Source organism: Pseudoalteromonas sp. APC 3355, assembly GCF_030407615.1.
Lineage (GTDB): Bacteria > Pseudomonadota > Gammaproteobacteria > Enterobacterales > Alteromonadaceae > Pseudoalteromonas > Pseudoalteromonas distincta.
This window is the reverse complement of the sequence record NZ_JASDDB010000022.1, coordinates 1-46764: the sequence shown is the minus strand read 5'-3', so window position 1 is coordinate 46764 and position 46764 is coordinate 1. Positions and strand designations below refer to the sequence as shown.

42 protein-coding genes and 2 tRNA genes are annotated in these 46764 nt (G+C 39.0%); 27 read left to right on the top strand and 17 right to left on the bottom strand.

Annotated features, from left to right (window positions below; all coding sequences use genetic code 11):
- From QMA08_RS19675 to QMA08_RS19640, 8 genes are all read left to right on the top strand, one after another.
- Window positions 1-77 (top strand) — tRNA-Arg (locus tag QMA08_RS19675).
- A 588-nt stretch (window positions 78-665) separates the two neighbouring features.
- Complete coding sequence (locus QMA08_RS19670) at window positions 666-1841, top strand: DUF1343 domain-containing protein (protein WP_290175298.1); 1176 nt, start codon at window positions 666-668, stop codon at window positions 1839-1841.
- A gap of 9 nt (window positions 1842-1850) precedes the next feature.
- Window positions 1851-3509 carry a penicillin binding protein PBP4B gene (gene pbp4b, locus QMA08_RS19665; protein WP_290175297.1) on the top strand — a complete coding sequence of 553 codons (1659 nt, stop codon included), beginning with the start codon at window positions 1851-1853 and terminating at the stop codon, window positions 3507-3509.
- A 191-nt stretch (window positions 3510-3700) separates the two neighbouring features.
- Window positions 3701-5077 (top strand): Na+/H+ antiporter NhaC family protein, encoded by a 1377-nt coding sequence (locus QMA08_RS19660; RefSeq protein ID WP_154903628.1) that lies wholly within the window; start codon window positions 3701-3703, stop codon window positions 5075-5077.
- Between the two features lie 75 nt (window positions 5078-5152).
- Window positions 5153-6019, top strand: a complete 867-nt coding sequence (locus tag QMA08_RS19655) for a hypothetical protein (RefSeq protein ID WP_290175296.1) — start codon at window positions 5153-5155, stop codon at window positions 6017-6019.
- A 198-nt stretch (window positions 6020-6217) separates the two neighbouring features.
- Window positions 6218-6925, top strand: coding sequence for a hypothetical protein (locus QMA08_RS19650; protein ID WP_278383123.1), 708 nt, complete (start codon window positions 6218-6220; stop codon window positions 6923-6925).
- Between the two features lie 278 nt (window positions 6926-7203).
- Window positions 7204-8946, top strand: a complete 1743-nt coding sequence (locus QMA08_RS19645; protein WP_290175295.1) for a potassium/proton antiporter — start codon at window positions 7204-7206, stop codon at window positions 8944-8946.
- Window positions 8947-9182: 236 nt separating this feature from the next.
- On the top strand, window positions 9183-10841 hold the full coding sequence (locus QMA08_RS19640; RefSeq protein ID WP_290175294.1) for a P-loop NTPase fold protein: 1659 nt from the start codon (window positions 9183-9185) through the stop codon (window positions 10839-10841).
- Between the two features lie 99 nt (window positions 10842-10940).
- On the opposite strand, the gene QMA08_RS19635 is transcribed toward QMA08_RS19640, so the two are convergent.
- The 3 genes from QMA08_RS19635 to QMA08_RS19625 are packed head-to-tail and all read right to left on the bottom strand — an operon-like array spanning window position 10941 to window position 12802.
- Window positions 10941-11564 (bottom strand): hypothetical protein, encoded by a 624-nt coding sequence (locus QMA08_RS19635; protein ID WP_290175293.1) that lies wholly within the window; start codon window positions 11562-11564, stop codon window positions 10941-10943.
- A complete protein-coding gene (locus QMA08_RS19630) occupies window positions 11551-12159 on the bottom strand; it encodes a sigma-70 family RNA polymerase sigma factor (RefSeq protein ID WP_290175292.1) in 609 nt (202 codons plus the stop codon). Before QMA08_RS19630 ends, QMA08_RS19635 begins: the two co-directional genes overlap by 14 nt.
- 13 nt (window positions 12160-12172) lie before the next feature.
- On the bottom strand, window positions 12173-12802 hold the full coding sequence (locus QMA08_RS19625) for an energy transducer TonB (protein ID WP_290175291.1): 630 nt from the start codon (window positions 12800-12802) through the stop codon (window positions 12173-12175).
- Between the two features lie 156 nt (window positions 12803-12958).
- On the opposite strand from QMA08_RS19625, the gene QMA08_RS19620 reads away from it, so the two are divergent.
- The 3 genes from QMA08_RS19620 (at window position 12959) to QMA08_RS19610 (ending at window position 14558) form a co-directional block, all read left to right on the top strand.
- Window positions 12959-13465, top strand: a complete 507-nt coding sequence (locus QMA08_RS19620) for a DUF3087 domain-containing protein (protein WP_290175290.1) — start codon at window positions 12959-12961, stop codon at window positions 13463-13465.
- A gap of 34 nt (window positions 13466-13499) precedes the next feature.
- The gene (locus QMA08_RS19615; protein WP_039488358.1) at window positions 13500-13949 is read left to right on the top strand and encodes a low molecular weight protein-tyrosine-phosphatase; all 450 of its coding nucleotides are present in this window, start codon (window positions 13500-13502) and stop codon (window positions 13947-13949) included.
- Between the two features lie 99 nt (window positions 13950-14048).
- The gene (locus tag QMA08_RS19610) at window positions 14049-14558 is read left to right on the top strand and encodes a hypothetical protein (protein WP_002961929.1); all 510 of its coding nucleotides are present in this window, start codon (window positions 14049-14051) and stop codon (window positions 14556-14558) included.
- 67 nt (window positions 14559-14625) lie between these two features.
- Here the strand turns inward: QMA08_RS19610 and QMA08_RS19605 are convergent, their stop codons facing one another.
- Window positions 14626-15741: an energy transducer TonB gene (locus tag QMA08_RS19605; protein ID WP_278383116.1), complete on the bottom strand. Its 1116-nt coding sequence runs from the start codon at window positions 15739-15741 to the stop codon at window positions 14626-14628.
- Between the two features lie 248 nt (window positions 15742-15989).
- Here QMA08_RS19605 and ribA point away from each other — a divergent pair, with 248 nt between their 5' ends.
- The 6 genes from ribA to csrA all read left to right on the top strand — a co-directional run bounded on the left by ribA (window position 15990) and on the right by csrA (window position 22062).
- Window positions 15990-16613, top strand: coding sequence for a GTP cyclohydrolase II (gene ribA / locus QMA08_RS19600; protein ID WP_002961931.1), 624 nt, complete (start codon window positions 15990-15992; stop codon window positions 16611-16613).
- Between the two features lie 81 nt (window positions 16614-16694).
- On the top strand, window positions 16695-17483 hold the full coding sequence (locus tag QMA08_RS19595) for a BPSS1780 family membrane protein (protein WP_024595741.1): 789 nt from the start codon (window positions 16695-16697) through the stop codon (window positions 17481-17483).
- Window positions 17483-17935 (top strand): regulatory protein RecX, encoded by a 453-nt coding sequence (locus QMA08_RS19590; RefSeq protein WP_002961933.1) that lies wholly within the window; start codon window positions 17483-17485, stop codon window positions 17933-17935. Before QMA08_RS19595 ends, QMA08_RS19590 begins: the two co-directional genes overlap by 1 nt.
- Window positions 17936-17954: 19 nt before the next feature.
- Window positions 17955-20555, top strand: coding sequence for an alanine--tRNA ligase (gene alaS, locus QMA08_RS19585; protein ID WP_008138921.1), 2601 nt, complete (start codon window positions 17955-17957; stop codon window positions 20553-20555).
- A gap of 6 nt (window positions 20556-20561) precedes the next feature.
- The gene (locus QMA08_RS19580) at window positions 20562-21779 is read left to right on the top strand and encodes an aspartate kinase (RefSeq protein WP_039486415.1); all 1218 of its coding nucleotides are present in this window, start codon (window positions 20562-20564) and stop codon (window positions 21777-21779) included.
- Window positions 21780-21870: 91 nt separating this feature from the next.
- Window positions 21871-22062: a carbon storage regulator CsrA gene (gene csrA / locus QMA08_RS19575; protein WP_004587515.1), complete on the top strand. Its 192-nt coding sequence runs from the start codon at window positions 21871-21873 to the stop codon at window positions 22060-22062.
- 50 nt (window positions 22063-22112) lie between these two features.
- On the opposite strand, the gene QMA08_RS19570 is transcribed toward csrA, so the two are convergent.
- The 3 genes from QMA08_RS19570 to QMA08_RS19560 all read right to left on the bottom strand — a co-directional run bounded on the left by QMA08_RS19570 (window position 22113) and on the right by QMA08_RS19560 (window position 23137).
- Window positions 22113-22580, bottom strand: a complete 468-nt coding sequence (locus QMA08_RS19570) for a YcxB family protein (protein WP_165744115.1) — start codon at window positions 22578-22580, stop codon at window positions 22113-22115.
- A gap of 133 nt (window positions 22581-22713) precedes the next feature.
- A complete protein-coding gene (locus QMA08_RS19565) occupies window positions 22714-22905 on the bottom strand; it encodes a hypothetical protein (RefSeq protein ID WP_002961938.1) in 192 nt (63 codons plus the stop codon).
- A gap of 58 nt (window positions 22906-22963) precedes the next feature.
- Window positions 22964-23137: a DUF1328 family protein gene (locus tag QMA08_RS19560; protein WP_002961939.1), complete on the bottom strand. Its 174-nt coding sequence runs from the start codon at window positions 23135-23137 to the stop codon at window positions 22964-22966.
- A gap of 519 nt (window positions 23138-23656) precedes the next feature.
- On the opposite strand from QMA08_RS19560, the gene QMA08_RS19555 reads away from it, so the two are divergent.
- The 5 genes from QMA08_RS19555 to QMA08_RS19535 all read left to right on the top strand — a co-directional run bounded on the left by QMA08_RS19555 (window position 23657) and on the right by QMA08_RS19535 (window position 28143).
- Window positions 23657-23902: an OadG family transporter subunit gene (locus tag QMA08_RS19555; RefSeq protein WP_002961940.1), complete on the top strand. Its 246-nt coding sequence runs from the start codon at window positions 23657-23659 to the stop codon at window positions 23900-23902.
- An 11-nt stretch (window positions 23903-23913) separates the two neighbouring features.
- Window positions 23914-25695, top strand: a complete 1782-nt coding sequence (oadA, locus tag QMA08_RS19550) for a sodium-extruding oxaloacetate decarboxylase subunit alpha (RefSeq protein WP_002961941.1) — start codon at window positions 23914-23916, stop codon at window positions 25693-25695.
- A gap of 13 nt (window positions 25696-25708) precedes the next feature.
- On the top strand, window positions 25709-26839 hold the full coding sequence (locus tag QMA08_RS19545) for a sodium ion-translocating decarboxylase subunit beta (protein WP_002961942.1): 1131 nt from the start codon (window positions 25709-25711) through the stop codon (window positions 26837-26839).
- A 142-nt stretch (window positions 26840-26981) separates the two neighbouring features.
- On the top strand, window positions 26982-27953 hold the full coding sequence (locus tag QMA08_RS19540) for an aldo/keto reductase (RefSeq protein WP_290175289.1): 972 nt from the start codon (window positions 26982-26984) through the stop codon (window positions 27951-27953).
- Between the two features lie 13 nt (window positions 27954-27966).
- Entirely contained in the window at window positions 27967-28143 is a 177-nt protein-coding gene (locus QMA08_RS19535; RefSeq protein WP_007583822.1) for a hypothetical protein, read from the top strand.
- A 74-nt stretch (window positions 28144-28217) separates the two neighbouring features.
- Here the strand turns inward: QMA08_RS19535 and QMA08_RS19530 are convergent, their stop codons facing one another.
- Window positions 28218-29531: a peptidoglycan DD-metalloendopeptidase family protein gene (locus QMA08_RS19530; protein ID WP_024597684.1), complete on the bottom strand. Its 1314-nt coding sequence runs from the start codon at window positions 29529-29531 to the stop codon at window positions 28218-28220.
- A gap of 323 nt (window positions 29532-29854) precedes the next feature.
- Between QMA08_RS19530 and tyrS the strand changes: the two genes are divergently transcribed.
- Window positions 29855-31054 (top strand): tyrosine--tRNA ligase, encoded by a 1200-nt coding sequence (tyrS, locus tag QMA08_RS19525; RefSeq protein ID WP_007585427.1) that lies wholly within the window; start codon window positions 29855-29857, stop codon window positions 31052-31054.
- Window positions 31055-31117: 63 nt separating this feature from the next.
- On the opposite strand, the gene ampE is transcribed toward tyrS, so the two are convergent.
- The 4 genes from ampE to folE2 form a co-directional block, all read right to left on the bottom strand.
- Entirely contained in the window at window positions 31118-32062 is a 945-nt protein-coding gene (gene ampE / locus QMA08_RS19520) for a regulatory signaling modulator protein AmpE (protein WP_182673998.1), read from the bottom strand.
- Window positions 32063-32770, bottom strand: a complete 708-nt coding sequence (gene mtnN / locus QMA08_RS19515) for a 5'-methylthioadenosine/S-adenosylhomocysteine nucleosidase (RefSeq protein WP_024597687.1) — start codon at window positions 32768-32770, stop codon at window positions 32063-32065.
- A 122-nt stretch (window positions 32771-32892) separates the two neighbouring features.
- Window positions 32893-33489: a DUF2726 domain-containing protein gene (locus QMA08_RS19510; RefSeq protein WP_002962552.1), complete on the bottom strand. Its 597-nt coding sequence runs from the start codon at window positions 33487-33489 to the stop codon at window positions 32893-32895.
- A gap of 115 nt (window positions 33490-33604) precedes the next feature.
- On the bottom strand, window positions 33605-34525 hold the full coding sequence (gene folE2, locus QMA08_RS19505) for a GTP cyclohydrolase FolE2 (protein ID WP_002962551.1): 921 nt from the start codon (window positions 34523-34525) through the stop codon (window positions 33605-33607).
- Window positions 34526-34756: 231 nt separating this feature from the next.
- On the opposite strand from folE2, the gene arcB reads away from it, so the two are divergent.
- A complete protein-coding gene (gene arcB / locus QMA08_RS19500; protein ID WP_290175288.1) occupies window positions 34757-37075 on the top strand; it encodes an aerobic respiration two-component sensor histidine kinase ArcB in 2319 nt (772 codons plus the stop codon).
- Between the two features lie 16 nt (window positions 37076-37091).
- Here arcB and arcA read toward each other — a convergent pair whose 3' ends face one another.
- The 4 genes from arcA to trmB form a co-directional block, all read right to left on the bottom strand.
- Window positions 37092-37808: a two-component system response regulator ArcA gene (gene arcA, locus QMA08_RS19495; protein WP_002962549.1), complete on the bottom strand. Its 717-nt coding sequence runs from the start codon at window positions 37806-37808 to the stop codon at window positions 37092-37094.
- Between the two features lie 498 nt (window positions 37809-38306).
- Window positions 38307-39911, bottom strand: coding sequence for a HAMP domain-containing sensor histidine kinase (locus QMA08_RS19490; RefSeq protein WP_290175287.1), 1605 nt, complete (start codon window positions 39909-39911; stop codon window positions 38307-38309).
- Window positions 39912-40062: 151 nt separating this feature from the next.
- On the bottom strand, window positions 40063-41088 hold the full coding sequence (gene rsmC, locus QMA08_RS19485) for a 16S rRNA (guanine(1207)-N(2))-methyltransferase RsmC (protein WP_024605357.1): 1026 nt from the start codon (window positions 41086-41088) through the stop codon (window positions 40063-40065).
- Window positions 41089-41150: 62 nt separating this feature from the next.
- The gene (gene trmB, locus QMA08_RS19480) at window positions 41151-41876 is read right to left on the bottom strand and encodes a tRNA (guanosine(46)-N7)-methyltransferase TrmB (RefSeq protein ID WP_007582957.1); all 726 of its coding nucleotides are present in this window, start codon (window positions 41874-41876) and stop codon (window positions 41151-41153) included.
- A 161-nt stretch (window positions 41877-42037) separates the two neighbouring features.
- On the opposite strand from trmB, the gene mutY reads away from it, so the two are divergent.
- A complete protein-coding gene (gene mutY, locus QMA08_RS19475) occupies window positions 42038-43099 on the top strand; it encodes an A/G-specific adenine glycosylase (RefSeq protein WP_290175286.1) in 1062 nt (353 codons plus the stop codon).
- Between the two features lie 35 nt (window positions 43100-43134).
- Window positions 43135-43407, top strand: a complete 273-nt coding sequence (locus tag QMA08_RS19470; RefSeq protein ID WP_002962543.1) for an oxidative damage protection protein — start codon at window positions 43135-43137, stop codon at window positions 43405-43407.
- A gap of 49 nt (window positions 43408-43456) precedes the next feature.
- On the opposite strand, the gene QMA08_RS19465 is transcribed toward QMA08_RS19470, so the two are convergent.
- A complete protein-coding gene (locus QMA08_RS19465; RefSeq protein ID WP_290175285.1) occupies window positions 43457-46234 on the bottom strand; it encodes an ATP-binding protein in 2778 nt (925 codons plus the stop codon).
- Window positions 46235-46565: 331 nt separating this feature from the next.
- Here QMA08_RS19465 and QMA08_RS19460 point away from each other — a divergent pair.
- A tRNA-Phe gene (locus QMA08_RS19460) sits at window positions 46566-46641 on the top strand.
- Window positions 46642-46764 lie beyond the last annotated feature (123 nt).

Below are 46764 nucleotides of genomic sequence, written 5' to 3'. Positions count from 1 at the left end.
GGGTGCATAGCTCAGCTGGATAGAGTACTCGGCTACGAACCGAGCGGTCGGAGGTTCGAATCCTCCTGCGCCCACCACTTTCATAAACAAGCCGACATTAAGTCGGTTTTTTTGCGCCTAAAATAAAGTGAAATGTAAGCTACCACTCCTGTAGCCGCAGAGCTTGCTCGCGTGAGAAGCGCCAGCTTCTATTCCCCCCTCAAAAATATAATTTATAAGATTTTATTTGTTGGCAACGCCAGAAATAAGTAATTTATTCACAAAGAGGTTAAGAGGCGCTGCGCTTTTAGAGGTAGTAATAAAGCTAAACTAATAAACCCGGGCTTATGTCTTCTCATTTACTTCTCTTTCGCTACTCTTTGTATAATAGATCTTTAAGTGGTTCATTGACCAAGAAATTAAATAACTAGAAGCGTTTAGCTCTAAGAAGGTTAAATACGGTCTTTAAGCTTAAAATGAGAGGTGGTATTTTCAAGTAAAACTAGCTCTAATCTTTAAATCTAAACTTCGAGTTTATTTATCCGTTGTAGACGCAGAGCTTGCTCGCGTGAGAAGCGCCAGCTTCTAATCAGTTATCTACTCAAGCCCACTTAACCCTTTTCTAAAGCTGCTCTTTATTATTACCTATGTTATTTTAAACGCCTTGTTTAAAAGGATATTGCAGTATGTTTAAAACCCTATTTATTACTTTATTTTTTATTTTTAGCACCATTTTTATTGCAAGCGTGCAAGCTAACGAAGTTAATAACTCACTTATGGTAGGTGCGCAGCAATATGCTAAATATTTACCACAGTTAAAAAATAAACGCGTAGGGCTCGTGGTTAATCAAACATCAATGGTAGGGCAAACTCACTTAGTAGATGCGCTGCTGACTAAAAACATAAACATAACTAAAATTTTTGCACCTGAGCATGGCTTTCGTGGCGATCACGATGCGGGCGCCCATGTGAAAAATGCCGTTGATAGTAAAACAGGTATTCCGCTTATTTCTATTTACGGTAAAAATAAAAAACCAAGCCAAGCTGCTTTAGCCGATGTTGATGTGATTATTTTTGATATTCAAGATGTGGGAGTGCGTTTTTATACCTACATAAGTTCAATGCACTACATGATGGAAGCCGCTGCAGAGCAGGGGATAGAATTTTTGGTGCTCGACAGGCCTAATCCAAATATTGCCTACGTTGATGGGCCAATATTAGAGCCAGAATTTAAATCGTTTGTAGGCATGCACCCAATTCCTGTTTTACACGGCATGACCGTTGGCGAACTTGCCAAAATGATCAAGGGCGAGGGCTGGATCAATAAAGCGGCCGATTTAAAATTAACGGTGATCCCTGTTGATCATTACACTCGCAAAAGTACTTACAGCTTGCCTGTAAAACCCAGCCCTAACTTACCTAACGATCAAGCCATTGCGCTTTACCCATCACTTTGCTTTTTTGAAGCAACGCCTATTAGCATTGGTAGAGGCACCGACTTTGCATTTCAAGTAATTGGCTATTCGCCAGTAGCATTAGGTGATTTTAATTTTACACCGCGCGCAATTAAAGGCGCTGCTTTAAACCCTAAATTTAAAAACCAAACCGTGCAAGGGCTCGATTTAAGACAAGCAAATATTTCAGGTTTAAATTTAACTTACTTAATAAATGCGTACACGGAGCTTACTAAAAATAACATCTCGTTTTTTGAGCGCGCTGACTTTATGGATAAGCTAGCGGGTACTAATAAATTGCGCTTAGCTATTGAAGCAGGGCAATCAGAAGCGCAAATAAAACAAAGCTGGCAGGCGGGGCTTGAGCAATTTAAAGCGCAAAGAGCGCCTTACTTGTTATATAAATAAGGGCTAAGCATGTTTATTGCTGTAAAAAATCAAAGGTGTGGTTATATCGAACAAGCATTTATAGCGGCATTGAGCTTTATTATTGTGGGTTGTAGTACACCACCTGAGCCTATTAGCTCGGTGCTACCACTTACAAAAAGCCAGCTTGTAGAGCTGCCTAATGCACAAGTGGTTGTAACGTTTCCTGAGGTAAATCCAAGTAGCCGGTTTTATGTAAATAACCGAGGCACGTTTAAAGCTTACAAAGGGCGCGGGCAATTATTAATACAAAACCATAACGCACAAAGCGCCGATATTTACATTAATAATAAAAAGCTCGACGTTAACCAACTAAGCGCCAACACCTTATATAATTACAGTTTGGCAAAAAATACTCACAACGGTGTTAATACCTTTAAAGTTGAAAATATTCTCCCTGCTGGCGCAAGTTTAACGCTGCGTTTTGCATTTCCTACTTTAAGCGATGAACCAAAAAAGCATATAGATTTTACTGAAGTAGACGCATTAATTGAACGCGATGTAAAAGCAGGTTTTCCTGGGGCTGTGTTGGCCGTTGTTAAAAATGGCGAGCTAATAAAATTAACCGCCTATGGCGATGCAAAGCAATACCAGCAAAGTGATTTAATGTTACTACGCCCAGAGCCCATGCAAACTAATACCTTGTTTGATCTTGCCTCAAACACCAAAATATTTGCCACAAACTTTGCACTTATGAAATTAGTAAGCGAAGGGTTATTAAATATTAATAAACCCGTACAAAGCTACCTAAGCGAATATAAAGGTGAAGGGCGAGCAAAGCGCACAGTAAAAGACTTACTCACACACAGCGCCGGATACCCGCCAGTATTTGACTTTCATCGTAAAGATGGCAGCTATGGTGACGCGTTTTATTCGCAAAACAGTAAAACCACCAAACAGCTATTACTTACCAGCGTACCTTTTAGTAGTAAATTATCTGGGCAGCATGTTTACTCAGATATTGATTACATGATTTTAGGCGTACTCATTGAGCGCATAACTGGGCAGCCCCTTGACGAATACCTAGAGCAGCAAGTGTACGCGCCACTAAAATTAACTAACACGTTATTTAATCCACTTAAAAAAGGCTTTAAGCCACAGCAATTTGCAGCCACTGAGCTTAGCGGCAACACACGAGACGGGCGCATTAAGTTTGATAATGTTCGCACCGGAGTTTTACAAGGCCAAGTGCATGACGAGCGCGCTTACTACTCACTTGATGGCGTAGCAGGGCATGCGGGGCTATTTAGTAACGCTCACGACTTAGCCGTGCTTTGCCAGCTATTATTAAATAATGGTGGCTACGGCGACCAACAATTATTTAGTGCAAGCGCTTTAGCCCAATTTTTAACGCCGCAATCAAGCGATGAAACCTACGGGCTTGGTTTTAGGCTTGCCGGTAACAACCAAGCAAGGCGTTGGCACTTTGGCCCTTATGCAAGCGCGCAGGCTTATGGCCACACAGGTTGGACAGGTACAGTGACCGTAATTGACCCCGCTTACGACTTGGCTATTGTTTTACTTACCAATGCTCGCCATAGTGCAATTAAAGGCTCGCTAAAACGTTACGAATTTACAGGTAAACAATTTGAAACCGCGCAGTATGGATCGGTAGTGTCGCTTATTTATGAAGCGCTACTAAATCAATAAGCTATCGTATAGGTTAAAACGTGCTAACAGCATTACTCTAAGTGATTTATTTACAGGTGACTTGAGTAAGCCAATCCATTAAGCTAAGCGGTTTACAAATCTAAGCCAGTTTATGCTGCTAGGCTTAACAAATAAGCGATAAAACGCGTACAAAGCGAGAGTGGCTCGCTAATAATTAAGGTTAACTTTTTATGCATTGGTATTCTATTTTACCGCCGCTAATTGCGATTGCTATCGTGTTTTGGCGCAAAGAAGTGATTATGGCGCTACTTGTTGCTGTTGCTTCTTCTGAGTTTTTACTTGCCTTTCAGGGCGAAGGTAATAGCTTGTTTGACACTTTTTTAAATACCATTGAACGTATTATTTCGGTTGCCAGCTCGCCAGGTAATACACGCATATTAATATTTAGTATTTTAATTGGTGCACTGCTCGCCTACATTCGCGAATCAGGCGGCGTTGCAGCAACGGTTAATATGTTAATGAACAAAGGTATTGCAAAAAGTAAGCGCCAAGTGGGCTTTTTAACCATGTTTACCGGCATTGCGGTGTTTATAGAATCTAACTTGAGCGTACTTACCTCAGGGATTTTATCGCGTGGCTTATTCGACAAATTTAAAATGAGCCGAGCGCGTCTAGCGTACATTATTGATAGCACCAGTGCGCCAGTGTGTATTTTAATACTACTCAATGGCTGGGGTGCGTTTGTACTTGGTTTGTTAGGTAACTACGAGCTAGGTGAGTCGGCTGTATCGGTGTTGTGGGGCAGCGTTGGGTATAACTTTTACGCCATAATTACCCTTGCCATTGTTTTTTATACCATCGCGTTTGATAAAGTGCATGGCCCAATGAAAGAAGCCGAAGAAAAACTAGAGCTTCAAACAACTGACTTAAAAGAAGAAGTAAAAGGCTCTAAAGCGCGTTACATGTTAATCCCGCTTATTACGCTTATTACCAGCATGGTTGGCTTTATGTATTACACCGGAAATGGTGTACTAGCCGAGGGCAGCGGTTCTAAATCAGTATTATATGCAACGGTTTTAGCCATTGTTGTCGCTTACTTTTTAATGATTGGCTCACGTAAATTTACCCATCATCAATTAGTTGATACCGGTTTTAAAGGTATGGGCGAATTAATGCCACTGGTCGCCATTGTACTGCTTTCGCTTACACTTGGCGCAAGCTTAAAAGAATTGGGTACTGGCGTATTTGTAGCGTCGCTTGTTGGCGACTACCTACCTATTTACTTAATCGTACCGGTGCTGTTTTTAACCGGCGCAGTTATGTCGTTTACTACGGGTACATCGTGGGGCACGTTTGCCATATTAATCCCAATTGGCGTGCCACTTATTCAAGCGCTAGGTTTACCACCGTCGCTTGTGGTAGGTGCTATTTTGGGTGGTGGTATATTTGGCGATCACTGCTCGCCTATATCCGACACCAGCGCTGTATCGGCTATTGCATCGGGGTGTGACTTACTCACCCACGTTAAAACGCAGCTACCGTATGCCTTATTTGGTGGCGGCCTTACGTTTATAGCGTACTTAATAACAAGCATTATTGTGTTATAAAAACGTGTTATAAAAATGCCTTGAAAGCCTGCAAATATGCAGGCTTTTTTAGGGCACAAAACAAAGATTGTTTAAATGAAAAATAAAGCTTTTGTCTTTTTTAGTTTTTTATTGTTTTTGAACGCATGCTCTTACCAAGAAAGTGCAGCAGAACAAGCTAATAGGTTAGCAAAAACATACCAGATCGATATTAAGGCTGGTGATACCCGTTTATTTTTTCCTGAACAGTTTTTAGGAAGTGAAGGCAAACAATCCACGCTTGAAATGAAAAGTACTGCTTTAGAAGATTCTTCAGACTCACTTGATGGCATTGAAACTGCACTGGAGGTTTATCCTGAAGGCTTTGTTTCCAAATTTATTAATGCTATTTATATTTCAGGACCTATGCTCATGGAGGGGGCTGAAGCGGGGGGAACATATTCAAGAAACTCTATAATATTATCAAATATCTCAGATAAGAACGGTACTAACTTCAATTATGAAAATTCGTTACGGGGAGTTCATCACGAGCTTAGTTCTTTGATTTATTTACGCTCCCCTTTTGTTAATCTTGCATGGCAAGGTCTGTTGCCTGAAAGTTGGAGTCCTGTTTCCTCGAATTATGAGGCTTTAACGCAAAATAGAAGTATAGGGCCTGATTATGAAAATGGATTTTTATCTACCTACGGTAAAACTAATATTGAGAACGACTTTAATATTTTCGCCGAATTTGCTTTTTCTGAGCCTGAAAAGCTACGAGACCTTGCAGCTAAGTATCCAACTATAGCTAAAAAGCTGAGTTTATTTATTACTGCATATAAGCAGGTTCTTCCTGAATATCAGCAGGGCTTCGAAGAGTATTTCACTAATACGGGTTTAAGCGATATTGCTATAAAACCTGATAATGTAGAGATTACAATCCACAATGATTTTAGTAATATTAAGCCTCAAATAATTCACTAAGTAAACTTAGTAAAGGGCTTATGTTTATATAGTCATGGTTCATACTTAAGATATTCCTCTGTTAAAGAAGCATAAATCGAATACTCTGAAGCAGCTTTTTATGTACCTTAAATCATTGTAATAATAACTTGTCAGGATTTCTCTACGTAACTTTAAATGATATGATTTCACCAATTAAATAATAAATAAGGACATTTTATGGATATTATGATTGGTCAGCAAGCTCTTAAAAAGAAAAATCAGCTAACTCAGTTATCAGAGCGAGCAATCGGTCGAGACTTCAAAGAGCAAGCAGCATTAGCAATACAAATGACTCAATGCAGTGCAGCTGTTTATAGAAGGTTACAGCGCACTTACAAATCAACTGTAACGCCACGAGATGAAAAAAGAGTTAAAGCCGGAGGCTTAAGTACACAATCAGTTACTTTTTCAACGAGTAATAGTAGCCAAAAATCTTTTAATAGCTTACTTCCTGCAATGCGAGGAAAAGTTTCACCCACAAACACTTCAAAAACGTCAAATGATGTTGCAGTTGCTTCTAATCAGCCACAAGCAGTTAGCTTATTAGCTTTGTTACACCCAGTTATAAGCGGCGACATAATGAAAACGGGTAATGCTGTTGAAAAAACAGCGACTATATTAGGGTTAGTAACAACGACAGTTGGTTTTGTAGTTCCTGCCGGTGGAGCCGTATCATCAATTGTTAGTTGGGTAGGAAGTGGTGCTACGTATTCAGGTTTCTCAATGTCAAGAATTCGTCCTGATGCCCCAGACCGCGCTTATCACCAACTAACAAATTATATTTCATGGTTAGCTGCTTGGAATAAAAAAGCCTGTGAACTAATTGATATAGCAGATCCAAACGGACAATGGACGTTTCGAGATATTGAGCACGGATTTTCATAAGAATTAGGATTATTAATAATAGTTTTAAATATTTCGTATATCTTGTCATTGCTTAAATACTCAAAAGCCTGCTTATTGCAGGCTTTTTTGTTTTTAAATTAAGACCGAGGCTAATACTACCAAGCTTAACGACGCTCTAGCTATTAAATAAACTATTTAAATATTGACTTAAGTACCCGTATTTATATTTTTTAGGTTATTGTATAGCATGAGCTTTAAGCTTTTTGGTAGCTATAAATTCTTACTTTTTAACTCATATAAGGCTGTAAACCCACACTATGTTTGTAATTGATAATATCATTCTCGTTAGTGCCATTTTAATTTTACTTGGAGTGATCTCGAGCAAATTATCTGCACGCGTTGGCTTACCGGTGCTGGTGCTATTTTTACTTGTAGGTATGCTCGCAGGTGAAGATGGTATTGCAGGTATATCATTCGACAACGCAGAGGCCGCACATGCTCTGGGTACTCTCGCGCTTGCTATTATTCTATTTGATGGCGGCTTACAAACGCCCACCAGTTCAATTAAACAAGTGTGGAAACCCGCGTCTGCTTTAGCAACCATCGGTGTGTTATTTACCGCTGTAATTACAGGCCTTGTGGCCACTTATATTTTAGACCTACCCATATTACAAGGTGTATTACTGGGCGCTATTGTTGGTTCTACAGATGCCGCAGCCGTGTTTGCACTTTTACGAAGTGCGGGTATTCACTTAAACAAAAAGCTTAAATCGACCCTTGAAATAGAAAGTGCCTCGAACGATCCAATGGCTATTTTTCTAACGGTTGGTTTGCTCGAAATGCTCGTTAATGACATGCCAGTAGGGCTGGGTTTACTACAGTTATTTGCTCAACAAATGGGTGTTGGCGCTATTTGTGGTCTTTTAATTGGTAAAATATCGGTTTGGTTTATTAATCGAATTAAACTAAATGCATCGGGTTTGTATTTAGTGATGGTAACCGCATTTGGACTGCTTTCATTTGGCCTTTCTGCAACGCTCGGCGGCAGTGGATTTTTAGCTGTATTTATAACGGGTGTTATTTTAGGGAACAGTAAATTTGTATATAAACGCGGTATTTTTCTGTTTCATGACGGCTTAGCATGGCTTGGGCAAATAACCATGTTTGTTGTATTAGGCCTCCTTATTAATCCGTCGTCGTTGGTTGATGTATGGTTAGAAGGATTGCTTATTGCACTGGCACTCATTTTTGTTGCTCGCCCATTAGCGGTAGCGCCTATTTTAAAACTGTTTGGCTTTAATAATCGCGAAACCCTGTTTGTATCTTGGGTTGGTCTTAGAGGCTCAGTGCCTATTATTTTAGCTATATTCCCATTATTATTTGGCCTTTCAGGGGCTGAACTTATTTTTAATGTCGTTTTTTTCGTGGTATTAATTTCAGCCACGCTACAGGGCTCAACAATGCCGTGGATGGCTAAAAAACTAAATTTAGTAGAGCCGCCACCTGATTTGGCTGCTGCAACGCTCGAAATCACAGCACTAAACGATATTGATATAGAAATTGTAGAATACACTTTAAGTGACGTTTCTCGGGTTTCTGGGCGCAGCTTGTCACATGCCGCACTGCCTGAAAGTGTGGTTGTTGCTATGATCACACGAGGTCCGTCAATCATCCCGCCACGGGGTTCAACTAAGTTAAAACCAAACGATCACTTATTTGTTGTTTTAAAACCAGATAACAGACCTTTTGTTGATTTAGTTTTTACAGCAACCGATAAAACAAACCACCAAGATAGCCACTTAGCGCACAACGAACTTAAAGTGAAAGGAGTAACGTTGGTAGGCGATATATTTTACTCTTATCACATGCAAATAGACGCCCCAGAAGAGATAAGCTTGGAAGAAGTGATCAACCAAAAGCTTTCAGGAGAAGTCAGTAAAGGCGATATTGTTGTTATTGGTAATGTGCAAATACGCGTTATAACAATGGTACATACACGCATAGTTACCATTGGCTTAAAGTACTTAAACAATCCAGAAAAACGACTTTTGAAGAAGTAATTATCAACAGAGGTTTATTAAGTGGTGACAGCACATTTATAGCGTACGTACGTAGGTTGGGTTGAGTGACACGAAACCCAACGGATCGCTAATGCAAAGAGCACAGCCAAAGCTAGTTATATGTGGTGTTTGTTGTAGGCGCATAGCTTGCTGGTGCGTCGGGTGTTAGCTCGGAGAACTCAGCGGCGATCGTTTTATATTGCACTATGAAAAAAAGATTACTTAAAAGGAATTAAATGAAAGAGATTAAAGAATTCAATTGGAGTAAAGCAACCAATCCTCCATTAGAAGAATATTTTCCTGCAGATAAATTAGATCGTGCTCGCTACGCCACATTCTTATCAAGGCTATTGGCTCAAGAGGGGTTTGACAAGAGCAGGCCTGATGATGAACAAAAGAAAAACTATGTATTAAACTTAAATGCTGAATGGGGGGCAGGTAAAACATATTTTCTTAAGCGTTGGTCACGAGAATTAATAGTAGATTTTCCTGTTGTATATATTGATGCATGGCAGCAAGACTATTCAGACGACCCATTTTTAACTGTAATTGCAGGTATTATAAAGCAGCTTAAACTTCAGGCTAAGTTTAATATAACAATACCTAAAAGTGCCGTTTCGATGTTTAAGGCTGTTGCACCTGCTATTGCACAAGGTTTAACTAAAAAAATATCAGGCATCGATTTAGATGAGCTGCACACATTACTATTTTCTGATGAAGAAATTGATAGTGACCAAAAACAAAATACTAGCAAGCCGACGGGCAGTGACTTTTCACCCGCAGTAAAGGCGCTTGCACAAAACTTGATTAAAGATCATGAAGCTAAAAATAAAAGCGTTGAAGTAATCAAAGCTAAGTTAGCTGATTGGGTCAGTAAGTTTGAAAAGCAGGAAGATAAGTCGTTACCCATATTTATTTTTATTGATGAATTAGATCGTTGCCGCCCAAGTTATGCAGTAGAAATGTTAGAGACGATTAAACATATTTTTGATGTTAAAGGTATTGTGTTTGTTGTAGCAACAGATACAGAACAACTCCAACATACAATCAAATCAATTTATGGTGAAGGTTTTGATGCTAAGATTTACCTAGGCCGTTTTTTTAATAGCCGCTATAGCTTAAAGCGACCTGTTTTAAAGGATTTTTTATCAGTACACAGCGATATTACTAAATTTGAATCTGGGTACTTAGAAAGTAAAGATATTGAGCTACTCCCCCGCACAGAAACACCGGAAACCGCTTTAGCTAATATCTCAGTTGTTTTAGATGCGTTCCAAGTGCCGCCTAGAACAGCCATTCAAATTACTGAACGGATTACTGCCATTATTGTAAATTTACCAAATGGTAAAAAAGTAGATGTACTCGTACTCGCTGTTTTGTTTTGTATCTATGAAAAAGATCACCCTCTTTATGAAGAAATTATAAATGGTAGATTTAAGAGAACAAAATTAAATAAGAAAGGTGAAACACAAAATATAAGGTTATCTGATTATTTATCAGAAAAAATACTACCCGGAGACTTAGAAAGAGATGTTATATTTTTTATTGATTCAAAATTATATAGCAAGGATCTGAACTGTATAATCAACCGCTACAAAGATACAGAGAAAATAATTAAACTAAAGCAGTACATTGAATGTTTTTTCTGCCAAATTTTTGTAGTTGAAACTTCACTTGTTTTTGCAGGATTTGGAAATACTGATACAAGGAAGTTAACTGAATTAGGGCAAGCTGAAAAAGAATTACGGGAATGCAATGACTCTAATCAGTATGAAGTGGCTAAGTCTTTGATTAAATATATTTATGTAAAAGATACATATAACAAAATTACTAAAGAACACTATCGTGATTTTATAGAGCTTTCATCACCACTTGATTACATGGGTGATAGTTAAAATATTGTGCCGTAACATTTAACTACCTCTGCGCAGCGGTAAGTGCCTCTGTGTTCTTGGTGGTAATTCTCTATTTAAATTATCACCATCCCAAACCACCTAAGCCCCACACTGCCTAACCCCAGCACCCGCATGTTTAAGCGCAATAATTTGCCCTTTACCGTTATGCGCCATAGCGAGCATATCACCCGTATTTAGACCACTTTCGACCGCGTGTTTACCCTTTAAATCACTTAACAGTGAATGCTTAATTTGTACGAGTACCTCGTCATTACAGCTGGCTATGTACCAGTCGTTATCTACCTTCACTAGAGTGCCGTATTCTATGTGACGTTGTTGGTGGCGGCGTAAATCGTTAGCTAATTGATTATCAAGCGCGTGTTTTTGCTCTGTAATAGAGCTTGCGTAGCTACCAGCTTGATTTATTTCGTGTGTTTTAATAAATGAATAGTCGTGAATGTCTATAGTCTTAAATACGCTGTTAAGCACGGTTTTAGGTGCGTGGTTAATGCCATCGTTATTATCAAACACAATAAATGCAAACACACCCAGTGCGCAGGCAAGGCTGGTTAGCTGTAGCGTAAAGCCGAACTTTTTAGGCTTTGTGTGCGTGGCCTTTTTAAGTAGCGATTTTTGCTGATCACTTGTAAGTGTAGTGCGCGCTTTTCGCTCTTTAAAGTGTTGTGTGAGCTTTTGATCAAACGGCTCATCAGGCTTGTTCATTGTATGCTCCTAATAAACGTTTAAGATTTTGCTTGGCATAGCGCAGCCTTGTTTTAATGGTCTCAAGGCTGCTTTGCGTTATAAGTTCTATGTCGGTGAGCGAAAAGCCTTCTTGTTGTAATGTTATGGCTTCGCGTTGTACAAAGTTGAGTTGTTTTAGGGCGGCGTCGAACGCTTCGTAACTTATGTTTGAGCTGCCTATATGCGAGTCTTTGCTAGTTAAGTCACCACTATTTAAGTTGTTTTCGCTTTTATCATTTTGTGCTGCTAAATGCGTGTTTTCTTCAAGCTCTACAAAGTGTTGTTGCCTGCGGTATTCGTCAATGAGTGTGTTGCGGGCAAGTTTAAATAACCACGCTTTGGGTGTGGTTTGGGCTTGGTAAAGGTGGCGTTTTTCGATTACTTTTAGCCATGTTTGTTGGCTTACGTCGTAAGCTAAATGCGTATTAGATTGCGTAACAAGGTAATGGTATAAGTCGTTACTGTAGAGAGCAATAAGCTGCTCTAAGTAACGATTGTCGCCACTTTTTGCGTAACTTGCCATGCAGTCCTTGCTTGGCGTTTCAAATAACCATGACTTAATACTTAGTAGCATAGGCTCATCGCTTTTATTGTTGTAATTTGAAGTCGAGTTGTACGGTTTGACCTGTTTGTAATTGTGCCACACCTTCAATTACTTTGGGGCGATATTTCCAGCGTTTAATAGCTCTTATTGCTTCGCGGTCAAAGGTGCGTTTTGGCTCGGCGTTAATAACTACTGGGTCGATTACCTCCCCCGTTGGCGAAATACTAAAGCTTAGTTGTACCCAACCTTCAATACCATCGCGCGCGGCTGTAGTTGGGTATTTAGGGTTTATGCGCACTATGGGTGTTGCATCCCCTGTAGGGCGATTAATGGTATTGTTAATGTCGCCACCAAAATCGTCAATTGTAACTGGCGTAAGGTCGCTAATTGCCAACACAGGATCGGCTGATGCATCAAGCGGTGGAGCTTTTTGCGGCACTTTAGGCATTGGCGGTGGCGGCTGTATTTTTTGTATATGCCTTAGCTTTGAATCCTCAGGTGCTTGAAAAATCTCTACTATAATATCGTCCCCTGGTTTAACCGGTGCGCGTTGCTCGCCACTTATTAAATATTGCATAAACGCAAAAGCTGCAAAGGTCATTGCGGCGCCGCCGATAACGGCAGTCGATGTTTTAATAAATACTGGGTTGTTAGGTACTTCAAGTGTGTGCATAAGCCGCTCCAAATTTTATTGACCACTACAATTAGGGTGTTTTCAAAGCTATAACGGGTGGCAAATCAAAAAGGGGTGAAATAATTTTATAAAAAATGTGGGGTTTAGTTACAATAGCCATTCGCATTCTTTTACTTATTAACTTTTTAGGCTGTTATGCAACTCATTGAAATAAATAAAGCGCGTTACCGTAAACATTTAAACCGTGTTATTGCAGGATGCGGTATTGGTTTGGCTGTAGGCAGCTTGGCTATATCGCAAACGCTGATTGCTTTATTTCCTGATGAAAGTGGTAGCCACTTTCATTGGAACTTAATAGGCGTTGCTATTACAAGCGTTGGGCTTGCGTGGTTACTTAATAAATACCGTACACATAGCTTTATGACTGAAGTTGTTTATGTGTGGGAGCTTAAAAAAGCACTTAATAAAGTAACCCGTAAAATGGCTAAGTTAAAAGCCGCTGGCCGTGAAGGTAATGCCGATGCGTTATTAGCGATTCACTATAGCTACGCGGGCTCTCGGTTATTGTGGCAGCTAGACGATAACCTAATCACCATGGACGATTTAGCCATTAAACAAGCTGAGCTTGAATCTGTTGCAGCGCAACATAACGTAACGCTTAATGTTGAAGATTACGATGAAAGCATTTTAAAACAATTTTAAAGCTTAGGTTTTTAAATTAGTTAGAGGAGCCTTAATGAAAAAAGTACTCATAGTGTGTTTAGGTAATATTTGCCGCTCGCCAACCGCAGAGGCGGTGTTAAAAGCCCGCGCTAAAAAGCTAGGCGTTAACGTTAACGTTGATTCGGCGGGCACTATTGGTTATCACGAAGGTAAAACGCCTGATAGTCGCTCAATGGCAGCAGGGGAGAAGCGCGGTTACAGCTTTAAAGGTATTTATTCACGTAAAGTGCGTACAAGTGACTTTACTGAGTTTGATTTAATTTTAGCGGCCGATACGCAAAACTTAGCTGATTTAAAAGCCCAGTGCCCTGAGCATCTACAGTACAAATTAGCGCTGTTTTTAGAATATGGCGAGCAAGCCCAAAGCGCTATTCCCGATCCCTATTACGGCGGCGATGATGGCTTTGAAAATGTGCTCGATTTAATAGAAGCGGCTAGCGATAAAATACTCGCTAAAATTTAATCCCTATTTTATTACTAAAGCTAAATTTAACGAGCTTTTAGTCGTATTGCATGGCGTCCCTAAAGTAAGTACATTTTATACTTACTCAAAGGGAACTTTATGAAAATAAAAATATTACTACTCACTTTATCTATCGCTTCTTGTTCTACTTTTGCTAATGATGTTAGTTTTTCGATTGGGGGTGGCTATCCTTACTTAGTTATTCCTGAGGTATCTTTATCGGCTAACGACGACACACAACGCTGGTATGCAAACTATAAACTAGGCCTTGATGATGGATTTTCTGCCGGTTTTGAACAAGCGGTTAGCGATAATAAAAAACATGCTTTTGGCGTACTTGTGGGCGCTATTGGTGCAAGAGATACAGACCAAGAGTGTGAAAGTTCAACTAATGATGTAGCAACTGACTTTGCTAATACGCTAGGTTGTGTAATTGGCGGTATTTTTGATGAAGAAACAACAAACGGCATAGGGCTTACGTACAGCTACAACTTTAATGGATTGAACAGCGCTGGTTTTAGATTAGAGCTAGATGTGGGCTACGGTAAAGCAAGCGATAGCAATGAAAAAAGAGCCGATGGCGGAATTAGCGTAAGTTATGAATTTTAACTACGTAGAATTTGTTTTAGTTGGTATTAAAAAAGGCGCTTAAAGCGCCTTTTTTAATGAGCCGCTTTTAGTGGCGGTTAATTTTAAAGTCGAGTTGTACCTGAGAAATAGCGCTAACAGGTTTGCCATTTTCAAACTTTGGCGCGTAACGCCATTGCTCAAGCGCTGCTTTGGCTGATTTTTCAAATGCGCTGCCGCCTTCAGAGCTAAGTACTTTTGGGTTTTTTACAAAGCCAGCTGCGTCTACCTCAAACTCCATAACAACTCTACCATCGGTACTAAACCTGGCTTTGTTAACTGGGTATTTAGGATTAACACGGTAAAGCGGCGTTTGCTCTTGCGATTCTTTCCATGGCACCATTTGAGCGATAGCTAGGCAATGTTTAGTTGCTTCTTCGCTTTTACCTTGCTTTTCGTACAGGCCTACAAGCTTTGAATGAGCTGTTAGCTCTGCACTGTGATCAAAGTTTAAGTTACTATCGAATACAGTAACTATACGGTTTAGCCTTTCAATCGCTTGATTGTATCTTTTACGACCCTCTGCGAATGAGGCCATTAAAAAATCGGCTTTTATGCGCTCTAGTGAGTTTTCAGGTAAGTTTTCTTGGTAGTATTCGTCGGCTTCTTCTAGGTAGTTTTTAGCCTCACGATATTTTTTAGAACTAAACTTTTTAGCCAGTAGCGTTGCAGCTTCAAGTTTCATGTCGGCTACAAACTTAGGGTTATTTTGTGTTTTAGCTATACCTATTACTTGTTCTAAAAAGTTAGCTGCTTTGTAAGCTGATGTTGTGTAGTTAGCTTGGCCGAGCAGTGCATCAACTGTTTCTATTGATTGTTTGCCGTGGTTTGCAGCTAAAATAGTATGTGCTTCATCATAAAGTGCAAAACGTTGTTCGTTTAGCTCATCGCCGTAGCCTTTAATAGCTTTAGCGTAGTTAATAGCTAAGTTAGCCGTATTGTCGTCGCTTTTACCGTAAACGGCTTTACCTGATGTGTAAGCAAGTTTGGCAGTTTGTTGTACGTTTTCGTCTGCTTTAACTGCTGCTAAATAGCTTTGGTATGCTTGGTTAAATACCGCTTGAGGATCGCTTGCTTGGCTGGCGAATGCTTTAGTGCTTAAAGTTGTTGCGCTTAAAGCAGACAAACTTAAACCTATAAATAAAGCGAGTTGCTGACGTTTCATAATAATCCCTATCGTTGTTTAAAATACAAAATACCAAACGTGCCTATAGGTGTCACTGATTAAGGTAAATCAACGTAAATAACATTGGCGGTTATTTGTATTAATTTATTGCTAATAGTCATTGAAAATAACGCCTGTCGTCGCCATATAATTGCCATAAACAGTCTTGTACTACGGTGTATTTATCCTATTTTGTGATACTATCACTTTATTGTCGTGTCGTAGTTATTTAAATATTTGGATTTGTCGTGGCGCAAGTAAGAGCAAGAGTCCAGCTTAAAGTTGGCAGAAATAGTGATATCCCTGCAGAAATAATCTCATTTACTGATTTAAAAGATGGTAAAGAACATATTGCTATGGTGTTTAACAACGCCGATACAGAGCAAGATGTACCGCTAATTCGTATGCATTCAGAATGCTTAACGGGCGATGTATTTTACTCATCTCGTTGTGATTGTGGTGAGCAGCTAAATGAATGTATTGAAATGATGCACGAGCAAGGCGGTATTTTATTGTATTTACGCCAAGAAGGCCGTGGCATTGGTTTATACAACAAAATAGACGCTTACGTATTGCAATCGCAAGGTATGAACACCTACGAAGCTAATAATCATTTAGGCTTTGCTGATGATTTACGTGACTTTTCGGATGCGGTATTAATGCTCAATGCGCTTAATTTAAGTCACGTTAAATTAATGACTAATAATCCTAAAAAGCTTAATGCATTAAAAGATGCCGGTATTAATGTTGACTCGGTTGTGGGCACACATGCGCACATAAAAGCGGGTGTTGCGGGTAATAAATCGTACCTAGAAACAAAAATTAAGCATGGCGCGCATATGTTAGATATTAAGAAAATTAAAAAACCTTAATCATTTAATTACGTTTCGTCTATTAATCCCCCCTCACGCCAAGTTATACTTGGCGTGTTTCGTTTTAAATTAAGAGCAAGTATGTCTACACAATTACGAATTTTTAAAGCCGATGCAGGGCTAAAGTGGTTAAAAGCCGGGTGGCTTATTTTTAAAACCCAGCCAGCAACCTTTATTTTTATGCATTTATTTATTGGCATTGTAGGGCTGCTATCTTTATTTTTACCGCTGCTGCAAGTAGTAGCAGCACTCGCTACGCCATTTTTAACAGCAGGGTTTTACCAAGCGGTGCTTAGTAAGCAACAGGGCGGAAAAATTATGCTAGCCGATATTCTCAAGCCATTTACGGCTAAGGGAAATCGTTTAGGGTTATTACGTTTAGCACTTTATCAAATGGGTGCGGGTATTTTAATGGCGTTACTTGCTAATGGCTTATTTGCCGATGCAGTGGCTGTTATGAGCCAACCAGGACTTGATCCAAACGTGGCACTTGAACAAATGCTTGAGAGTATTTCGGGCGCGAATGTAATTTTATTTTTTATGGCAATGCTAATTTACTTAACTGCATTTGCGTACGCTGTGCCACTTGTTTATTTTAGTAAGGAAACACGCATTTTAACGGCGCTTAAAAAATCGTTAATGGTGTTTTATCATAACATTTTGCCACTTGGCGTTTTTGGCCTTATTTGCGCATTATTTATGGCGCTTTCGATGTTCTTGTCGTTCTTACCACTGTTGATTTTAATGCCGATTTGCTACATTAGCTTTTTTGTATCTTATCAAGCCATTTTTATGCCTGTTGTACCATTAAGTGACGACATTAATGTTAAGCCACTTAGCAGTGAAACAAGCGGACGTTTTGACGCTTAATGGATGATAAATTAAAGCAAAAACTAAAAAACTATGTACTTTGGTTACTAGGGCGCCAAGAATATTCGCGTCGTGAGTTAACGCTCAAATTACAGCAAAAAGAAGCGACAGAAGAGTTTATTGAAACGCTGCTTGATTGGTGCGAAAAGCACAATTTTATTAACGAGCAGCGATACTGTGAAGGCTTTGTAAGAAAACACATATTTAAATGCCACGGGCTTAAGCGAATACAAAGCGAAGCTATGGGCAAAGGGATTGATCGTTCGCTACTTGAAATGGTAGTTGAAGAGCTTGAAATAGATTGGTTTGAGCTTGCGCAGGATGCGTACAATAAAAAATATTCGAATACACCGCCAGATCTCGATTACAAAGATAAAGCTAAGCGCGTGCGCTACTTAATGTATCGGGGTTTTAGCTACGATGAAATTAATTTTGCAATGCAAGCACAGTAAATACAGGTGAGACTTTCAAATGCAGCACATGACTACCGCACAAATTAGGCAACAGTTTTTAGACTTTTTTGCCAGCAAGCAACATCAAATAGTACCTTCTAGCTCGCTTATACCGGGTAACGATGCCACGTTGTTATTTAATAATGCCGGCATGGTGCAATTTAAAGATGTATTTTTAGGCGCAGAAAGCCGCCCTTATACACGTGCGACAAGTTCGCAGCGCTGTGTACGTGCTGGCGGTAAGCATAACGATTTAGAAAACGTAGGCTACACTGCTCGCCACCATACATTTTTTGAAATGTTAGGTAACTTCAGCTTTGGCGATTACTTTAAGCAAGACGCGATTAAGTTTGCGTGGGAGTTTTTAACTGAGGTTGTTAAATTACCTCAAGAAAAACTGCTTGTTACTATTTATCACGATGATGAAGAAGCGTTTGAGTATTGGTCAAAAGATATTGGCTTAAGTGAAGATCGTATTATTCGTATTGCGACCTCTGACAACTTTTGGTCTATGGGCGATACCGGTCCATGCGGTCCGTGTTCTGAAATATTTTATGACCATGGTGAGCATATTTGGGGCGGACCTCCGGGCACTCCAGAGGAAGACGGCGACCGTTTCATCGAAATTTGGAACCTTGTATTTATGCAATACAACCGTCAAAGCGACGGTACAATGTTGCCTCTACCTAAGCAATCTGTTGATACGGGAATGGGCCTTGAGCGTATTTCTGCTATTTTGCAGGGTGTGCATTCAAACTACGAAATCGATTTATTCCAAGGCTTAATTGCAGCAGCTGCAAGTGTAACTAACGCGCAAGATATGGACGATAAGTCACTACGCGTAGTGGCGGATCATATTCGTTCGTGTGCGTTTTTAATCTCAGACGGTGTTATGCCATCTAACGAAGGTCGTGGCTATGTACTACGTCGTATTATTCGTCGTGCTGTGCGCCACGGTAATAAGTTAGGTGCACAAGGTTCGTTTTTCTATAAGTTAGTTGCTGCGCTAATTGAGCAAATGGGTCAAGCGTACCCAGAGCTTGCTAAGCAACAAGAAATTATCGAAAAAGTATTACGCATTGAAGAAGAACAGTTTGGTAAAACACTTGAACGTGGCTTAGCTATTTTAGAAGAAAGCTTAAGTGACCTTAAAGGCGATATTATACCGGGCGACTTAGTATTTAAACTTTACGATACGTATGGTTTTCCAGCTGATTTAACGGCCGATGTTGCGCGTGAGCGCCAGATGACGATTGATCATCAAGGCTTTGAAGAATGCATGGCTGTACAACGTAAAACAGCGCAACAAGCGGGTAAGTTTGGTGCTGATTACAACGAGCAATTAAAATCAGAAAAGCTTACTGAGTTTAAAGGCTACGACAGCACGCACCATAGCGCGACAGTGGTAGAGATTTTTGCTGGTGGCGAAGCTGTTCAGTTATTAGAAGATGGTCAACAAGGTATTGTAGTATTAGACCGCACACCGTTTTACGCTGAATCAGGCGGCCAAACGGGCGACACGGGTACTATTACAGTTGCTGGTGGCGAATTTAATGTTACTAATACCACTAAACTTGGTAATGCTTTTGCTCACCACGGTACTGTGCAAGGTCGCATTGGTGTTAACGATAAAGTGGATGCGACTATTGATGATGCACGCCGCGATAGCATTAAGAAAAACCACACAGCTACACATATTTTACACGAAGCACTACGTCAATTATTAGGCGACCATGTAGGCCAAAAAGGCTCACTTGTTCAGCCTGATCGTTTACGTTTTGACTTTTCGCACTTTGAAGCGGTTACTAAAGATGAGCTACGTGAAATTGAGCGTGTAGTTAATGACGAAATTCGTCGTAACTTTGCACTTAATACTGAGCTTATGGCTATTGATGATGCTAAAGCGAAAGGTGCTATGGCGTTGTTTGGCGAAAAGTATGATGACGAAGTACGTGTAGTTACTATTGGCGACTACTCTATTGAGCTTTGTGGTGGTACTCACGTCGAGCGCGCAGGCGATATTGGTTTATTTAAAATAGTGTCTGAAAGCGGTATTGCAGCAGGCGTTCGCCGTATTGAAGCGGTAACTGGTGCTGATGCAGTTGCTTATGTTAGCGAGCAAGAGCAACAATTACATGATGTAGCTGCTTTAGTTAAAGGCGATAGCGCATCGGTACTTGAAAAAGTAACCGCGTTACTTGAAAAGTCTAAAGGTCTTGAAAAGCAAATTGCGCAACTTAACGATAAGTTAGCAAGTGCGGCGGGTGCATCTTTACTTGATTCGATTGTTGAAATTAACGGCGTTAAGCTACTTGTAGCAAATGTTGAAGGTACTGAATCTAAAGCACTTCGCGGTATGGTTGATGACCTTAAAAACAAAATTGGCTCAGGTGTTATTGCACTGGGTGTTGCCAGTGGCGACAAAGTAAGCCTAATTGCTGGTGTAACTAAAGACTTAACAGGCAAAGTAAAAGCCGGTGAGTTAGTTAACCACATGGCAGGCCAAGTAGGTGGTAAAGGTGGCGGTCGTCCAGATATGGCACAAGCTGGTGGTAGTGAGCCACAAAACCTTGCTGCTGCACTAGATAGCGTTACAGCTTGGTTAACTGAGCGTACTTAAGCCTAAGTGGCGCTTATTGTTCAAAAATTCGGTGGCACTTCGGTCGGCTCAATAGAGCGAATTGAAGCGGTCGCCGACCTTGTTGTAAAAACCAGACAACAAGGACATCAAGTGGTTGTGGTGCTCTCGGCTATGTCGGGAGAAACCAACCGCTTAATTAATCTCGCCAAACAAATTGATACTCGCCCGAGTAGCCGTGAACTAGATGTACTAATTAGCACCGGAGAGCAGGTTTCTGTATCACTACTTGCTATGGCTATTATAAAACGTGGCCACTCTGCTGTGAGCTTATTAGCCGATCAAGTCAATATTTTAACCGATAACATGTTTGGTAAAGCTCGTATTGCAGAGGTTGCTGCTACGCGTTTGAAGCATGAGCTTGAGCATAATCGTATTGCTATTATTGCTGGGTTTCAGGGGCGTGATGTTGAGGGCAACATTACAACGCTTGGGCGCGGCGGCACCGATACATCGGCTGTAGAAATAGCTGCGGCTATAAAAGCTGACGAATGCCAGATCTATACAGACGTTGACGGCGTATATACTACAGATCCTCGTGTTGAACCTAACGCGCGCAGAATGAGCCAAGTTACCTTTGCCGAAATGCTAGAACTGGCAAGTTTAGGGGCGAAAGTTTTGCATATTCGCTCAGTAGAAGCCGCAGGAAAACATAATGTGCCACTTAGGGTGCTTTCGAGCTTTAATCCCGATGAAGGTACATTAATAAGTTTTGAGGAGAACGATATGCCAAGCAAGGTTGTATCGGGGATTGCGTTTAATCGTGACGAATGTTTAATTAAGGTACAAGGTGTGCCAACGGGCACGCAATATCTTTCAAAAATATTGAAACTTTTTGCCGAAAATGGCATCGAAATAGATATGATTAATCAAGTTAATCATAACTTTGAAAAAATAGACTATGCTTTTACTGTGCACTCGAATGATTATCTGCAAGCACTTGAATTATTGAGTGAAGATCAAGCTCAGCTCAGTGCTCAAAATGTAAGCGGATTGCAAGCAGTTGCTAAAGTTTCTGCTGTTGGCATGGGTATGAAATCACATTCTGGTGTCGCTAGTTTATTTTTTGATGCATTAGCGCAGGAAAATATTAATGTGGTTTTAGTCTCGACTTCAGAGATTAAAATTTCAGTTTTAATAGATGAAAAGTACTTAGAGTTGGCTGTTCGTGCATTACACAAGGCATTTTTAACAGAAAATGGATAGATTGCGAGTTTTTACTTACTTTTCAGTCTAATTTTCATTAGTATGTTTAAGCGGAATCTTATAATTTTTATTGGAACATGGGAGCAAGAGAATGCTAATACTAACTCGTAGAGTAGGTGAAACCCTAATGATTGGTGACGAAGTAACAGTTACTGTTCTAGGTGTTAAAGGAAATCAAGTTCGAATCGGTGTTAATGCACCAAAAGACGTATCAGTGCATCGTGAAGAGATTTACATGCGCATACAAGCTGAAAAGTCGAACCCTAATCCGGGCAATGCTTAATCAACACGTATACGTAGTTGAGTAATTAACTCAACTAGACTAAAAGCCACTCACTGAGTGGCTTTTTTGTTTATAAAAGCGAGTGTTTCAGGGCTAAGTATTTGTTTTGATATGTACTGCATGCCGCTTTTGTTTTTAATAATAATACCTTGCTGGGTGTCTATTACTTCGCTTATATTTTGCCATTCTAATTGATAGCTTTTGTAATGATTAGCAGATTTAATACCTTCTTCATCAAAGGTAAGTGTTACCTCAGAGCCTGATGCTCTGCTGAGCATTTGTCTGGTTACCCACCATGGTCTGCGATAGTAAAAAGCGACGCATTCGAGTACCGCTAACATGATCATAAACGATCCTAAGTAATGATCGTCTAAAACATAAATGCCAAATAAACCAAGCGCAACTAACAACACAAGTAAAAAGTATTTAGGTTTTGCACGCTTACTATAAGGGAGTGACTCATCAAAACACTCGTAAAAGTAGGGTTTATCTAATGTGTAGGTGGTTGTGAATGCCATTTTGCCTTGCTTTAAATATCGTTTTTTTTATTTTAACAAGCTAACTGCTAAATGAGCAGCTTTATAGTCAGTGATTTTATTACTGGCACAAAAAAACGGCTCGAAAGCCGTTTTTTTAGCGGTACAAGAAGAATTAACAGTTAGTTTCTTCAGCGTTCACGCCTTCTTTAACATTTTCACATGCATCTTCAACAGAGTTTTGCACGTCAGTTACTGCTTCGTCGATACGTTCGCCAGCATCTTCTGCATGGTTGTCTTCACAACCCATCATGAAAAAACCTGCAAATACTGCGATTAGTGCTGCTTTTAAAGTTGTAGAGTTCATAGTGTAATTCCTTGTAAGTATTAATTAAATTTTAGTGTTTGTTAGTTGAATGCTTTATCTACCTGGGTGATTTACCACGTAGTGCACCTGAAACTAATGAAATCACTAAAAGTACTAAAAAGATAAAAAATATAATTTTTGCTATACCAGCTGCGGCACCTGCGATGCCACCAAAACCTAACACTGCAGCGATTAAAGCAATAACTAAAAATGTAATTGTCCAGCGTAACATTGTTTTCTCCTTGGTTATCAAATTTGCTCATAATAACTAATGCCAGTTATATGCCAAAGTTTATTTATTATAAATATCAATTGGTTATGGTTTTTTGCTGTTACTCTAGTTATTAGTTGCTTAGTAACTTTTACGCTTTGTTATGTAAGTTATTCACACTGTTGCAAATAACTGCTAAATGTTCACTAAATAAACTCGTTTTGGTAAGACCAATTAACAATTGGTGTGTGGCTTTGCATTTAATATTAAGAATTAGTGTTTATTTTTACTTATCTTGATAGTTAATTAACAACTTCCATATAACTATTAGCTATAGTCGTTATTTCTTGTATGTATTGTAGAGCGCGTGATTGCTGAGTTATAGCATGTAAATTAATTGAGTGTTATGTTGTTTATTGTTTAATTGGTTTTACCAATTTACAAGATGTAGACAAAGCGATTAGTTTTGTTATTATCCAGTGAATAAATATTTAATTAAATCGATTTTTTATTTTCGATATGGGTTTCAAGGGGAGAAAAATGGATATAGGTGCTCTACTCACAACGGCTGGTAACTTAATGCTTACTGGCATGGTTGGGGTGTTTGTATTTCTGTCGATATTAATTGGTGCAGTAACGCTTATGTCTAATTTGGTGACGCGCTTTAGCGAACCTGACGTGGCGACACCAGTTAAATCACCATCTTTTAAATCTCAAGGTGTGCCTAATGAGCACATCGCTGCTATTAGTGCTGCCATTGCTCAGTACAAATCAAATAATAAATAAGGGGCACACACATGGCTAAATTAAAATTAACAGAATTGGTATTACGCGATGCTCACCAATCATTATTAGCAACGCGTATGCGCCTAGACGATATGCTACCGATTGCTAGCAAATTAGACGATGCGGGTTATTGGTCTATTGAATCGTGGGGCGGTGCTACATTTGACTCGTGTATTCGTTATTTAGGCGAAGATCCTTGGGAGCGTATTCGTGCACTTAAAAAAGCGATGCCTAATACTAAACAGCAAATGCTATTACGCGGTCAAAACTTATTAGGTTACCGCCATTACGCTGATGACGTAGTTGAAAAGTTTGTAGAACGCGCACATAAAAATGGCGTTGACGTATTTCGTATATTTGATGCAATGAACGATGTTCGCAATCTAGAAACAGCTATTAAAGCGGCTGTAAAAGTGGGCGCTCATGCTCAAGGTACTATTTCGTACACAGTTAGCCCAGTTCATACACTTGATATGTGGTTAACTCTTGCAAAGCAGCTTGAAGATATGGGTTGTCATTCAATTTGTATTAAAGATATGGCGGGTTTATTAAAGCCGTACGATGCTGAAAAACTAATTAAAGCACTTAAAGAAACTGTATCTATTCCAATTGCTATGCAGTGCCACGCTACAACAGGTTTAAGTACTGCTACTTACCAAAAAGCAATTGATGCTGGCATTGATATGCTCGATACCGCTATTTCATCAATGAGTATGACTTATGGACATTCTGCGACTGAAACTATTGTATCGATAGTTGAAGGAACTGAGCGCGATACTGAGCTTGATTTAAACCACCTAGAAGAAATTGCTGCTTACTTTAGAGATGTACGTAAAAAATATGCGGCATTTGAAGGTAGCTTAAAAGGGGTTGATGGGCGCATTTTATTAGCTCAAGTACCTGGTGGCATGCTTACAAACATGGAAAACCAACTTAAAGAGCAAGGCGCAGCCGATAAGCTTAATGAGGTTTTACTTGAGATCCCACGTGTACGTGAAGATCTTGGCTTTTTACCTTTAGTAACACCAACGTCGCAAATTGTTGGCACTCAAGCGGTACTTAATGTGCTAACGGGTGAGCGTTATAAAACCATTACTAAAGAAACTGCTGGCGTATTAAAAGGTGAATATGGCTTAACACCAGCACCAATGAATAAAGAGCTACAAGAGCGCGTGCTTGATGGAGCGGAAGTTATTACTTGTCGCCCTGCTGATAACATTGCACCTGAGCTTGCAACGCTTGAAGCTGAGTTATTAAAAGAAGCACAAGAGCAAGGTTTAACACTTGCTGATGATCAAATTGATGACGTATTAACTTATGCATTATTCCCACAAGTTGGTTTGAAGTTTATTAAAAACCGCAACAACCCAGATGCATTTGAGCCAGTACCTTCTGTTGAAGATAAAAGCAGTAAAGCACCTTCTAAATCAGTTTCAAATAGTAACAAAGTGAAGGCTGAGCAATACAGCGTAAAAGTAGATGGTAAAGTTTATGACGTAGTAGTAGCGCAAGGTGGTGAACTTAAAGAAGTAACATTAAAAGACTCTGAGCACATTCCTCAATCTGCTTCGGTTGCATCAGGTGAAACACTTAATGCGCCTCTAGCCGGTAATATTTTTAAGATTAAGGTAAAAGCTGGGCAAGTTGTTAACGAAGGCGATGTAGTGATTATTATGGAAGCCATGAAAATGGAAACTGAAATACGCGCTACGCATACCGGAACAATTGCTGAAGTGTTAGTTAGTGAAGGCGATGCTGTAACTACCGGCGACGCTATGATTGCATTAGCTTAGGAGTAAATAGAGGATGGAAGGTATTTTAAACCTCTGGAATGCGACAGGCATTGCTAACTTTACAATCCCATCGTTAATAATGATTGCGGTAGGGTGTTTATTACTGTTTTTAGCGATAGCTAAAGGCTTTGAACCACTATTATTACTACCTATTGGTTTTGGTGCAATTTTAACAAATGTACCAGTGGCAGGTTTGTCAGACCCAGGTGGGCTTTTGTACTACGTTTATTATGTGGGTATTGATACGGGGATTTTTCCGCTGTTGATATTTATGGGAGTAGGGGCGCTGACCGACTTTAGCGCGCTTATTGCAAATCCACGTATGTTGTTATTAGGTGCGGCTGCACAGTTTGGTATTTTTGCTACATTGTTTGGCGCTATATTACTTAACTATGTGCCAGGTTTTGAATTTACTCTACAGGACGCATCGGCTATTGCCATTATAGGTGGTGCCGATGGGCCAACAGCAATATTTTTAGCATCAAAACTGGCACCTGATTTACTAGGCGCAATAGCAGTAGCTGCGTATTCATATATGGCACTTGTGCCAATTATTCAGCCGCCAATTATGCGTGCATTAACAACCCCAGAAGAACGTAAAATAAAAATGCCAGAGCTTCGCAAAGTATCTAAAAAGGAAAAGATTATTTTTCCTCTTATGGTACTTAGTTTAACTGCTATGTTTTTACCGGCTGCTATACCGCTTGTAGGTATGTTTTGTTTAGGTAACTTAATGCGAGAGTCGGGTGTTGTTGATAGATTAAGTAACAGTGCTCAAAACGAAATCATTAATGTTACAACTATATTTTTAGGCTTAGCTGTTGGTTCAAAGCTTGCTGCAGATAAGTTTTTAACTGTTGAGACGATTGGTATTTTAGTGCTTGGCGCACTGGCTTTTGCAATTGGTACGGCATCTGGCGTATTTATGGCAAAAGGACTTAACCGTATATCTAAAACACCTATAAACCCATTAATTGGGGCAGCAGGTGTATCGGCTGTGCCAATGGCGGCACGAGTAGTTAATAAAGTTGGCCTTGAAAGTAACCCACATAACTTTTTACTTATGCATGCAATGGGACCCAACGTAGCGGGTGTACTTGGTAGTGCAGTTGCTGCGGGTATTTTATTAGCACTTGTTGGCTAATAATTAACGTGGTAGTTAATAAATGATTTAGCGCAGTTTACTGCGCTTTTTTTTGTTCTTAATTTGTTCACCGCTAAATGGTTTCTTGTTCAGCACTTTTTGTTTACAGTAACAGCTCTTCAAAATTTTAAGGATAGTTATCATGCTTCACACACCTTTAGCAAAGCACTTGCCTCATGTTAGTAAACTTGTATTCGGATGCATGGGTCTGGGAGGCGGTTGGAATAAAGACGCAATCACTGATGCACATGTTAAGCAAACTCATGAATGCATAGATAACGCTATTGAAGGTGGCATTAACTTTTTTGACCATGCTGATATTTATACTTTTGGTAAAGCAGAACAGGTTTTTGGTAAAGCATTAAGTGAGCGACCAGAGCTTAGAGAGCACATGTATATTCAATCTAAGTGTGGGATTCGTTTTGAAGATGACTTAGGGCCAAAGCGCTATGATTTTTCATCAAAGTGGATTGAGCAATCAGTTGAAGCATCATTAAAACGATTAAATACAGATTATTTAGACGTACTTATGCTGCATCGCCCTGATCCACTCATGGAAGTTAACGAGATTGCTCGTATATTTAGTTGCTTAAAAGAAAGCGGTAAAGTGCGCAATTTTGCAGTGTCTAATATGCAGCAGCACCAAATGAACTTTTTACAACATGCACTTGATATGCCGATTGTGGCTAACCAAATTGAGGCTAGTTTACAAAAACATCAGTTTGTTGATGAAGGTGTATATGCCGGTAACAGTGACGGTAAAGATCTTAATTTTACGCCAGGTAGTATTGAGTACTGTCGCCATTTTGAAATCCAAATTCAAAGCTGGGGTAGTTTATGCCAAGGCTTGTACAGTGGTAGTGATTTATCAAACGCATCTCAGGCAGATATCAACACCAGTCTTTTAGTTAATAAGCTGGCTGCACTTTATGAAACCTCTGCTGAGGCAATTGTACTTGCATGGTTGCTTCGCCATCCCGCATCTATTCAGCCAATTATTGGAACAACTAATGCTAAACGGATTAAAGCCTCTTGTGATGCTGTAAACGTAGAGCTAACTCGTGAGCATTGGTATGCACTTTATGTAAGCGCTAAAGGCCACGAATTACCATAAGTAGGGCGTTAATATGAACATATTCGTTATTTTAATTGGTTTGTTTGTTGCGCTGGCGATACTTATACCCTTGCTTGAAAAGTATCAAAGTAAAATAGGGCTCAACGGCGCAACCAAATACAGTAAATATATTTGGCCATTAGTGATGGTGTCTTTAGTTATTCAGCTCATTTATGTACTGATGTACTAATGGTTAATAGCGTATACAAAAAAGCCTTTGCAGGTTAAACCTGCAAAGGCTTTTTTAATGTTTATTGATAAACTTTATTTAAGTGCTAACTGTAGCTCGCGATTGCGCTCAAGCTGGGCAATAAAGTTATCAGCAATAGGTTTAAACTTGGCAAGTTCTGAGCGAGGTAATGGCTCTGACTTAGGAAGTTTTACAGTTTTAGGATTACGGTGAACGCCATTTACTAAAAATTCATAGTGTAAATGTGCACCAGTAACACGACCTGTAGAGCCTACAGTACCAATTTGTTGGCCCTGTTTAACTTTTTGGCCCGTTTTAACTAGCTTCTTATTTAGGTGTAAGTACTTAGTTACATATTGCGTGCCATGGCTAATAAATACGTAGTTACCGTTGTACTTGCTGTAACCGGCTTTAATTACTTTACCGTTACCAGATGCAACAACTGGTGTGCCAGTGCGTGCAGCAAAGTCGATACCACGGTGCGCTCTAACTTGCCCAGTAACAGGGTGTAAGCGGCGAGGATTAAAGCTCGAACTAATATACTTAAAGCTTACAGGTGCACGTAAAAATGCTTTTTTCATGCTACGCCCTTCAGGCGTATAAAAATTGCCGTCGGTATGGCGAATAGCTGCAAAGCGCTGACCTTGGTTTACAAATTCAGCTGCAATAATCTTACCGGTACCAATAAACTCGCCATCAACATAGTGAGACTCGTAAATTAAGCCAAATACATCGCCTTTACGAATGTCGTTTGCAAAATCAACATCCCAACCAAATATGTCAGCAAAGTTCATTATTTGGCGTTCGCTTAAACCTGCTGCAATTGCTGAAGTCCAAAAGTTATTAGATATTTCGCCGCCAGCGGTTTTGGTTAGCGTTTCAATTTCTTTGCTATCAATAGCTGTATCGTAATTACCTTCTTCGTTTAAGGTAACAAATAAAGTATCTGTTTTTGAAATTACATAGCGCAGTTGAGCTAAGGAGCCATCTTCAGCTGTCGCAAAACTAAGTATTTCACCTGGGTGAATTTTAGTCAGTTTGCGAGTCTCTGCATTAGTGTTAATTAGTTTATGAAGCGTTTGAGCCGAAAAACCAGCACGCTTAAAGATAATTGCTAAATTGTCGCCATTTTTAACTTTATGATCGACAAAGTCGTATTCTGGTAACTTTTCTGCTGCTTGCTCTGAATTTAACTCAGTTAATTTTTCGTTGTTATCAACTTTAACTTGTAACTCATAGCGCTTACCAATTTCTAGTGCATTTGCACTATTGTCTTTGGATGCAGTGGCTTTTTCAGAAGGAAGAAAGGCTAAGCCAACAATAGCAGAAACCAAACCTAGAATAAGCAATTTGTGTTTTTTGGGGAGCGTGTGAACCACGTGAACCATAACGTGCCTTTTTCTGCTGTCAAGATAATAAATACATAATATTGCAGGATATACTTAATAATGTACGAATACTAGTGTTTTGTAGATTTAAACTGACCTTAAACTACGCTAAAATCGGGCTTAGAAAGCCTTTTTTAACGCTCTACCTAGCTAAGACTCAATTGATTTAGTTTAGTTGCATGAATCACTTAAAAAGTTGTTTTAATTAGGTAGAAATTTGTTATGTTAGCTACATCTATTTATTCGGTTTAAACCTTTATTAAACCGTGACTACGCAAGTAACTAGTCGCCCCTTCGTCGGCAGAATTTTGGAGTAATACACAGTGGATTTACAAACCGCTCTAGCAGAGATAAAACGCGGTGCAGAAGAAATATTAATTGAAGACGAACTAGTTGAAAAACTAAAGTCGGGCAAGAAGCTAAAAATAAAAGCAGGCTTTGATCCTACAGCGCCTGATTTACACTTAGGACACACTGTACTAATTAATAAAATGAAAACCTTTCAGGATTTAGGTCATGAGGTTATTTTCTTAATTGGTGACTTTACTGGCATGATTGGTGACCCAACGGGGAAAAACGTAACGCGTAAACCACTTACTCGTGAAGACGTACTAGCCAATGCCGAAACATATAAAGAACAAGTATTCAAAATTCTAGATCCTGCTAAAACCACTGTTGCATTTAACTCTACTTGGATGGAAAAGTTAGGCGCTGCAGGCATGATTAAACTTGCTGCAAACCAAACCGTAGCACGTATGCTTGAACGTGATGACTTTAAAAAGCGTTATGGAAGCGGCCAACCAATTGCAATTCATGAGTTTTTATATCCACTGGTACAAGGTTGGGATTCGGTTGCACTAGAGTCAGATGTTGAACTAGGCGGTACTGATCAGCGCTTTAACTTGTTAATGGGCCGTGAGCTACAAAAAGTAGAAGGTCAAAAGCCGCAAACAGTATTAATGATGCCATTACTTGAAGGTACTGACGGCGTTCAAAAAATGTCTAAGTCGCTTGGTAACTACATTGGTATTACTGATGCGCCTAACGATATGTTTGGTAAAATAATGTCAATTAGTGATGTGCTAATGTGGCGTTACTACGACTTATTAAGTGCGCTTTCTATTGAAGAAATTGCAGCTCAAAAAGAACGTGTTGAGCAAGGTACGAATCCGCGCGATATTAAAATTGAACTAGCTAAAGAGCTAATTGCTCGTTTTCATAGTGAAGCTGATGCACAAGGTGCACATGATGATTTTATTCAGCGTTTTCAGAAAAAAGCGTTACCAGATGAAATCCCAGAGCTAACAATCACTATTGCAGAAGATACTATTTTAATTGCTAACTTGCTTAAAGAAGCAAATTTAGTAGTAAGTACATCAGAAGCAATGCGTATGATTAAGCAAGGTGCAGTTAAACTTAACGGTGAAGATAAAATCACTGATACCAAACTTGAAATAGCAAAAGGCACAACGGCTATTTACCAAGTAGGTAAACGTAAGTTTGCAAACATCACTGTAGCTTAAGCACAGTTTAAAAACTAAAAAACCAGCCTCGGCTGGTTTTTTTGTGCTCGTATTTTGAGCCCTTTAAATCAATTTTAATATTTCAATGCTGGCTATCACTAACAACCAAAATACACGGGCCTGATTTAACCTATTAATTATTACAGGTACATCCTCGGGTGTAGGTAGTCTATCAGTACCAATACGCATTTTATTAAAGCGAGTGCCTAAATAAACTGCAGGCCCGCCCAACTGCACGCCAAGTGATGCAGAACATGTGCTTAAGAGCCAACCTGTATTTGTTTGATAAAAATGCCTGCCATAATGCTTTATATAATGCATGCTTTGTTTGCTTGCTCGACTTGCTGCAATAGTTAAAGCGAGTAAGCGCATCGGAATATATTCAATAATAAACAAGAGTGTTTTAAGCGGTTTTAAAAAGTAACTATTTGGGGGGATATCACTACGCCATGCTTGTTGTATTAAGGTAAGTAACCGATAGGCAAGGGCAGCTATAGGGCCAAATGCTAAAAATATAAATATGACTACGAAATAGTATCGAGCGGTGCGCAGTATTAAGCTCTCAATTAATGCTTTGATAATACCAGCTGATGAAAGTCTATTAACTTCACGGGCGAGCAGTGGCTTTAGTAATTCGCGTGCTGTGGATTTTTGATTTTGTTTAGTTAGCTTTGCAATGCGAAGTGCTTTTTTATCAATGCTCTTACTTTCTAGGCATAAATATAAAATAAGACCTGCGAGTAATTCAGGGTAAAAAGCAAACTCGAGTAGTAACACTACAATAATGAGAATAACACTTAAAATAAGTGAGCTTGCGAGTATAGCTGCCAAATATTGATAGCTTTTAGGTTCTTTGCTTTTGTATATACGTTTGCCAATAGCACTAAAAACAGCATTTAACGCCGTATTAGGATGATACCAGCTAATAAGGGGAATAAAGCGCTCAGCAAGGAGCGCTAGTATAAAGGCAATAAAGTCCAAGTGATTTTGAACAATATTGCTAAGCATTTACAAAGATACTGCTGTTAGTTTTTCTAAAAGTGCAACAACCATTTTAGATGAGTTGATTGATGCTGTTTCTAGGTATTCTTCAAATGATTGTGGTGACTCTTTACCAGCAATATCAGACATTGAGCGAATTACAACAAATGGTGTGTTTAGCGTAAAACACGTTTGCGCAATTGAAGCGCCTTCCATTTCAACAGCAAGCATTGTAGGAAAATCACTACGTGCTTTATCAATGCGTATAGGGTCACACATAAATGTGTCACCAGTACAAATTAAGCCAACGAGTGTTTTAACATCACTGATTTGTTCGATAGTTTGCTGTGCTGCTTCAACTAATTTAGGGTGTGCTGCAAAGCCTGCCGGCATTTGTGGTACTTGGCCAATTTCGTAGCCAAAAGCAGTTACGTCTACATCGTGGTGACGTACTTCTGACGAAATTACGACATCGCCAACACTAAGAGAAGGATCGAATCCACCGGCTGAGCCTGTGTTAATTATGCAATCAGGTTTGAAGTTATCGATAAGTAAGGTAGTTGCAATAGTTGATGCGACTTTACCAATACCAGATTGAACAAGTGTCACCGTGTTACCAGCCAACTCGCCAGTATAAAAAGTGAAACCTGCTTTAGTTAAAATTTGTGGGTTTTGCATAGCTTCACGTAAAATTTTAACTTCTGGCTCCATTGCGCCAATAATACCAACATTCATAAAGTTTAATTCCTGAGTTTGAATCACTTGATTATACGTGAAGTTAGCAATAAAAAACAAAAAAGCGAGCTTGTTTATGAGCTCGCTTTAAATACTTTTTAGGAGAGTATTTAATTCGTTTTTTAAATTTCAGCTAACGCCGTGGTTTGCGCTTTAGCTTGAGAAGGTGAAAGTACCGCTGGCTTATGTGAGCGATTACGAACAGGGCGCTGAGTTTGTGTTGCTGCAGGCTTACCAAGTTTAAACATAATTGCATCGCGTACTTCAGAAGGGCGGTAGCCCGATTTAACTTTCATACGAATATGTGGAATGCCCGCAGACTCTAGTGCACCGTTTACAAACCAGTCGCGTTGAGCTTTGTGGCCATCTTTGTTGGCATTGTTAACTAGGTCAACAGCAGCAATGATTGTTAGTTTTTCTTTATCGATTAATACAAAGTCGAGTTGCTTATTTTTAGCTTTAGCTAAAGCAGCACGTTTAGACTTTACTGAAAGGCCTTGCTTACAGTCAATAACGTCGATTAACTTAACGCGACTAACAATTTTATATTGATCGCCAACAGCACGCTCGAGAAGATTTAAAAAAGCGCCTTCAACCTGCGTAAAAACAGTTTGCTTGCGAGTAAAAGGATACGGGTTTCCGCCATCGTCATTAAATTTTGACGCAACAACAGAGGCCCCGACAACTAATACTAGGATTAATAATAAAGCGAATTCCATACGGTAACTCCATAACAACAAATTGACACTGCTCAAACAAAGCAATTTACGTGCCTAAAAAGTATGGGTTATAAAATAATTACCGACTGGTTTACAAGCAATAGCTACACAGCGATTAAGCTTTGTAGCCTCCTTTAATACCTTTTACTGCAATAGCTACAGCATCGTGCGCATGCAGTGATTCATAGTGGTTTATTTGCAGCCAATAATCACTGTAATTGTTTGCCTCTAGCAATGCTTTAATTTTACGCGCTGCATCTTCACAAAACATAAGGTTTTGACCATTCAAACGGGCAAATTCTTGCTCATCTTCACGTTTTACTGCCGCTTGTACTGGTGTTTTAAGCTCAGCTTCAAGAGTGTTAATTAGCGTAACTACGTCAAATTCTTGAATGTTGCTATCAAGCTTTACTTTTACGTTGGCAATAGAGCGCTGCGAGTGAGGAGTAGCTACAATGCCTTGTGTAGTGCCTAGCCATTCGTGCACATCTTTTTGGCTTAACGTTTCTTGGTTAAACTTTTCGTTAAACGCGTTTTGTATAAGCTGGCGCGCAAGTGCAGCAGAGCATGGGCACGTTGAAGAATAAGTAACATCTACGGTTAGCTCGTAGCTAATAACGTTATTTTCAATTGTACTGGTAAGTACAACTGGGTAGCTTTTCCAGCCCGCTTTACCACTTAATAATGACTTACGGCGTAGCGGTAATTCAAATTTAAATTCAATTTGTGCTTTATCGCTCAGCCCTTCGTGGCTAGTTATAAAGGTATCGAGTGCCTGCGCTATAGTTTGCGGATTGACTTGCTGCTCGGTTGAAAGCAGATCAAGTGCCAAAAATAGACGTGACATATGAATGCCTTTGGCATCTTCTTTATGTAAATTTACAAATGCACGAGCTTTGGCGTTTACTGTAACTGGAGATAAGTCTCGAGATTCAAAAATAAATGGCAGTTCTATTTCGCCCATGCCAACCCAGTCTAATTTACCTGTTTGTAAAGCGGGTGCAGTGTCTGCTATATCTGGCATATTGGTTTGCATGTGCGCTACTCGTATTTTGGGGATAATAAAGCGGGGCATTTTACACTAAATAATTTATTGCTGAAATGATGAGTTTAATAGATGAGCTAAATCAAACATGAAAAATTCTGTTTTTATCGCACAACGTGAGTAGTGGTAGGAGAAAAATGCTAAAATCTGGGAAAATGGTATGTTTATACATACGCATTGCCTTCTTTATATTAAGTACACAGCTAAGAGATAAAATTACGTATGACCGATTATTCTTTGAGCCCTTGGGCTCGGGTACTTTCCAGCTCAATAACGCGATTTGGTGAATTTAAAACCGCTGCTATTTGTTACACTTTATTTTTAACTGTATCTCTTATTTTATCGAGCATGTTTTATTATGTGGCGATAGGCGAATTACACCTGGTTGATATTTTAGCCGTGGTATTTTTTACGGCTGTGGTTTCTCCTTTAATTATAAGTGTGTTGCTTAATTCAATTCGACAACTTGATGCCTCATATGCTTATTTAGATAGCGCCACCAAGCAGGAAAAGCTTTTAAATCAAACCCTAAAAGATAACATTAACCGTCTAAACATCGAAATTGATGAGCGTAAAATGGCATTTCATGCCAAGCACCGCGCTATTGAAGAGCTACGTCGAGAAATTGCTGAGCGTAAAAAAACACAACAAGAACTTGCTCAACAAAGCATGCTGCAGCGCTCAATAGTTGATTCATCTCCTGATTTATTTTATTACCGCGATAACAATGGCGTGTTTGCTGGTTGTAATAAAATGTTTGAAGAAGTAATGGGTAAATCAAGTAGCGAACTAATTGGCAAAACGGTTGAGCAGATATTCCCGAGTCACTTTTTATCTGAAGTTTTGAAAACCGATAAAGAAGTAGAGCAAAGCCATAAAGCACTGACCATTGATGTGGGTTATGAAGTAAATGGGGAAACGCGTTGGTTTGAGCTGCGTAAATTACCTTTTATAAATGATGAAGGTGATTACATTGGTTTACTGGGCTTTGGTCGTGATATCACAAGTCGTAAGGAGGCCGCTCAAGCGCTCGAAACGGCCTATAAAGACAAAGGTAAGTTTATTGCAACATTAAGCCATGAACTACGTACACCGCTCAATGGTATTGTTGGTTTAACACGAATGCTGCTTGATACTGACTTAAACAAACAGCAGCGTAGTTGGGGTAATACTATATTTTCGAGTGCTGAAACGCTCGGCAATATTTTTAACGATATTATTGATTTAGACAAAATAGATAGAGATCAGCTCGATATAGTGACCAACTCTATTAATGTGTCAGACTTTATAAATGACGTTGTTAACTTTGCGGGCTTAATCGCGGAGCAAAAAGAGCTAGAGTTTGATATTAAGCGCAATGGGGTGCTGGATATTTACGCACAGCTCGACCCAACTCGCTTACGCCAAGTTGTTTGGAACTTAATTAATAACGCCGTTAAGTTTACACAGCAAGGAAAGGTAACACTTGAATGTAGCCGAGAAAACAGAGTTGAAGGCCCATGGTTAGTTATGAAAGTATCGGATACCGGCCAGGGTATTCCGCCAGAGCAGCTTGCTCATATATTTGATATGTACTACAAAGCGCCAGATTTAAAAGGGACTAACGCGATAGGTTCCGGTATTGGCTTGGCTGTAACTAAGGCACTTGTAAGTGCGATGAAAGGGATAATTACAGTAAATAGTACTGAGGGCGAAGGAAGTTGCTTTACAGTTCAAATACCGCTTAATTTATGTGTAGCACCAACAGAGCAAAGTTATGTTGGTCGTGGCTTGTATATTTTACTAGTAGAAGATGTACCTCTTAACGCCGAAATTGCTACAAACTTATTAGAGCAACGCGGGCATGAGGTGTTGTGGGCTGAAACCGGTGAAGATGCACTCTCGTTTGTCGAAACCGAAGATGACTTAGATTTAGTATTACTTGATATGCAATTGCCTGATATAAATGGTGACGTAGTTGCCAAGCAAATACGCTCAGATAGTCATTTTGATAAACTACCTATTGTGGCACTTACGGCCAATGTTCGTAGTGCTGAAGAAGAGCTTGAAGGCATATCAATACAAGGGGCGCTTGCTAAACCAATTAACACAGTGAAGCTTGATAAAATGCTGGCTGATTTATTTGGAATTAAGCAAAGTGAATGCACAGAACCACTGTTGAAAGTAAGTGAAGAAGCCCTTAAAGGCATTGGTGCACACTTATTAGATATAGAAACAATAGAAGACTTTGTCAATTCAATGGGCTTAGTTGTGTTTAGACGCAGTAGTCAGCTATTCGAAAAACTAAGTCCACAATATCAGCAAGAGTTACTTACTTCATTAAATAGCGGTGATAGAGAAGAGTATGAATCAGTAGCGCATAAACTCAAAGGGGCGGCTGGCTCAGTAGGTCTTAATGATGTGCAGCTTCATGCCAAAATAATGGAACATGGTGCTATTGATGAATCTGATGAGGTGTTAAAGCAGTGGTTAGATATTCTGGCAGATAAAATAAATGAAGGACAAAAAGCCCTTCATTTATTTTTACAGCAATTAGAGTGAAACTAATTAGCTCTAATTAAGCGTCAATTTTACCAATGAAACGGTAACCTTCACCATGGATGGTGCTGATTAACTCAGACGTTGAGTTATCACTTTCAAAATGCTTACGAATGCGACGAATAGTAACGTCAACAGTACGGTCATTTGCGCGAAGCTCACGGCCTGTCATATGCTTAATTAATTGCTCACGGCTGAAAATGCGACCTGGAGAATCAAGCATTAAACGAAGTGCTCTGTACTCACCTTTAGGTAAACGCTTAGCGTCGCCATTTGGAGAAGTAAGACAACGGCTGTTTTCATCAAGTTCCCAACCATTAAACGTAATAACACCATTTGTTTCTAGTGCTGACTCTTCACCACCTAAGGCAGTACGAGTAATAAGGTTGCGAGCTCTGATAGTTAATTCACGCGGGTTGAACGGTTTAGTAACGTAGTCATCTGCGCCAATTTCAAGACCTAAAATACGGTCAACATCGTTGTCACGACCAGTTAGGAATATAAGACCTACTTTACGCTTTTGGCGTAATTCACGGGCTAAAATAAGACCGTTTTTACCAGGAAGGTTGATATCCATAACTACAAGATTAACGTCATCGTTATTTGTAAGCTTGTCATGCATATCATCGCCATCAATGGCTTCAATAACTTTGTACCCTTCAGCTTCAAATAAACTAACTAGGTTCAGTCGAGTTACGTCTTCATCTTCTACGATTAGAATGACTGGCGTTTGCATTATTAATTAACCTTTTGGAATATATTATTTATAAAAAATCGGTGACTAATTTATAACCGATTACTAGAGATTATAGGATTATACCCATTTGTTAACAAGGAAAAAACAAATTGGATAAAAATAAAACAGTAGGGTGTCCAAAGTCTACTAAAAAGGGCAGTGCAAAAACTACTGTTTAATTGATATATACATGGATGTAGCTATTTGAATCATAAAGTCGAAGCCATTTTCCTTTGATAATTGACATATCATTCAATTAAGCAAGGTACTTAAAATAATCAGACTAATTCAAAGCAAAACTATATCACTTTTTAACCTTTTAACCTTTCATCAATGTATGTGATACAGCAAAGATAAAAAAGTTCATAAATCGCTTGGTAATATTTATTTAAAGCAATTAAATAATGTTACGCACTTATCACATGCCTCATTAATGAGGTCATTAAATGCTAATTCAAGGATAAATTTTAAATATATGCACTTTTTAATGATCTTTATTTAAGGAATAGTAATTATAAAGCGAGCACCGCGTTTTTCTTCAAGATCAAACATCACTCTTCCGCCAAGTGCTTGTGTTACTAGGTTATAAACTAAGTGCATGCCTAAGCCACTTGCGCCTTGCCCGCGCTTTGAAGTTACAAATGGGTCAAAAATTCTATTTTTAATGTTTTTGTCAACGCCCTGACCATTGTCAGAATAAACGATTGTTAATTTTTTCCCGACAAGTTCTACGTCAAAGCGAATTTCATTGTTTTCTTTACCTATAAATCCATGAATTACAGAGTTCATAAGTAACTGCTGAAAAACTTGTTGTAGAGGTTCAGACTTACTATGAATAGCCAAGTCGGTCGGACAGTTAATAGTTACAACAGGCTTTTTGGGCAATAATTCAGATTGAATCGACGTTAAAACATCACTTATTAATTTGTGCACATTAATATAGGTATTTACACCGTCATCTTGAATAACCGCTACTTTTTTAAAGTTAGATATAAGGTCAGCTGCACGATTTAAGTTGCGGTAAATTAAATCTAAGTTTTCAATACCTTCATCTATAAAGCGTTTTAGATGGCTTGAGGTTAGTTTTTTGTCATCAAAGCTTTGTTGTATGTCTGCTAGTTTATCTCTAAGTAACGTAGAACCTGTAATACCTAGCCCTATTGGTGTGTTAACTTCATGGGCAACACCTGCAACCATTTGCCCTAAAGATGCCATTTTTTCGTTTTCAACAATTTGTGTTTGGTATTGATGCATCCGCTCAAGAGTTGATAAAAGCTCTTGATTTGCCTCTCTAAGGGCGATTGTTCGTTGGTTTACTTTTTCTTCAAGGCTTAGGTTTAGTTGTTTGATTTCTTGCTTATCTTTTTCGTGGCGTTCAAGTTGTTTTTTTGTACGCGTAAGCATGATATTTAAACTATTTGAAAGAGCACTTATTTCTTTTACATCAGTTACTGGTGCGCGTGCATCGTAGTTATGATTTTTAGACACATCCTGCAATAACATGCTTAATTGCTCTATTGGCTTAGCTATACGTCGTTGAACTTTAATAGCAATAAAGTAAACAACTACCAGAATTAATAATGTTAATAACACGTCTATTAATATTTTTCTCTCAATATAAACCTCTAAACTCTCGAGGCTTCCTCGCATATACACATAACCTACTACTTGTTCGTTATCGTAAATAGGGCGGGTTAGCTCAATATGGTCACTCGTAATTCGTGGTGTTTTTAGCTCTTCTACACTGTCTATTCTCAGTGGCACAGGAGGTGTTTTTTTAGCATTAAAGCTAATAAAGAAAACAGGCTTTTGGGATGCTTTTTCTATTGAGTAAATATGTATGTTTTTTACAAGAGGGATCTTTTCAAATGACTTGAGGCGTTTTTCTTCTGTTTTACGATCATCTTCAGTTACCGATTGCCCAGCATCAAAAGCTACAATTTCAGAAAGAATAACAAGCTTATTAACTATTAATTGCTTTTGTTCTTTCACGCTTAAATACGTAGAGATAGAAATAGATAACGATAAGCAAATAGCTGTAATAAGCATGATCAAATTAATGAGTGCTTTTCGAATGCTACTTTGATGAACTTTTTTAGGCATTATTTCATTATCGCCTGAGTTAAATTTAATTATTTAGAGTTTTAGTTTAGCAAAGACGTGGAAAAATGAAGGAAAAAAACTAAATTAATTCTTATATTTATTCGAAAGTTAGCTTGAGCACGTTTGTGCTCAATCATTTTACAAATTTAAATTAGCTGCTATATACAGCAAATTTATTGTTCTTAAATACAGTTTGATAGCTTTCAAACTGAGTTTCTAAAATAGGCGGGTACTTTAAAAAGCTGTTAGCAACAATATTTAGCTTCCCTAATTTAGTTAAATGCTGTTTTGCATTAGCTAAAAATGTTTCTGCTACTGTGTAGTCGGTTGCAATACCAGTATGAAAAGGTGGATTGCTAATAATTAAATCAAACTTACCATTAATGCTTTTAAGGCCGTCACTTAATATAGCCTCACCATTGATGTTGTTAAGCTTTAGGGTTTGCTGTGTTGCATAAGTTGCCAGCGCACTTACATCACTACACACAAACTCAAGTGCTGGATTATGAAGCCCTAAAAAAGTTGCTATTAAACCTGCGCCACAACCAAAGTCGAGAACTTTGCCTTGCTTAATTGTCGGTGCGTTTTCCAGTAGAACTTTCGTTCCTATATCTAAACTACCGTGATTAAACACCCCAGGAACACTAATAGCTGTAAATTCAGTGTCGGCAACATTAACAACAAACTTTTTATGGTAAGTCGTAATATCAAAGTGAGGGTGCTTAGAAATTTCAGCAAATGAGTAAAGAACGCAGTGCTTAGCTGAATCAATCTTGTTACTAAACTCAGCTTTACCAGCTAATTGCTTTTCAATTGACTTAACACCACTTTTGTTTTCACCTACTACTAATAGTTCGGCATCATCAGTAATAGCTGATCGAATATTATCAAGTGCCATTAATAACTCTGGTTTTGATTTAGGGTAGTAAAGAATAACTAAATCGTAGTCGTTACCAGGTATTGTGTGGCTTACATGAACATCAACATCTTTGGTGTTTTTAGCAAACTCTCCGTTAGCATGGTTGTAGCTAAACGCAGTTACTTTGCTTTGCGGATTAAGTCTTTTAAGCTCTGTTAAAAAGCCATCTTGAACAAAGTTGACCACCAAGATAGATTTTCCCGTTAGTGCCTCGCTATTACGAAGTAACAGTAAACTTGGGTTGGTTAGTACGCTCATAAATGGCTTTGCCTTACAGTATATTTAGTTTTATAAAAGTAAAAGTGAGTAATTAAATTTAATTATTCTGTGCGCTCAAACATTAAATCCCACACGCCATGACCTAGGCGATGTCCGCGCTGCTCAAACTTAGTAAGCGGGCGTAAATCTGGACGTGGAACATAATCATTTGTTTCTGATTGGTTTTTAAAACCAGGAGCTACATTCATCACTTCGAGCATGTGCTCTGCGTAGTTTTCCCAGTCTGTTGCCATATGAAAAACGCCACCCATTTTAAGTTGGGCTCTTAGCTTTTCAACAAACTCAGTTTGTACAATACGGCGTTTGTGGTGACGCTTTTTATGCCAAGGGTCAGGGAAAAATAGTTGTAGTGTTGTTAAGCTTTCATTAGGTATGCAATCTGCAAGTACTTCAACTGCATCGTGTTCAAAAATACGTAAGTTGGTAATGCCTGCTTCATCGGCATCCATTAAACAAGCACCAACGCCAGGGCGATGTACTTCAATACCGATAAAGTTTAGATGAGGGGCATTTGTTGCCATTTCGACAAGCGACTTACCCATACCAAAACCAATTTCTACTACTACATCGTTGTTGTTGCCAAAAACTTCGCTTAAATCAAGCATACCGTTTTTATGCTCTAGGCCCATTGTTGGCCAGCATTTTTCGATTGCAGCGGCTTGGCCTTTGGTTAATCGACCTTCGCGTTTTACAAAACTGCGAATGGTGCGGATGTATTTACCTTCTTGCTTAGCTTGCTCAAGGTTAGTGTTGCTTGATTCACTCATATTATTGGCCTGACAAAAACAATGTGTTTAAAAATGGTTGCATATTATCCCTGACCGAGGCCGCAATCACAAGTATTAGCTGGTTTTACACCCCGTATAGCTTGATCTTTTTGTTAACTGCAATAGACTGAGCCGCCATTGGGCATCAGTAAAAGTTAAAAATGTTGGATTTAAATAAAGAACAGTCACGCTGCTTTTCTAATCAAGTTGTTGATTGGTATCACCTTCATGGGCGTAAAACACTCCCGTGGCAGCTAGGTAAAACACCTTATAAAGTGTGGGTGTCTGAAGTGATGCTGCAGCAAACCCAAGTTATTACTGTTATTCCATACTTTGAAAAGTTTATGCAAAGCTTTCCAGATATTATCGCTTTAGCTGATGCGGATGAAGACTTAGTACTGCATCACTGGACCGGCTTAGGGTATTACGCTCGTGCGCGTAACTTACACAAAACAGCTAAAATAGTGCGTGACAAATACCAAGGTGAGTTTCCGAAAACACTCGATGAAGTAATGGATTTACCTGGAATAGGGCGCTCTACTGCAGGGGCTGTTTTATCATTGTCGCTTGGGCAGCATCACCCTATTTTAGATGGGAACGTGAAGCGAGTTTTAGCACGCTATTTTATGATTGAGGGCTGGTACGGCGTTAAAAAAGTCGAAAACCAGCTTTGGCATTTATCAGAGCAGTTAACGCCTAAAGATAATGTTACTGAGTTTAATCAAGCTATGATGGATTTAGGGTCGAGCGTTTGCTCACGCAGCCGGTTTGATTGTGAGGCTTGCCCATTAAACTCAGGCTGTGGTGCTTTTAATGCAGGTAAAGTAAAAGAGTTTCCACATTCAAAACCAAAAAAAGCAGTTCCTAAAAAGAGTTGCCATCAGTTAATTATTCAGTGTGGTGATAAAGTGCTTATGGAAAAACGTCCTAACAGCGGTATTTGGGGCGGATTGTTTGGCTTTTTTGAATTTAATGAGTACGAAGAGCTTCAAATATTTTTAGCTCAGCAAGGCCTAGAGGCTAGTTTAGTAGAGCTTGAAGCGTTTATTCATGTGTTTTCACATTTTGAGCTGAGGATTAACCCGCATGTGCTCAATGTTAAGAAAACTCCTGATGTGGTAAACGATAAGCAATTAATCTGGTATCCGCTTGATCAATCAATAGAGGTTGGCCTAGCAGCGCCAACTAAAAAGTTGGTTAAACAAATTACAGCAATAGTATAGAATAGCCCCATATTTAGCGTTAGAGAGAATCAATCATGGCACGTACAGTATTTTGTCAAAAGTTACAAAAAGAAGCCGAAGGGCTTGGCTTTCAGTTATACCCTGGTGAAATTGGTGAAAAGATTTTTAATAACATCTCTAAAGAAGCGTGGGCTCAGTGGCAACATAAACAAACAATGCTTATTAACGAAAAGCATTTAAATATGATGGACCCAGAACACCGCACATTTTTAGAAGAGCAAATGGTTGGCTTTTTGTTTGAAAACAAAGATGTAGAAATTGAAGGTTATCGACCGCCTGAAAAGTAATGTTTTAAACATAAGAAAAAGGGCTATTTAGCCCTTTTTTTATGTTTATTTATTCATTTAACTCATCTTCTTGCTCAGATATTTTAATTTGTTCCTTTAAAAATTGAGCAGCTTTAGAGTATTCAATTTCCAGCTTATCTCTTAACTCTATTAATTCATCGGTTGTGAGTTCACCTTCTTTACATTTATCTTCAAATGCACTTGAAAGTTCTGCCACCGTTTGGGCACCAATTGTCTTGGAGATCGATTTTAATTGATGACACCCTTCAATAATCTCATTTAAGTCGTTAACCATAACGCCGGAATTAATACTCTTAATTAAGCCTTGGCTTTGTTCTAAATACATTTTGAAGAAACGGATTTGCTTAGCGTTATCACCGTTTACATATTTAGCAACAGCTTCCATATCAATAGGTAGTGCCATAGTTTGATGAATAACTACATTTGGGTTTTGGCTTTGTTTATCGCTCCAACGTTTTAGAGTTTCTTCTAACGCGTTTAGCTCTATAGGTTTGGTAATGAAGTCGTTAATACCTACTGCTAAACAGCGCTCTTTTTCGCCTTTAAGTGCGTTTGCTGTTACTGCAATAATGTAAGGCTGTGCATCAATCGATTCTAATAACTCTGCTTCATTACGGATTTTTTCGACCATATCGTAACCCGACATTTTAGGCATGTGTAAGTCGGTTAAAATAAGTGAGTAATCACCTTTTCTCCACATATCTAGACCTTCTTCACCGTTGTTAGCTATTTCAACGCCAAAGCCCAGTATATGTAGTTGATCGGTGAGGACTTGTTGGTTTAGAAGGTTATCTTCAACAAGTAAAACCAATTTGTTTGAATTACGAGCCTGCTCAACATTTAAATAGTTATTAAGTGTTTTGGTTTTTTTAATTTGCTTAGGTGTATGTAACCCTGCAGCCACCAATATAGAAAGCATAAAGTTAGATTTACATAGAGGAGAGGCATTAATATAAAAAATGTTTTTATGATTTATAGCTGCTTCATCAAGCTTACTTAGTACAACAACTTGTTGGTTGTAATCTTCTAATGAATAAAATAAACGTCTTAGCAGCGCATTAGTTTTATCCATATTGTCTATGCCATCAGCTACCCAAATAATATCTTGTGAATGCTGGTGCTCTTCAATTTCTTCTTCTGTGTGTGCATAAATTATTTTAGCGCCCATGAACGATAAATAACGGTACATTGTTTTTTCACGTTCTAGGTGATTACTAACTACAACAATTTGCTTACCATTTAATGCACCTTTATGTGCGTACTTAATTTTACCCGATGTGCTAAACGGCAGCTCTACTGTAAACTCACTGCCAATTCCGGTATGACTAGTTACATGAATAGTACCTAGCATAAGCTCAGTTAAGCTTTTACAAATAGAAAGACCTAAACCGGTGCCACCATATTCTCGGGTAATTGAGTTTTCGGCTTGAATAAATGGATTAAATATTTCGCGAAGTTGCGTCTGCGACATGCCTTTACCGTTATCAGTTACGCAAAAGCGTAAGGTAAAGTGATCAGTCGTATTGTGAACCACCTCTACTGATATTTTTACATGGCCTTGGGTTTTTTCATCAGTGCTAGTGAATTTAATTGCGTTGCTACATAGGTTATAAAGCACCTGACGTACACGCACACTATCACCGGTAAGGTTGACTGGAATATCTGGTGCTATTGCTAGTTCTAAATCAAGCTCACGTTTTTTAGCAACTGATGAGAGCACTCGAGCAACTTCTTCAATGGTATCGGTTACCGAAAATGGGATCGGGTCAATATTTAGCTTTCCAGCCTCAATTTTAGAAAAATCTAAGATATCATCCAAAATGCTCAATAACGAAAATGCTGATTCACGAATAATTGTACTTAAACGATGTTGAGCGCCATCAAGTTCGGTCTGGCGCAGTAAATCAATAGTGCCTATAACACCATTCATCGGTGTTCTTATTTCGTGGCTCATTGTGGCTAAAAAGGTCGTTTTGGTTTCGCTTGCTCGCTCTGCTTTTAGTGTGGCTTGCTCAAGCGCTATAGTACGATTTTGCACTTCGGCTTCTAGGCCATTTTGTAATTTATAAAGCTCTTTTTGTGCGGCGTCATTCTCACTCATCGCAGTCTGTACTTTTTGTAGCAGTAAGTTAATGTTTTTTGCCACTACACCTAAACCAATATCAAGCTGCTCATCAACACTACTATTGTAATTAGCATTTTCGGTGATTGCCTGCAGCTCTTGTGTAAGAGTGTCAGTACTTTTTCGTAAGCGACTATTAATGTACATATTAAACATTAAAGTAAATATAAATAATGCAGCTACGCTTGCTATCGCAATAATGTAGGCAATAACTTGAGAGTTTTGAGCGCTTAAAGGAGCGGTTGGTAGGTTTTGCTTAATAATAAGCTCGCCAATAGGTTGATCGTTTAACAGCAGTAAGTGGTGTAGGATGCCTTTTTCTACTAGATGCTTTTCAGTTTTAATTGAAGCGATAGCAGGTTTACTACTGCTATATACCAATTGAGTACCTGATGTTGGATTGAAGCGATATAGAGTATATTCAAAGTCATCATCTAATAACGACGTTAAATCAAGTAACTGCCTTACTTTACCTTGACCATACATAGTTAATGCATCAACCATAGGTAAGTCTAATCTATCGGCAAGCGTCACAATATTAACAGATGATGCAGGTTGGGCTGTCTTAACTTCAGTTTGTGAATAAAATGAGTGGGCAATAATAGCAAGCGCTGTTACTGCAATATTTATGATTAAAAAAAGAGGTAATAAGCCTTTGACTGGCGATGAAAATTTACTCTGCATTGATTGTTTCCAATTGATGTGATTTTACTACGATAAGTCCCTATCGTACGTATCTAAGCTAATCGTAACATTTACAAAAAATAATTCACTACGGTTTTAGTCTGATTTATTTATATTTATAGTTCGATTTGTGGTAAAAATGAACGTTATTAATAAAAAATACACTGAGTTGTCTGAAAACCGTTCAAACAGTTATAAAGAATAAAAAAAAAGTTGACTTGTAAGGGCAAAACTCGTTTAATACGCCGCACGCCCAGATAGCTCAGTCGGTAGAGATGAGTGGGAATTGCATTAAAAATCCTTTGAGATTTTTAATTAGCACTGTTTAAGTGCCTCGATAGCTCAGTTGGTAGAGCAGAGGATTGAAAATCCTCGTGTCCCTGGTTCGATTCCGGGTCGAGGCACCATTTATTAAAGTAGTGGTGTTTAATCAACAGTTTAAACATTATTACGCGTGCCTTAGCACACAGTTTTGTGTGCCGACTTAGCTCAGCTGGTAGAGCAACTGACTTGTAATCAGTAGGTCAACC

Excerpts from the sequence above, each read along its gene's own strand:
- alaS (WP_008138921.1), top strand. The coding sequence starts at position 17,955 with ATGCAGCACATGACTACCGCACAAATTAGGCAACAGTTTTTAGACTTT.
- QMA08_RS19565 (WP_002961938.1), bottom strand. The coding sequence starts at position 22,905 with ATGAACTCTACAACTTTAAAAGCAGCACTAATCGCAGTATTTGCAGGT.
- QMA08_RS19655 (WP_290175296.1), top strand. The coding sequence starts at position 5,153 with ATGAAAAATAAAGCTTTTGTCTTTTTTAGTTTTTTATTGTTTTTGAAC.
- QMA08_RS19555 (WP_002961940.1), top strand. The coding sequence starts at position 23,657 with ATGGATATAGGTGCTCTACTCACAACGGCTGGTAACTTAATGCTTACT.
- QMA08_RS19530 (WP_024597684.1), bottom strand. The coding sequence starts at position 29,531 with ATGGTTCACGTGGTTCACACGCTCCCCAAAAAACACAAATTGCTTATT.
- mutY (WP_290175286.1), top strand. The coding sequence starts at position 42,038 with ATGTTGGATTTAAATAAAGAACAGTCACGCTGCTTTTCTAATCAAGTT.
- trmB (WP_007582957.1), bottom strand. The coding sequence starts at position 41,876 with ATGAGTGAATCAAGCAACACTAACCTTGAGCAAGCTAAGCAAGAAGGT.
- QMA08_RS19490 (WP_290175287.1), bottom strand. The coding sequence starts at position 39,911 with ATGCCTAAAAAAGTTCATCAAAGTAGCATTCGAAAAGCACTCATTAAT.
- QMA08_RS19605 (WP_278383116.1), bottom strand. The coding sequence starts at position 15,741 with ATGAAACGTCAGCAACTCGCTTTATTTATAGGTTTAAGTTTGTCTGCT.
- QMA08_RS19615 (WP_039488358.1), top strand. The coding sequence starts at position 13,500 with ATGAAAAAAGTACTCATAGTGTGTTTAGGTAATATTTGCCGCTCGCCA.
- QMA08_RS19540 (WP_290175289.1), top strand. The coding sequence starts at position 26,982 with ATGCTTCACACACCTTTAGCAAAGCACTTGCCTCATGTTAGTAAACTT.
- folE2 (WP_002962551.1), bottom strand. The coding sequence starts at position 34,525 with ATGCAAACCAATATGCCAGATATAGCAGACACTGCACCCGCTTTACAA.
- oadA (WP_002961941.1), top strand. The coding sequence starts at position 23,914 with ATGGCTAAATTAAAATTAACAGAATTGGTATTACGCGATGCTCACCAA.
- QMA08_RS19635 (WP_290175293.1), bottom strand. The coding sequence starts at position 11,564 with ATGAACAAGCCTGATGAGCCGTTTGATCAAAAGCTCACACAACACTTT.
- QMA08_RS19660 (WP_154903628.1), top strand. The coding sequence starts at position 3,701 with ATGCATTGGTATTCTATTTTACCGCCGCTAATTGCGATTGCTATCGTG.
- csrA (WP_004587515.1), top strand. The coding sequence starts at position 21,871 with ATGCTAATACTAACTCGTAGAGTAGGTGAAACCCTAATGATTGGTGAC.
- QMA08_RS19570 (WP_165744115.1), bottom strand. The coding sequence starts at position 22,580 with ATGGCATTCACAACCACCTACACATTAGATAAACCCTACTTTTACGAG.
- QMA08_RS19535 (WP_007583822.1), top strand. The coding sequence starts at position 27,967 with ATGAACATATTCGTTATTTTAATTGGTTTGTTTGTTGCGCTGGCGATA.
- QMA08_RS19645 (WP_290175295.1), top strand. The coding sequence starts at position 7,204 with ATGTTTGTAATTGATAATATCATTCTCGTTAGTGCCATTTTAATTTTA.
- QMA08_RS19595 (WP_024595741.1), top strand. The coding sequence starts at position 16,695 with ATGTCTACACAATTACGAATTTTTAAAGCCGATGCAGGGCTAAAGTGG.
- QMA08_RS19610 (WP_002961929.1), top strand. The coding sequence starts at position 14,049 with ATGAAAATAAAAATATTACTACTCACTTTATCTATCGCTTCTTGTTCT.
- QMA08_RS19630 (WP_290175292.1), bottom strand. The coding sequence starts at position 12,159 with ATGCTACTAAGTATTAAGTCATGGTTATTTGAAACGCCAAGCAAGGAC.
- QMA08_RS19650 (WP_278383123.1), top strand. The coding sequence starts at position 6,218 with ATGGATATTATGATTGGTCAGCAAGCTCTTAAAAAGAAAAATCAGCTA.
- QMA08_RS19670 (WP_290175298.1), top strand. The coding sequence starts at position 666 with ATGTTTAAAACCCTATTTATTACTTTATTTTTTATTTTTAGCACCATT.
- QMA08_RS19510 (WP_002962552.1), bottom strand. The coding sequence starts at position 33,489 with ATGGAATTCGCTTTATTATTAATCCTAGTATTAGTTGTCGGGGCCTCT.
- QMA08_RS19590 (WP_002961933.1), top strand. The coding sequence starts at position 17,483 with ATGGATGATAAATTAAAGCAAAAACTAAAAAACTATGTACTTTGGTTA.
- QMA08_RS19560 (WP_002961939.1), bottom strand. The coding sequence starts at position 23,137 with ATGTTACGCTGGACAATTACATTTTTAGTTATTGCTTTAATCGCTGCA.
- pbp4b (WP_290175297.1), top strand. The coding sequence starts at position 1,851 with ATGTTTATTGCTGTAAAAAATCAAAGGTGTGGTTATATCGAACAAGCA.
- QMA08_RS19470 (WP_002962543.1), top strand. The coding sequence starts at position 43,135 with ATGGCACGTACAGTATTTTGTCAAAAGTTACAAAAAGAAGCCGAAGGG.
- QMA08_RS19625 (WP_290175291.1), bottom strand. The coding sequence starts at position 12,802 with ATGCACACACTTGAAGTACCTAACAACCCAGTATTTATTAAAACATCG.
- arcA (WP_002962549.1), bottom strand. The coding sequence starts at position 37,808 with ATGCAAACGCCAGTCATTCTAATCGTAGAAGATGAAGACGTAACTCGA.
- mtnN (WP_024597687.1), bottom strand. The coding sequence starts at position 32,770 with ATGAATGTTGGTATTATTGGCGCAATGGAGCCAGAAGTTAAAATTTTA.
- QMA08_RS19620 (WP_290175290.1), top strand. The coding sequence starts at position 12,959 with ATGCAACTCATTGAAATAAATAAAGCGCGTTACCGTAAACATTTAAAC.
- rsmC (WP_024605357.1), bottom strand. The coding sequence starts at position 41,088 with ATGAGCGTACTAACCAACCCAAGTTTACTGTTACTTCGTAATAGCGAG.
- ampE (WP_182673998.1), bottom strand. The coding sequence starts at position 32,062 with ATGCTTAGCAATATTGTTCAAAATCACTTGGACTTTATTGCCTTTATA.
- QMA08_RS19640 (WP_290175294.1), top strand. The coding sequence starts at position 9,183 with ATGAAAGAGATTAAAGAATTCAATTGGAGTAAAGCAACCAATCCTCCA.
- arcB (WP_290175288.1), top strand. The coding sequence starts at position 34,757 with ATGACCGATTATTCTTTGAGCCCTTGGGCTCGGGTACTTTCCAGCTCA.
- QMA08_RS19545 (WP_002961942.1), top strand. The coding sequence starts at position 25,709 with ATGGAAGGTATTTTAAACCTCTGGAATGCGACAGGCATTGCTAACTTT.
- QMA08_RS19465 (WP_290175285.1), bottom strand. The coding sequence starts at position 46,234 with ATGCAGAGTAAATTTTCATCGCCAGTCAAAGGCTTATTACCTCTTTTT.